41 protein-coding genes (1 of these 41 running past the window's edge) are annotated in these 57,671 nt (G+C 37.4%); 30 read left to right on the forward strand and 11 right to left on the reverse strand.

Annotated features, from left to right (window positions below):
* Positions 1–86 precede the first annotated feature (86 nt).
* Positions 87–2,393 (forward strand): reprolysin-like metallopeptidase, encoded by a 2,307-nt coding sequence (locus DRF61_RS19890; RefSeq protein ID WP_111960347.1) that lies wholly within the window; start codon positions 87–89, stop codon positions 2,391–2,393.
* 65 nt (positions 2,394–2,458) lie between these two features.
* Here DRF61_RS19890 and DRF61_RS19895 read toward each other — a convergent pair whose 3' ends face one another.
* Positions 2,459–4,054, reverse strand: a complete 1,596-nt coding sequence (locus tag DRF61_RS19895) for a peptide chain release factor 3 (RefSeq protein ID WP_111960349.1) — start codon at positions 4,052–4,054, stop codon at positions 2,459–2,461.
* A 334-nt stretch (positions 4,055–4,388) separates the two neighbouring features.
* On the opposite strand from DRF61_RS19895, the gene DRF61_RS19900 reads away from it, so the two are divergent.
* From DRF61_RS19900 to DRF61_RS19935, 8 genes are all read left to right on the forward strand, one after another.
* Entirely contained in the window at positions 4,389–5,219 is an 831-nt protein-coding gene (locus DRF61_RS19900; RefSeq protein WP_111960351.1) for a CPBP family intramembrane glutamic endopeptidase, read from the forward strand.
* 57 nt (positions 5,220–5,276) lie between these two features.
* Positions 5,277–5,864, forward strand: coding sequence for an RdgB/HAM1 family non-canonical purine NTP pyrophosphatase (gene rdgB, locus DRF61_RS19905; RefSeq protein ID WP_262901771.1), 588 nt, complete (start codon positions 5,277–5,279; stop codon positions 5,862–5,864).
* Between the two features lie 87 nt (positions 5,865–5,951).
* The gene (locus DRF61_RS19910) at positions 5,952–6,866 is read left to right on the forward strand and encodes a ribonuclease Z (protein WP_111960353.1); all 915 of its coding nucleotides are present in this window, start codon (positions 5,952–5,954) and stop codon (positions 6,864–6,866) included.
* 7 nt (positions 6,867–6,873) lie between these two features.
* A complete protein-coding gene (locus DRF61_RS19915) occupies positions 6,874–7,644 on the forward strand; it encodes a TIGR02757 family protein (protein WP_111960355.1) in 771 nt (256 codons plus the stop codon).
* 12 nt (positions 7,645–7,656) lie between these two features.
* Positions 7,657–8,187, forward strand: a complete 531-nt coding sequence (locus DRF61_RS19920; RefSeq protein ID WP_111960357.1) for a DUF1003 domain-containing protein — start codon at positions 7,657–7,659, stop codon at positions 8,185–8,187.
* A gap of 455 nt (positions 8,188–8,642) precedes the next feature.
* The gene (locus tag DRF61_RS19925) at positions 8,643–11,003 is read left to right on the forward strand and encodes a choice-of-anchor L domain-containing protein (protein WP_111960359.1); all 2,361 of its coding nucleotides are present in this window, start codon (positions 8,643–8,645) and stop codon (positions 11,001–11,003) included.
* A gap of 171 nt (positions 11,004–11,174) precedes the next feature.
* Positions 11,175–14,774 carry a choice-of-anchor L domain-containing protein gene (locus DRF61_RS19930; protein WP_111960361.1) on the forward strand — a complete coding sequence of 1,200 codons (3,600 nt, stop codon included), beginning with the start codon at positions 11,175–11,177 and terminating at the stop codon, positions 14,772–14,774.
* Between the two features lie 108 nt (positions 14,775–14,882).
* Complete coding sequence (locus DRF61_RS19935; RefSeq protein WP_111960363.1) at positions 14,883–17,261, forward strand: choice-of-anchor L domain-containing protein; 2,379 nt, start codon at positions 14,883–14,885, stop codon at positions 17,259–17,261.
* 73 nt (positions 17,262–17,334) lie between these two features.
* Here the strand turns inward: DRF61_RS19935 and rsmA are convergent, their stop codons facing one another.
* Positions 17,335–18,105, reverse strand: a complete 771-nt coding sequence (gene rsmA / locus DRF61_RS19940) for a 16S rRNA (adenine(1518)-N(6)/adenine(1519)-N(6))-dimethyltransferase RsmA (protein WP_111960365.1) — start codon at positions 18,103–18,105, stop codon at positions 17,335–17,337.
* A 91-nt stretch (positions 18,106–18,196) separates the two neighbouring features.
* On the opposite strand from rsmA, the gene DRF61_RS19945 reads away from it, so the two are divergent.
* The 8 genes from DRF61_RS19945 (at position 18,197) to DRF61_RS19980 (ending at position 24,226) form a co-directional block, all read left to right on the forward strand.
* Entirely contained in the window at positions 18,197–19,096 is a 900-nt protein-coding gene (locus DRF61_RS19945) for a cell division protein FtsX (protein WP_111960367.1), read from the forward strand.
* Positions 19,097–19,098: 2 nt separating this feature from the next.
* Positions 19,099–19,395: a DUF3098 domain-containing protein gene (locus DRF61_RS19950; RefSeq protein WP_111960369.1), complete on the forward strand. Its 297-nt coding sequence runs from the start codon at positions 19,099–19,101 to the stop codon at positions 19,393–19,395.
* Positions 19,396–19,496: 101 nt separating this feature from the next.
* A complete protein-coding gene (locus DRF61_RS19955) occupies positions 19,497–20,315 on the forward strand; it encodes an undecaprenyl-diphosphate phosphatase (protein ID WP_111960371.1) in 819 nt (272 codons plus the stop codon).
* Between the two features lie 4 nt (positions 20,316–20,319).
* Complete coding sequence (locus DRF61_RS19960) at positions 20,320–20,769, forward strand: hypothetical protein (RefSeq protein WP_111960373.1); 450 nt, start codon at positions 20,320–20,322, stop codon at positions 20,767–20,769.
* A complete protein-coding gene (gene truB, locus DRF61_RS19965; protein WP_111960375.1) occupies positions 20,769–21,467 on the forward strand; it encodes a tRNA pseudouridine(55) synthase TruB in 699 nt (232 codons plus the stop codon). Before DRF61_RS19960 ends, truB begins: the two co-directional genes overlap by 1 nt.
* Positions 21,464–22,042 carry a hypothetical protein gene (locus DRF61_RS19970; protein ID WP_111960377.1) on the forward strand — a complete coding sequence of 193 codons (579 nt, stop codon included), beginning with the start codon at positions 21,464–21,466 and terminating at the stop codon, positions 22,040–22,042. Before truB ends, DRF61_RS19970 begins: the two co-directional genes overlap by 4 nt.
* Positions 22,042–22,764, forward strand: a complete 723-nt coding sequence (gene rluF / locus DRF61_RS19975; RefSeq protein WP_111960379.1) for a 23S rRNA pseudouridine(2604) synthase RluF — start codon at positions 22,042–22,044, stop codon at positions 22,762–22,764. Before DRF61_RS19970 ends, rluF begins: the two co-directional genes overlap by 1 nt.
* Positions 22,765–23,005: 241 nt before the next feature.
* Positions 23,006–24,226, forward strand: coding sequence for a YncE family protein (locus DRF61_RS19980; protein WP_111960381.1), 1,221 nt, complete (start codon positions 23,006–23,008; stop codon positions 24,224–24,226).
* Between the two features lie 81 nt (positions 24,227–24,307).
* On the opposite strand, the gene DRF61_RS19985 is transcribed toward DRF61_RS19980, so the two are convergent.
* Both DRF61_RS19985 and DRF61_RS19990 read right to left on the reverse strand, forming a co-directional pair.
* On the reverse strand, positions 24,308–25,576 hold the full coding sequence (locus DRF61_RS19985) for a helix-hairpin-helix domain-containing protein (protein ID WP_111960383.1): 1,269 nt from the start codon (positions 25,574–25,576) through the stop codon (positions 24,308–24,310).
* A gap of 235 nt (positions 25,577–25,811) precedes the next feature.
* Positions 25,812–26,156, reverse strand: a complete 345-nt coding sequence (locus tag DRF61_RS19990; RefSeq protein WP_034704939.1) for a MerR family transcriptional regulator — start codon at positions 26,154–26,156, stop codon at positions 25,812–25,814.
* A gap of 197 nt (positions 26,157–26,353) precedes the next feature.
* On the opposite strand from DRF61_RS19990, the gene DRF61_RS19995 reads away from it, so the two are divergent.
* Complete coding sequence (locus DRF61_RS19995) at positions 26,354–27,235, forward strand: AraC family transcriptional regulator (protein ID WP_111960385.1); 882 nt, start codon at positions 26,354–26,356, stop codon at positions 27,233–27,235.
* 141 nt (positions 27,236–27,376) lie between these two features.
* Here DRF61_RS19995 and ccoG read toward each other — a convergent pair whose 3' ends face one another.
* A complete protein-coding gene (ccoG, locus tag DRF61_RS20000; RefSeq protein WP_111960387.1) occupies positions 27,377–28,819 on the reverse strand; it encodes a cytochrome c oxidase accessory protein CcoG in 1,443 nt (480 codons plus the stop codon).
* A gap of 268 nt (positions 28,820–29,087) precedes the next feature.
* Here ccoG and DRF61_RS20005 point away from each other — a divergent pair, with 268 nt between their 5' ends.
* On the forward strand, positions 29,088–29,981 hold the full coding sequence (locus DRF61_RS20005) for an SMP-30/gluconolactonase/LRE family protein (RefSeq protein ID WP_111960389.1): 894 nt from the start codon (positions 29,088–29,090) through the stop codon (positions 29,979–29,981).
* Between the two features lie 234 nt (positions 29,982–30,215).
* On the opposite strand, the gene DRF61_RS20010 is transcribed toward DRF61_RS20005, so the two are convergent.
* A complete protein-coding gene (locus DRF61_RS20010; RefSeq protein WP_111960391.1) occupies positions 30,216–31,523 on the reverse strand; it encodes a DEAD/DEAH box helicase in 1,308 nt (435 codons plus the stop codon).
* A gap of 129 nt (positions 31,524–31,652) precedes the next feature.
* Between DRF61_RS20010 and DRF61_RS20015 the strand changes: the two genes are divergently transcribed.
* From DRF61_RS20015 to DRF61_RS20040, 6 genes are all read left to right on the forward strand, one after another.
* A complete protein-coding gene (locus tag DRF61_RS20015) occupies positions 31,653–33,575 on the forward strand; it encodes a DNA methyltransferase (protein WP_111960393.1) in 1,923 nt (640 codons plus the stop codon).
* A gap of 3 nt (positions 33,576–33,578) precedes the next feature.
* Entirely contained in the window at positions 33,579–36,131 is a 2,553-nt protein-coding gene (locus DRF61_RS20020; protein WP_111960395.1) for a DEAD/DEAH box helicase family protein, read from the forward strand.
* 160 nt (positions 36,132–36,291) lie between these two features.
* On the forward strand, positions 36,292–38,088 hold the full coding sequence (gene rpsA, locus DRF61_RS20025; protein ID WP_111960397.1) for a 30S ribosomal protein S1: 1,797 nt from the start codon (positions 36,292–36,294) through the stop codon (positions 38,086–38,088).
* A 277-nt stretch (positions 38,089–38,365) separates the two neighbouring features.
* Positions 38,366–40,996: a T9SS-dependent M36 family metallopeptidase gene (locus DRF61_RS20030; protein WP_111960399.1), complete on the forward strand. Its 2,631-nt coding sequence runs from the start codon at positions 38,366–38,368 to the stop codon at positions 40,994–40,996.
* A 126-nt stretch (positions 40,997–41,122) separates the two neighbouring features.
* Complete coding sequence (locus DRF61_RS20035) at positions 41,123–42,103, forward strand: EamA family transporter (protein ID WP_111960401.1); 981 nt, start codon at positions 41,123–41,125, stop codon at positions 42,101–42,103.
* Between the two features lie 80 nt (positions 42,104–42,183).
* Positions 42,184–43,179: an alpha/beta fold hydrolase gene (locus DRF61_RS20040; RefSeq protein WP_111960403.1), complete on the forward strand. Its 996-nt coding sequence runs from the start codon at positions 42,184–42,186 to the stop codon at positions 43,177–43,179.
* Positions 43,180–43,579: 400 nt separating this feature from the next.
* On the opposite strand, the gene rplS is transcribed toward DRF61_RS20040, so the two are convergent.
* Complete coding sequence (gene rplS, locus DRF61_RS20045) at positions 43,580–43,936, reverse strand: 50S ribosomal protein L19 (RefSeq protein WP_034704964.1); 357 nt, start codon at positions 43,934–43,936, stop codon at positions 43,580–43,582.
* A 291-nt stretch (positions 43,937–44,227) separates the two neighbouring features.
* On the opposite strand from rplS, the gene DRF61_RS20050 reads away from it, so the two are divergent.
* Positions 44,228–46,966 (forward strand): fibronectin type III domain-containing protein, encoded by a 2,739-nt coding sequence (locus tag DRF61_RS20050; protein WP_111960405.1) that lies wholly within the window; start codon positions 44,228–44,230, stop codon positions 46,964–46,966.
* A 108-nt stretch (positions 46,967–47,074) separates the two neighbouring features.
* Here DRF61_RS20050 and DRF61_RS20055 read toward each other — a convergent pair whose 3' ends face one another.
* Both DRF61_RS20055 and DRF61_RS20060 read right to left on the reverse strand, forming a co-directional pair.
* Entirely contained in the window at positions 47,075–47,761 is a 687-nt protein-coding gene (locus tag DRF61_RS20055) for a DUF3667 domain-containing protein (RefSeq protein WP_111960407.1), read from the reverse strand.
* A 347-nt stretch (positions 47,762–48,108) separates the two neighbouring features.
* Complete coding sequence (locus DRF61_RS20060) at positions 48,109–49,632, reverse strand: membrane-binding protein (protein ID WP_111960409.1); 1,524 nt, start codon at positions 49,630–49,632, stop codon at positions 48,109–48,111.
* Between the two features lie 372 nt (positions 49,633–50,004).
* On the opposite strand from DRF61_RS20060, the gene DRF61_RS20065 reads away from it, so the two are divergent.
* Positions 50,005–50,706 carry a CoA transferase subunit A gene (locus tag DRF61_RS20065; protein ID WP_111960411.1) on the forward strand — a complete coding sequence of 234 codons (702 nt, stop codon included), beginning with the start codon at positions 50,005–50,007 and terminating at the stop codon, positions 50,704–50,706.
* Positions 50,707–50,855: 149 nt separating this feature from the next.
* On the opposite strand, the gene DRF61_RS20070 is transcribed toward DRF61_RS20065, so the two are convergent.
* A complete protein-coding gene (locus tag DRF61_RS20070; RefSeq protein ID WP_111960413.1) occupies positions 50,856–52,661 on the reverse strand; it encodes an ABC transporter ATP-binding protein in 1,806 nt (601 codons plus the stop codon).
* A gap of 121 nt (positions 52,662–52,782) precedes the next feature.
* Between DRF61_RS20070 and DRF61_RS20075 the strand changes: the two genes are divergently transcribed.
* The gene (locus DRF61_RS20075) at positions 52,783–53,436 is read left to right on the forward strand and encodes a CoA transferase subunit B (protein WP_111960415.1); all 654 of its coding nucleotides are present in this window, start codon (positions 52,783–52,785) and stop codon (positions 53,434–53,436) included.
* Positions 53,437–53,914: 478 nt separating this feature from the next.
* On the opposite strand, the gene DRF61_RS20080 is transcribed toward DRF61_RS20075, so the two are convergent.
* Positions 53,915–54,733 carry a DUF4197 domain-containing protein gene (locus DRF61_RS20080; protein ID WP_111960417.1) on the reverse strand — a complete coding sequence of 273 codons (819 nt, stop codon included), beginning with the start codon at positions 54,731–54,733 and terminating at the stop codon, positions 53,915–53,917.
* 102 nt (positions 54,734–54,835) lie between these two features.
* On the opposite strand from DRF61_RS20080, the gene DRF61_RS20085 reads away from it, so the two are divergent.
* Entirely contained in the window at positions 54,836–57,103 is a 2,268-nt protein-coding gene (locus tag DRF61_RS20085) for a glycoside hydrolase family 20 protein (RefSeq protein WP_111960419.1), read from the forward strand.
* A gap of 181 nt (positions 57,104–57,284) precedes the next feature.
* Positions 57,285–57,671: the 5' portion of an isoaspartyl peptidase/L-asparaginase family protein gene (locus DRF61_RS20090; RefSeq protein WP_111960421.1), read on the forward strand. 606 nt of this gene lie beyond the right edge of the window; only the first 387 of its 993 coding nucleotides appear in the window; it begins with the start codon at positions 57,285–57,287; its stop codon lies off the right edge, out of view.

Genomic DNA, 57,671 nt, shown 5'->3' on the forward strand with positions numbered 1-57,671 from the left:
TCCACATTTGTTGATGATGAAATTATATTATTTAATATTAAAAAGATAAGCACAGTAATAATAAGTTTAAAAAAAAGAAAAACTATATGAAAAAACAAATACTTTTGATGGGGATATTTCTTATTTCCAATGTTTTTTTAGCACAAACAAGCAGACTTTGGAAGGAAGCGTCTCAAAAAAATACTTCGGAAATCTTTGAAAATAAGACCAGCATTCTTCACCCCAAAATTTATAATCTTGATTTTGATAATTTAAAGAATGTTTTAGCGAAAGCACCCAAAAGATTTGCTGTTAAAGGAAAGTCTGATGTTATTGTTTCTTTCCCAAATTCTAATGGTAACTTTGAAAGTTTCAAAGTAAGAGAAAACTCAAATTTCGATCCTGAATTAGCAGCAAAATATCCGGATATTAAATCTTATGTTGGTGTAGGTGATGATGACCCTAGTTCTACTATTTATTTCAGTATTTCACCATTGGGATTATCTTCAATGGAGATTTATGGAAACAAATCAGCGGTTTTTATCGAGCCATATACAAAAGACCTTTCAACTTATGTTGTTTATAAAAAATCAGATAAAAAAGAGAGTTTAGATAAGTTTGAATGTACTGTGCTGGATGTTGCTCAAAAAGGTCTGGATAATTCTGATCTTACCGCAAGACCCAATGCTGATGATGGAAAATTAAGAACTTTCAGATTAGCCTTATCTTGTACAGGTGAATATACAACCTATTTCGGAGGAACAGTAGCGGGTGCATTGGCAGCGATGAACAATACAATGACTCGTGTAAATGGAGTTTTTGAAAAAGATTTCTCTGCAAGAATGATCATTATTGCAAACAATAATGCTGTAATTTATACTGACGCAGCTACAGATCCTTATTCTCCTTCAGCCCAAATGAATAACTGGAATGCTCAGTTACAGAATACTTTAACTGCGACGATTGGAGAAGCAAACTACGATATCGGCCATTTATTTGGGGCAACTGGTGGTGGTGGAAATGCTGGTTGTATTGGTTGTGTTTGTACCAATGGATCAAAAGGAAGTGGATATACTTCCCCGGCAAATGCTATTCCATCTGGTGATAGTTTTGATATTGATTATGTTGCCCATGAAATGGGGCATCAGTTTGGAGGAAATCATACATTTTCTCATAATATTGAATCAGCAGGGGTAAATATGGAGCCCGGTTCAGGATCTACAATTATGGGGTATGCAGGGATTACCAACCAGGATGTGCAACAACATTCAGATCCATTTTTTCATGCTATAAGTATTCAGCAGATTACCAATAATATTAAAACAAAAACCTGCCCGGTAATTACAAATACCGGAAATGCTATTCCTACAGCTGATGCAGGATTAGATTATATCATTCCGAAGGGCACTCCATTTATGCTTACAGGAACGGGCACTGACGGAGATGGAGATGCTCTAACCTATATTTGGGAGCAAATGGATAAAGCTGTTGCTGGACAAACCGGAGCAAATTCTGCGGCAACTGCAACAAAAGCTTCTGGTCCTACTTTCAGATCTTGGACTCCACAAACTACTCCTATTAGATATTTTCCAACAATGACTTCAGTATTAGCTGGAGCAACTACTACTCAAGGTTTGGCAATTCCTGTAGAAGCTTTATCAAATGTTGCCAGAACCTATAACTTCAGGTTTACCACTCGTGACAATAGAGCGGGAGGTTCTGGAAACAATTCTGATGATATGGTAGTTACAGTGAATGCAGCTGCAGGCCCGTTTACCGTAACTTCACAAAATACTACTGGCGTTGTTTGGACTGAAGGTCAGTCATATGCAATTACATGGAATGTTGCCAATACAACAACGGCACCGATAAGCGCACCTAATGTAACAATCCTGTTGTCAAAAGACGGCGGTCTCACGTTCCCAACTGTTTTGGTGGCAAGCACTCCTAATACAGGTTCTTATAATTATACTGTTCCAGGCGGTCTTGGTACAATTTCCAATAATGCCAGAATTATGGTAAAAGCTGTTAATAATATATTCTTTAATGTCAATTTACAGAACTTTACAATTAATTCATCAGTGGTAGTAAACCCACCACCAAATCCAAGAGATCCGGTAACAGTCCCTACAAGAGTTTACCAGGGACTGATGATATATCCCGTGCCTTCCAACGATGGGTATGTGTATATCAAAGCTGATTTCCCTAGACAGGTTCCACTTCGTCCTTATGTTATTACCTACGAATTATTTTCAATGGATGGAAAGCTGATTGTTCCTAAAAAGACCAAATATATATTTGATCAACTTCTGGAACAGATTAACTTAAAACATTTGCCTACCGAATCCTATATGATTCATGTTACTGTAGACGGAGAGAAAATTGTTAAGAAATTAATGATGATACCTAAGTAAACTATCCAAATAAATTATATAAAAAAACCGTTCATCTGAACGGTTTTTTTATTTTTTATTGCAATTTAGTCTTGTTGAAATTCACTGATGAAATGCAGCTTCACATTCGGGAATTTTTCCTGAGTCATGTGAATCGTAAACGAAGAATCTGCGAGGAATACAAGCTGATCATATTTATCTCTGGCAAGGAAACGCTGCTTTAATCTTGCAAACTCCTTAAACTCGTCAGATTTTTCATCTGCTTCCACCCAGCACGCCTTATGCATAGAAAGAGGTTCGTAGGTACATTTGGCACCATATTCATGCTCCAGACGGTACTGGATAACCTCATACTGAAGTGCTCCTACAGTTCCGATGATCTTTCTGCCGTTCATTTCAAGAGTAAATAATTGGGCAACTCCTTCATCCATCAGCTGATCAATACCTTTGGCCAACTGTTTAGCTTTAAGCGGATCGCTGTTGTTGATATAACGGAAGTGTTCCGGAGAGAAGCTTGGCACTCCTTTGAAGCTCAGTTTTTCACCTCCTGTTAACGTATCACCGATCCTGAAACTTCCTGTATCATGAAGACCAACAATATCCCCAGGGAAACTTTCATCCACAACCTCTTTTTTATCAGCAAAGAATGCATTAGGGGAAGAGAATTTCATTTTTTTGCCTTCTCTTACCAACAGGTAATTTTCATTTCTTCTGAATGTTCCCGAAACAATTTTTACGAACGCAAGTCTGTCTCTGTGCTTCGGATCCATGTTCGCGTGGATCTTGAAAACGAATCCTGTAAAATTATTCTCTTCCGGCTTTACAAGTCGTATGTCACTTTCTTTAGGCTGTGGCATTGGAGCAATTTCAATAAATGCATCCAATAGTTCACGCACTCCAAAATTATTTAAAGCCGAACCAAAGAAAACCGGCTGTAAATCACCGTTCATATATTCTTCGCGGCTGAATTCAGGATAAACAGACTGTACAAGCTCAAGCTCATCTCTCAGGTTTTGAGCAGCTTTTTCACCGATCACCTCATCTATTGAAGGATCATTGATATCGTCAAACTTAACCGTTTCACCAACTCTTTGCTTCTTTTCTTCAAGAAACAGCTGGATATTATTTTCCCAGATATTATAAATACCCTGGAAATCACTTCCCATACCGATTGGGATAGATAGCGGAACCACTCTTAACCCCAATTTCTGTTCCACTTCATCCAGAAGATCAAATGCATCCTTACCCTCACGGTCCAGTTTATTAATGAAAACAAGCATTGGGATGTTTCTCATTCTGCAGACTTTTACTAATTTTTCAGTCTGTTCCTCAACTCCTTTTGCAACGTCAATTACAACGATCACAGAGTCTACGGCAGTTAAAGTTCTGTAAGTATCTTCAGCAAAGTCTTTGTGACCTGGTGTATCCAGGATGTTGATCTTGTGATCTTTATATTCAAAAGCCAATACGGAAGTCGCTACAGAGATCCCTCTCTGTCTTTCGATTTCCATAAAGTCGGAGGTAGCTCCTTTTTTTATTTTGTTGGATTTTACCGCACCGGCTTCCTGGATAGCACCCCCGAAAAGAAGTAACTTTTCTGTAAGTGTAGTTTTTCCGGCATCCGGGTGGGAAATGATCCCGAAAGTCTTTCTTTTCTGTATTTCTTTGATTAAGTCTGACATAGTGTATTTTGAAGTTGCAAAAATCGGGATTTTTTATGAGGTTTCAAATAATTTGGGAGAATAAGTTGTGGGATCCGGGTTTGAGTGTGGGAGAGTGGGAGAGTGATAGGGTTTTTAGAGGTTCAAGAGAAGATGTAGGATGATAATTATTAATATTATACAGTTGGGAGAAAAAATAAGCAATTACCTTCAAATACAGTATTTCCATTAAAAAATTCTCTCACTCTCCCATACTGAGATCCGGCACCGTACCTGCGTCCAAGAATTTCCTTTTTTAGTTGCCTAGGGCTTTCAAAAAAATTATCTTTGTTTTTCAAACTTACAGAGAAAAAGTATGGAGAATAGCAGGTATCCGAAGTTTACCTTTACATGGATCGGCGGTCTTGTTTTAGTGGCAGGATTATTTATAGGAACAATGGCTGTTTCTTTTTTCGGCAGTTTTTGGAAAATTGCTTTTAGGGAAAACCTCGAACTGAAAGACTGGTTCCTGATGGTGACCAATGCTGTAGGTTTTCTGACTGCTATTGCTTTTTTCGATTTTTTCATTGTAAGACCTTCAACCGGGAAAAAACTGAACTTCAATTTTTCTCCTACGAATTTTTCTACCTACCTCCTGATATTTCCTATGATGATGGGTATGATGCTCATTTCAGAATTCATAACATCTCTTATTCCTACCACAGGGCCGTTCTGGGGAAAATACTATGAGTTTTTCTCAAAGCTTATGGAGCAGCTGACTTTTGAACCGGTCATCATGATCATTATGACCGTGATCATGGCCCCTATTTTTGAAGAAATTATTTTCAGGGGGATTATCCAGAAAGGACTTATCAACAAAGGGGTAGATCCACGAAGAGCTATTTTTTATGCATCCGTTATTTTTGGGCTAGTTCACGGAAATCCATGGCAGTTTGTAGGAGCCGTATTGCTGGGATGCGTATTGGGGCTGGTTTACTATAAAACAAAATCGCTATTACTGCCGATGCTGTTACATGGGTTTAATAATCTGTGTTCTTCATTGCTGGTTACCTACACCAAAAGTGAGAGCTTTGCAGACGCTTTTAAAATTTCCGAATGGGTTATTCTGGCTGTCGGGATTGTGCTTTTTTCTTTGTTCTATTATCTTTTTACGAAAAAGTATAAAGTACATTACGCTGAAATTTAACAAAATTCGGATATAAAATTAACCGTAAATGATACGGAAAAAACAAATTGAGCAAAAATGAATATAGATATGGAATTATTGGTTGCCACACACAACGAACACAAAAAAGAAGAGATCCAGCAGATCCTGGGAAATCATTTTACAGTAAAAAGTCTTACCGATTATAATATTCATGAAGAAATTGTAGAAGATGGCGACTCTTTCAATGCCAACGCCCTGATCAAAGCAAAATACTGTTTTGAAAAAACCGGAATCCCAAGTTTGGGAGACGACAGCGGACTTGCTGTTGAAGCTTTGGACGGAAGGCCCGGAATTTTTTCTGCACGTTATGCAGGAGATCATGATTTTGCTAAAAATATCGAAAAGGTTTTAAGCGAGCTGGAAGGTCAGGAAAATAGAAAAGCCTATTTCATTACGGTTCTATGTTACTATGACGAGAATGGAGCCCGTTATTTTGAAGGAAAAGTTCACGGAAATTTACTCACAGAAAATAAAGGACATAAGGGTTTTGGATATGATCCCATCTTTGTTCCCGAAGGACATGACAGGACTTTTGCAGAAATGAATCCTGAAGACAAAAACAAAATAAGTCACCGCAAACAGGCATTGGATCTGTTTCTTGACTTCCTTAAAGTAAAAGAATAATTAATTCTATGCGGGTCGTATTTAAACTGACATCCAAAAGATATGTTTAAATTTTCTGTCGTACATTTGTTATAATAAACTATTGATTTGAGTACTTATTTAACGATATTAGGCTTTAATTCAGCTATTCCGACCATTAATTCTTCGCCCACGGCACAGCTGCTGGAAATGGAAGAGAGACATTTTCTGATCGATTGCGGAGAAGGAACCCAGGTACAGCTGAGAAAGGCGAAAGCGAGATTTTCAAAGATCAATCATATCTTTATATCACATCTTCACGGTGATCACTGTTTCGGTCTTCCCGGACTTATCGCCTCTTTCCGTTTGCTCGGAAGGGATATTCCTCTGCATGTTTATGGCCCGAAAGGAATCAAAAAAATGCTGGAAACCATCTTTACCATTACGGAAACGCATCGTGGTTTTGAAGTGGTTTATCATGAGCTGGACAAAGACTATTCCGAAAAAATTTATGAAGACAGCAGGGTAGAAGTATATACCATCCCGCTGGATCACAGAATATACTGTAACGGTTACCTTTTTAAAGAAAAACCTAAAGACAGGCACCTCAATATGAAGGAAATCGCCAAATACAACGAAATCGAAACCTGTGATTACCACAATATAAAAGCAGGCAAAGATGTTGTGCTGAGCGATGGCTATGTTCTCAAAAATGAAGTATTAACCTTGGATCCGGCACCTCCTGTTTCCTATGCTTTCTGCAGCGATACCCGGTATCTTGAATCGGTACTTCCGATTATTAAAAATGTAACGGTTCTGTATCACGAATCCACTTTCCTCCATGACCTGAAAGAAATGGCAGACTATACCGGACATTCAACAGCTTTGGAAGCGGCAACGATAGCCCAGAAAGCTGAAGTGGGAAAACTGATCCTGGGTCATTTCTCAAACCGGTATGCAGACCTTACGGTATTTACGGACGAAGCCAGAAATGTTTTTCCCAACACCTTCCTGCCAAAAGCACTGGAAAGCGTAAAAATTTAAAACCTGTATGCTTAATTTTGAAGAATTGAAAAGCTTTTTGAATGAAAAGGCAGACCAATACAACAGCCCCGATTTTATTGAAGATGATCCCATACAGATCCCGCACCGTTTCAATGTAAAGCAGGATATAGAAATTGCAGGTTTTTTGGCTGCAACTATTTCCTGGGGCAACCGGAAATCAATCATTAAATCTGCAGATAAAATGCTTGATATTATGGGGAATTCACCTTATGATTTTGTATTGAATTATTCTGAAAAAGATCTGGATATCCTTCAGGACAAAAGTATCCACAGAACTTTTAACGGTCAGGATTTTGCTTACTTCATCAGGCAGTTCAACAAGATTTATAAAGAAAATGAGAGCCTGGAAAACTTATTTAAAATAAACGATCAGGAAACTAATTTTCAGCATGCTATTGAAAGGTTCAGAAGCCGTTTTCTGGAACCTGAAAAGCACAGAAGCCACAAACATATCAGCTCGCCTTATAAAAACTCTTCCTCCAAAAGAATTATAATGTTTCTGCGGTGGATGGTGCGAAAAGACAAACATGGCGTAGATTTTGGTATTTGGGAAAATATAGATCAGAAATATCTTTCGATCCCGTTAGATGTACATACGGGAAATATTTCCAGAAAGCTTGGATTGGTTTCCAGAACACAGAACGACTGGAAAACCGTAGAAGAACTGGACGTAGCCATCAGGAAATTTGATGAAAATGATCCGGCTAAATATGATTTCGCCCTATTTGGGCTTGGAGTGACCAAAGAACTCTTATAACACTAAGAAACGATGAAAAAAGAAACTGAAAAAATAGACGCTTTAGAAAAAATAGCGAACGGCATTACATGGTGGGTAGGTTCTATCCCGTCACTCATTGTTCATACTTTATTTTTTATTACCTCATTTCTTTTGCCGATGCTCAATATCGTTGAGTTTGATAAGATGCTTCTGATCCTTACAACGGTAGTTTCTCTGGAGGCCATTTATCTGGCTATTTTTATTCAGATGTCCGTGAACAAAAGTCACGAAAAGATTGAAGATATCCAGGAAGATATTGAAGATATTCAGGAAGATATCGAAGAGATCAGCGAAGATATTGAAGAGATTAGTGAGGATATTGAGGAGATTAATGAAGATATTGAAGACATCCAGGAAGATATTGAAGAGATCAACGAAGACGAAGATGAGGAAGATCATAATGAAAGGGCCAAGAATGTCATTCTGAAAAGCAATGTCAATTCCAATAAGAATGAAATTAAAGCTTTAAAAGATATTATCAGCCAGCTGCAGACAGAAATAGACCAGCTGAAAAAAGAATAATACTACCTGAGTTCGGGTTAAGACATTTCTGTTTTTAATAAGTAAGTAAGCCGAGCAGGGAGGGGGATGTGAGTTGAGGTTAAAAAAACAGTTACAACCCTGTAATTTATTATTCTTTTAAAGACTGCTTCATCAAATTTTACGATAACGTCAGAAATTGTAGGTCTGATAGTAACTTCCAGTCTCCCTCTTCAAGCTTCCAGCCTATTATCCTTAATTTTCTTAATATAAATTATAATTGAACGTAGTTTTCAAGATTAAAAGCAGGCCGTCCGTACAGGTGGTCTGTTTTGTTATGCACATTTCAAAGTTTAAAAATTAAATTCTACTAATTTTGTGGAATATGTAATTATAAAATAAATTTATTATTAATATAGATGTTAAATTAATTGAATTGACTGAAAAAGAGTGTTTTTTATTGATATTTTTGTTACATTTGAACAAATAAAAATAAAATGTTCAATTATAGACTGAATAATTACTTTTTAGTTACAATGTTTCTATTGGCTTCTGTTTCTGCTTTTTCCCAGAAAATGAACAGAAAGCCGCAGCTCGAAAAGTTTAGCACCCAGAGTAAAAAAGCCGGGGCATTTATTGATGTAAATGTACCTACTTATGCGCCTTCCGCGTTCACCATAGATCAGCTGGTAAAAAATGTACTGATTTCCGGAGGATCTGTGTGTGCGGCTCCCAATGTGAGCAATGTAACCATATCACCCAATCAGCCGCCAACAGATACAGAAAGAGCATGGGGATATTTTCATAAAGGAACCACTAATTTTCCTTTTACCGACGGAGTTGTGCTTGTTTCCGGTAAAGCAAGAAGAGCTGGAAATGGATTGGAAGCATCCACATTAAGCGATATTGTTCCTGGAGCCGGGATGAATGACCCTGATCTGGTAGCCGCGATTAATCCACCGGATGACCTTAAAGATGTTGTGTCTCTGGAATTTGATTTCGTCCCGAACAGCAACCAGGTAAAATTTAATTATTTATTTGCCTCAGAAGAATATACAAGTGGATTCCCATGTGGTGATTTTGCAGACGGTTTTGCTCTCCTTCTGAAAAAAGTTGGGGACCCAACCTATGAAAATTTAGCCGTTCTTCCCAATGGAGCAGGACCGGTAAGTGTTCTTAATATTGTACCACTGGGAGTAGGGTGTGATGGAGAAACCATTAATGAGCAATACTTCGGCGGATTGAATACGCAGAATATCGAAACCAATTTCATCGGGAGAACCATACCTCTTACGGCAGTGGCCACAGTTGTTCCGGGACAGACCTATCATTTTAAAATGGTGATGGCAGATGCGGTGGATAATAGTTATGATTCTGCAGTTTTTTTGCAGGGTGGATCATTTGACATCGGAATGACCATCGTGGATGGTAACGGAAATCCTTTGGGGGAAACTCTGAATATGTGTGATAATACACCACAGACTTTAAAAGCACAGGTGTCAACTGTGCCGGGAATGACCTACAAATGGTACAAAAACGGTGTGGTAATTCCTAACGCAACCAGTGCTGTATATATAGCCACTTCACCCGGAGTATACGAAGTAAAAACTTTTGTGGGCGGAACAGAATGTCAGAAAGCAAGCATTACCATTATAGGCGGAACTTCTCCGACGGCTCAGAATGCAATATTGAAGCTTTGCGCGACTCCTACTCTGAGCACTTTTAATTTAGAAGATGCAAAACCACAGATAAGTACAACACCAGGCGCCGTATTTCGTTTTTATGCCAATCAGGCGGATGCGCAAGCTCAAAACAACAGCTTTATTACCAATCTTACCAACTACAATGGTACCGATGGACAGATTATTTATGTAGTCGTTTCCAATGGTGCATTTTGTAGCAAAATTGTGACCCTGACGCTAAGAAGAGAAGAAACACCTGTTGCCCAGATTACTGCTCCGAGAATGAGGATCTGCGAAGGAGAATCTCTGATATTAACAGCGGGAGGCGGTGTAACCTATCAATGGGGAGATACTTCTTCTACCGGGGGAGTAAGAACGGTAAACCCAACCCAGACCACAACCTATACCGTATATGCTATTGGTGCACAGGGCTGTAAATCCCTACAACCCGCATCCATTACCATTGATGTAGTTCCTGCTATCGTATCTACACTAAAAGGAGGGCAGATCTGTGAAGGGGATATGATCCTTTTGGATGCCGGATCAGGACCGGGTTATACCTATGAATGGAGTACAGGAGAAACCACCCAGGGCATTACCGTATCAACTCCGGGTGAATATACCGTTATGATCAGTAACGGGGTATGTTTAAAAGAATTTAAAACCCAGGTAATACGCGCTGTAGTTCCCGAAATTATAAAAGTTGATTATAACGACAGCGGAACAATGGTTCTTACAGCAAGTAATCCTAGTAACGGTACATTAGAATATTCTGTAGACAACGGCTTTACCTGGCAGGCGTCCAATGTATTCTCCAATGTTCCTAAGAATACCGTAATATCCATCCGTGTCAAAGTGAAAAATACCAGCTGCGTAGGATTTCTGGAATACTTTACATTTGTTATGAAAAATGTAATCACACCAAACGGAGACAACGTAAATGATATTATTGACTTTAGCGGAGTAAGCAGTTACAAAGATTTTCAAGGGTTCGTTTTTGACCGTTACGGAAGAGAAGTGTTCAAAGCCGGAAAAACAAGGCCGTATTGGGATGGCTATTTCCAGGGAAAACGTCTCCCAACTGCATCTTACTGGTATCAGGTAACCTATCAGGATCCTGCCAGTAAACAGACAGCAGTGAAAACAGGATGGATTCTTCTTAAAAACTTAGAATAATCTTTTATATAATTTATAGAAAGGCTGGCATTTTTGTCAGCCTTTCTTATTATTTTCAAACAAAGCAAATTTATATTGCTGAATAAATAAACTTGCATTAGTGATAATGTAAATTGTGCTAAATTAAGTTTCAATCAAAAAAAATAGTATTTTTGTTTAAAATACTATAAAATGTTAAATAGGAGGATTGGAAATTTATTTTTGGCGTTATTTTTTGCATTCATCGGCAGTTTGGTTTTTGCTCAAAACACAGACAGAGCAGCGATACCTGCAAAAAAAGCTAGTGCCGCCTCTATGAAAGCAGGTGTTTTTATAGATGTAAATACACCCAATTATCCGGAGTCCGGCTACAGCATTACACAGCTGGTAAAAGACGTTTTGATTTCCGGAGGAGCCTGTTCCACGTCCAATGTAAGTAACGTCACTGTTTCCCCCAATTTATCAATAAATGATCCTGGCCGAAGCTGGGGGTTTTTTAATAAAGGAACCACAGCTTTTCCTTTTGCAAAAGGAATTGTTCTTTCCACCGGATATGCTGCAAAAGCAGGTAACAGTTATCAGGGAATTTTAAGTGACGGCCTGAATACTTTTGGAGATACAGATCTGGCTGCGGCTTTGGGAATCAATAATGGTGAACTGAGAGATGCTACCTACATAGAATTTGATTTTGTACCGGCTTCTACAGAGGTTACATTCAGATACCTGTTTGCTTCCAAAGAATATGCTCCCGCATTCCAGTTTGCATGTACCAAATCAGACGGATTTGCTTTACTGTTAAAAAAAGCAACTGATCCTAATTATACCAATCTCGCAGTACTTCCTAACGGAGCAGGCCCCGTGAGTGTAACTAACATACATCCTGCAATTTCCGGAAGTTCTGGCTGTGGCCCTATAAACGAACAGTATTTCGCAGGGATCAATAACCCTATTGTTGAAACTAACTTTGATGGACGTACCGTTCCTTTGACCGCAAAAGCGACTGTAATTCCAGGCCAGACCTACCACTTCAAAATGGTCTTGGCAGATTTTAGTGACAGGAGTTATGACTCAGCTGTATTTCTGGAAGCGGGATCATTCGACATAGGGGTGAAAATTCTCGATCCTGCCGGAGTGCAGCTTCCTGATACAGTTTATATGTGCGATAATGCACCTCAGACATTTACAGCCTCTGTTCAGGTTCCTAACGTTACCTATCAATGGTTCTTAAATAATAACCCTATTCCCGGTCAAACCGGAGCTAGTTATACTGCTACGCAACCAGGTGTATACAGTGTTCAGGTATTCATCCAGGGAAACACATGCCCGGGAACGGGAACCATTACAGTAGTTGGAGGAACTTCCCCTACCGTACAGAATGCGACCCTGACAGCCTGTTACGCTGCTGGAAATGCAACCTTTAATTTACCTTCTGCAGACGCTTCTATAAGTACAACTCCTGGTGCAACATTTACATACTACTTAAACCAGGCAGATGCGCTTGCCGGAAATGCAAATACCATTCCCAGCCCTGCCACCTATTCAAGCCCTGGAGGACAAACAGTATATGTTCGTGTTAAAAATGGCTTCTGTTTCAAGGTAGCAGAGTTGCAGCTGATAAAAGCACCTCAGATGACTGCATCAATTTTGCCGCCCGCGGTATTAACCTGTGCCAGCTCGCAGACCACTTTAGATGCTTCAGCTTCTGTTTATCCTGCGGGATCTACTTTTAACTGGACGACAACCGGAGGAAATATCGTTTCAGGAGGAAATACATTAACTCCGGTTATCAATGCTCCGGGGACTTATACTTTAACAATATCAAAAACGTATCAGCCGGGACCTGTTACTTGTACCGCTGTTGCCAATGTTACAGTTACAGGAGACAGTGCTCCACCTGTAACCGGACTTACAGCAAGTAAAACACAGATATGTAGTGGTGAATCGGTAACTTTAACTGCTTCAGGAGGTACTACTTATAATTGGACGGGCCTTCCCGGAACAGGTAATACTCAGACAGTATCACCTACTGCAACTACTACGTATACAGTAAGTGCTGTAGGAGCCAATGGATGTGTATCTCAAAATCCTGCCACAATCACTATTGAAGTTTCACAGCCCATCACTGTACAGAATGCTATATTACATAAATGTTATGCTCCGGGACTTACCTATGACCTGACAACTGCTCAGAGTCAGATCACTTCTGCAGGAGCAGGTGTTACTTTTACCTATTATATCAATCAGGCTGATGCTCTTGCGGGAAATGCTAATTTTATTGCAGCGCCAACAACCTATTCGCCACCGGGAAATCAGACTATATATGTATTAGTAAAAAACGGAGGATGTCATTATGTAGTTTCCCTTCAGTTACTAAGAACAGCCGAAACAACACTTACGATAGCAGCACCGCAGGAAATAACCTGTACAACCCCTCAGACTACATTGAATGCTTCGGCATCTGTAGTGCCTGCTGGATCTACTATTGCATGGACAGCAACGGGAGGGGGAAATATAGTGTCAGGTGCCAATACGCTTAATCCTGTAGTGAATGCAGGAGGGACCTATACACTTACAGTTACCAATGTATCGCAGCCGGGAAATTTAACCTGTACCTATACAGCAACAGTTACCGTAACGCAAAATACAACATTGCCAACGGCTACTCTTGTTTCCTCTCAACCCAGAATATGTGTCGGAGAATCAGTAACGCTAACTGCTTCAGGAGGTGCAACCTATAACTGGACAGGCCTTCCCGGAAACGGAAATACCCAGGTGGTTTCTCCGGTTGTTACTACCGTTTATGAAGTATTTGCAGTAGCAGCTAACGGATGTGTTTCTGCAACCCCGGCAACAGTTACTGTAATAGTTGGGCCACCAACAGCAGGCATATCCGCATCCAAATCAAAAATATGTGTCGGAGAATCCGTTACTCTTACGGCTACCGGAGGAATTACTTATAACTGGGTAGGCCTTCCCGGAAACGGAAATACTCAGGTGGTCTCGCCAACCGTTACTACGGAATACTCAGTGTATGCATTGGGAGGTAATGGTTGTAGTTCTGTACTGCCTGCAAAGGTGACCATTGAGGTGGTACCGGCTATTGTATCTACATTAGAGGATGTATATGTATGTGCCGGCGATACAGGGGTTCTAGATGCTGGTGCAGGTACTAACTATACTTATTTATGGAGCACAGGTGCAACTACCCAGACTATATCGACCAATGTTCCCGGAACCTATACCGTTACCATCAGTAATGGAGTATGTTCTAAGACTTTCACCGGAAAATTATTAAATCCAGATCTCCCTCAGTTTACAAATATAGTATATGATAATCATGTGCTTACCCTTACATCAAGCAACCCTACGGGAGGTGAATTGGAATATTCAATAGATGGAGGTGTGGTATGGCAGTCGTCCAATATATTTTATAATGTCTTAAATAATACAAACTACCATGTGATGGTAAGGGTAAAAGATGCAAATTGTAGTACCTCACTGGATTATTTCACATTTGTAATCAGTAATGCCATAACACCTAATATGGATGGAGTAAATGACACAATAGATTTCTCAGGACTTAGGGGATATAATAACTTTGCAGCATCAGTTTTTGACCGGTATGGTGCAGAACTTTTCCGGGCAACCAAAACCGATGCTGTCTGGACAGGTTCTTTAAAAGGAATGAACCTGCCTACAGGCACTTACTGGTATAAAGTACAGTGGGAGAATCCGGCCAGCAAAAAGCTGGAACAGCGATCAGGCTGGATATTGCTAAAAAACAGAAACTAATAGATAAACCTTCCATATTTGGGAGGTTTGCTTTTTTTATATTAAAAATTTTATAAAAAATATAGGATATATTTAGAAATAAATTAAATTTGTTGAAACAAAAGTATTATGCGAAGAAATCTACTATTCATTTTATTTTTCTTAGTCGTTTCGACATTTTTATTTTCACAAACAACAGGCCCCCGAAAACCTCCTAAAGATAAGCCTGCAGGATCAGTTACTCAAAAAGCGGGCAATTTTATTGATGTGAATACTCCGGGGTATGCGGAATCCAGCTATTCTATTACGCAGCTGGTGAAAGATGTCCTTATCTCTTCAGGAACAAATACTTGTGTAACGCCTGCAGTATCCAATGTGAAAATTACACCTAACCATGCTGTGAGCGATGCAGACAGATCATGGGGATATTTTCATAAAGGAACTACCAATTTTCCTTTCAAAGACGGGATTGTACTTTCTACAGGAAAAGCAAGAAGAGCAGGAAACGGACCTGAAGGAAACCTGAGTGATAATAATGGTGGTGGTACAGATTCAGATCTTGCACAGGCTATTGGATCTACCGGAACGCTGACGGATGGTGTTCTTTTGGAATTTGACTTTACCCCTACAACATCACAGATCAAATTTAATTATATTTTGGCTTCGGAGGAATACTCCGGCTCATTCCCATGTCAGTATGCAGATGCTTTTGCTATTTTGCTTAGACCGACATCTGGAGGACCTTATCAGAATATGGCGGTGCTTCCAAACGGTGCCGGTCCTGTAAGTATTACGAATATCCACCCGTTAATTCCTGGCGGTGGCGGTTGTGCTGCAGTTAATGAACAGTATTTTGCAGGATATAATACAGGCAATGTTGAAACCAATTTTGAAGGAAGAACAATTCCTCTTACTGCAACTGCGACTGTAATGGCAGGGCAGGAATATCACTTTAAAATGGTTGTTGCTGATTATGCACCGGGAAGCTTTGAAGATCATGGCTGGGATTCTGCTGTATTTCTGGAAGGAGGATCATTTAATATCGGTGTAGAACTTCTTGATCCCAGCGGTGCTACATTACCTTCAGAAATCAATGTCTGCGATAATGAACCGCAGATAATTACAGCATCAGTAAGTGACCCTAACTTATTATACCAATGGTACCTCAACGGAGCTCCGGTAGCTGGTGCCACTACTAATACGATTACGGCTGTACAGCCAGGAACTTATACTATCGAAGTAAGTGTTCCCGGAAATCCTTGTCCGGGTAAAGCAACCATAGAAATTCACGGGGGAACCACTCCGCAGGCCCAGGATGCAACACTTTTACTGTGTTCTACGCCGGATATTACCACTTTTGACCTGACGAATGCTATGCCGTCAATAAGCCCGACACAGGGAGCTGTATTCAGATTCTATGTAAATCAGGCTGATGCTGTGGCTCAGAATAATAACTATATTCAGAATATTTTAAATTATAACGGTACAGATGGGCAGATTCTGTATGTTGTAGTTTCAAACGGAGGTTTCTGCAGCAAGATGATAGAATTAAAGCTACTAAAAGAAACTACACCTAAGGCAGGGATAAAATCTTCCAGAATTAAAATATGTCCGGGAGAAGCGGTAACTCTTACGGCTGAGGGAGGTGTTACCTATCAATGGGTTAATTTTCCGGGTACAGGCAATACACAAACTGTAACTTTGTATCAGACTACAACATTTTCTGTGTATGCAGTGGGGACAAAAGGCTGTCGTTCTTTAAATCCTGCTACCATAACCGTAGAGGTTACCCCAGAGATCACTTCACCTTTAAAAGATGTGGAAATGTGTCTGGGTGATCGTGTTACTTTAGATGCAGGTGCTGGACCTAATTATAAATACTTATGGAGTACCGGAGCTACAACACAAACTATTACTGCAGACAGCTGGGGTGTTTATACGGTAGAAGTGGATAACGGCTTCTGTAAAAAGATCTTCACCGCGAAAGTAGGTGGTGCAGCCACTCCTTTCGTGACAGCAGTGAATTATGAAAGTGCTAAAAAAACCGTGATGATTATTGCGGAAAATCCCATGATGAATAATACCCCAAGTACTTTAGAATATTCTATCGACAATGGAATCACGTGGCAGGAGTCAAATATTTTCACCAACCTTTTGGACAATACAAATTATACCGTATTGGTGAGAAGAGTAGGAACTCATTGTGTGGGAACCTTTGATTTCTATACGCTGCAGATCAATAATATCATTACACCTAATGATGATGGTGTAAATGATATTCTGGACCTTACAGCATTGGTTGGATTCAAAAATTTCACAGGATCTGTTTTTGACAGATATGGAGTGGAAATGTTTAGATTCTCTAAAGAAAAACCTGTATGGGATGGAACAGTGGGTGGAAAAAAACTTTCTACAGCAACTTACTGGTATAAATTTAATTTCGAATATCCTAAGTCAAAAATTCAGATGAACTGGTCCGGATGGATCATGCTTAAGAATCGAGAATAAAATACAGAAATCATGCATAGAAAAGCCTTTCAAGTGAACTTGAAAGGCTTTTTATTTTTTTGAAATAGACTACTTATTGATTTTGTTTCCAGAGATTGGCAAAGCCTATAAAATCCAGAACGCTGAGCTCTTCCGCCCTCTTGTCCAAAAATTCGTGGGTCTTTAAAGCTTCAGGAATATTCAATATTTTCAAGGAGTTTGAAAGCTTTTTTCTTCTCTGGTTAAACCCTGCTTTTACAATCTGCTTAAAAAGAACCTCGTTTCCGGCCAGACCTTCTTTTGGATTTCTGGTCAGTCGGATGACTCCTGATTTTACTTTCGGAGGTGGATTGAACACATTTTCATGAACGGTAAACAGATAAGAAACATCATAATAGGCCTGGATCAGAACAGAAAGAATACCGTAATCTTTAGTTCTGGGTACTGCAGCTGTTCTTTCCGCAACTTCTTTCTGGAACATTCCTACCATTTCAGGAATCTGCTGATAATAATCAACAATCTTAAAAAGGATCTGCGAAGAGATATTATAAGGAAAATTACCAATAATGGCAAGCTGCTCTCCATTGATAAAATGGAAGTCCTGTTTCAGGAAATCTCCTACAAAAGTATTTTCTGTAATCTTTGAATAGTTCTTTTTCAGGTATTCAATAGATTCGGTGTCTATCTCTGCCAGATAGATAGTCTGTTCTTTTTCAAACAGATATTTGGTAAGGACGCCCATTCCGGGACCTACTTCCATGACATTTTTATAGTCTTCAAAACTAAGACCCTCCACGATTTTTCTCGCGATATTTTCATCTGTCAGAAAGTGCTGTCCAAGATGTTTTTTTGCTTTTACACTCAAAGTTTTTTATGATTTTATTAACAATGATTTTCTTTATTTCTCCCCAAATTTCGGAAGATTTTTTCTAATTTAGCCAAAAATTTTAATATTAATGGCTAAATCTGTAGATGAGTTTAATAAGAAAAGGCTTCGGTCAAGCAATATTACAGTCGTAATAAGTATCGCATTAGTGTTATTTTTATTAGGATTAATGGGGCTTATTTTAATTAATGCCCAAAAGTATTCTGATTATATTAAAGAGCAGCTGGTAGTAAATGCTTATTTTGATGAAAACTACGATGCGAAAGATTCTGTAAAGATTGCAAAACTGGAGGAAGAAACTTTTAAAAAGGTACAGACCTTAGCTCCTGTAAAAAAAGCAACGTATATCTCACGGGACATGGCGGCTCAAGAAGCCAAAAAAACAATGGGGATAGACAGCGATGCACTTTTTGAGGAAAATATTTTCCCTTCATCCATCGAAGTTGCATTAAAGCCAGAATACGTAGATCCTGCAAAAATTGACGGGGCAATTAAAGTGATCAAAGCTGTTCCGGGTATTGTAGATGTTAAGAATGACAGCACTTTGATGGTGGATGTTTACAATAATCTAAGCAGAATCCTTAAGTGGATCCTGGGATTCTCTATTCTGTTTCTTGTCTTGGCAGTAGTACTGATCAACAACTCGATCAGACTTAAAATATTCTCCAAAAGATTTATCATTAAAACCATGCAGCTCGTTGGAGCAAAAAGAAGATTCATCCTTAAGCCGTTTATCATCGAAGCCATTATTTTAGGGGCTATCGGATCAGTGATTGGACTTCTGGCACTGGGAGGAGTTTGGTATTATTTTACAAGTCAGATTGGTTCGGCTTTCGTACAGGATAACAACCAGTATTTCTGGCTGATTGTTTTAGTGCTTGGAGTAGGAATTTTTATTTCTGTTTTAAGTACCATTTTCGCTACATGGAGATTCTTAAAATCAAACGTTGACGATCTATATTACTCTTAATAATGAGCAAAAAAACAAATAAATTTGCCGCTTCAGAGTTTGGCAAAGAAACCGAAGTACCACAGGAAAATACCTTTTACTTCGGACAGCAGAACTTTAAGTGGATGCTGATAGGACTGGCTTTTATCATAGTAGGCTTCCTGCTGATGATGGGGCCGGATGCTAATACAGTAGATGGTAAATTTGATCCTAACTCATGGAATGACGGTATTTTTTCCATCCGAAGGATCAGAATTGCACCACTGTTTATAGTGATAGGCTTTGGAATAGAAGTTTATGCTATTTTAAAAAGAAAATAAATTAATACATTCTTTATTTAGAGATTAAAAGGTTAAGTGGTTTAGAACTCGTTCTAAATTTCAGAATCTTTTAATCTTTAAATTTTTATATACACCAAAATATGGATTTAATTAAAGCAATCATTATTGCTATTATTGAAGGGCTTACAGAGTATCTTCCTATTTCTTCTACGGCACACATGGGATTTGCAGCGAACCTTTTGGGTCTGCAAGAGGATGAGTTTCTGAAAATGTTTCAGGTGTCTATTCAGTTCGGTGCTATTTTATCCGTTGTAGTGGCTTACTGGAAAAAATTCTTTGATCTGAAAAATCTCCAGTTTTATTATAAGCTTGCTTTTGCAGTTGTTCCGGCATTGGTTCTGGGGTATTTATTTGATGATAAAATTGAATCCGTCCTTGGAAACCAGATCGCCATTTCTTCAGTACTTGTATTGGGAGGTATAGTTCTGCTTTTCGCAGACAAATGGTTCAAGAACCCTACAATTGATGATGAAAAAGGGATTACCATAAGAAAAGCAATCACAATAGGCTTCTGGCAGTGCCTTGCGATGATGCCTGGAACCAGCCGCAGTGCAGCTTCTATTATTGGAGGAATGTCACAGGGGCTGACCAGAAAGGCTGCTGCAGAATTTTCTTTCTTCTTGGCCGTTCCGACAATGCTGGCAGTAACGGTATATTCTGTTTTCCTGAAAACATGGGGGAAAGAAACTGGGAACCCTCAGAAAGGATATGAAATGATTATGGCATCTCAGGATCACATTATGATCTTCATAGTAGGAAATATTGTAGCATTTATTGTAGCGTTGATTGCCATTAAAGCATTCATCGGAGTACTGAACAAATATGGTTTCAAACCTTGGGGTTGGTACCGTATCTTTGTAGGAATTGCTTTGTTGATCTATTTCTATTTCTTTAAATAAGCCTATGAAAAGTAATATTTTTAAAATATTGGCTTTTTCCGGCCTGATCGTGTCCTGTGCTCCGGCACATACGCTGTTTGTAAAAAATAATACAGGAGAAAGAGTAGAATTTTTCGTTGAGCTGAAAGAAAAAAATCTTGCTGAAGATCTACTGATCTGTAAGGAGCTTGTCCCGGACGAAAAACTGGACCACAAACCTTTTATGGAATATTCCAAAGAAGGAAAATGTTACCGCCAAAAAATTACATCTGTTAGCAAAACCAGCTATAAATTTAATTTACCTGAAAATTACACAGTGAACATTGCTCCGAATAATTCAGTGTACCCTTTTCAGAATATATACTACTTCATTGGTGATAAAAAATGCTTTGTCAATGTAGAAAACGGACCTGACTGCAAGCAGAAGGTCAATAAGTTGCCAAGCTTAGTAAGTATCACCGAAATTTTAGAATAATGACAGCTGAAGAACTGCAAGCAGGATATGTATTCTTATTGGATAAACCTTTGGATTGGACCTCTTTCCAGGCGGTTAATAAGATGAAGTATAAGCTCAAAAGAGAATTTAATCTTCCCAAGAAATTTAAAATAGGCCACGCAGGAACCTTAGATCCGAGAGCAACCGGTCTGCTTATTGTCTGCTGCGGAAAATTTACAAAGAAAATTCCCGAAATTCAGGATGCTCCCAAAGAATACTGGACGGAAATCAAAATAGGAGTACAGACAGAATCCTATGATACGGAAAAACCAGAGATCCTTCATCAGGATATTGCCCACGTTACAGAACAGCAAGTCAAAGAAACTCTTGAAAAATTCGTTGGGGAAATAGAGCAGAAACCTCCGGTATACTCAGCTATAAAAATTGATGGACAGAGAGCTTATAATTTAGCCAGAGCAGGAGAAGAAGTTGAAATGAAATCCAGGAAAACGACAATCTTCCACATTAAAGATATTAACATTGAATTTCCTTTGGTCAGCTTTACGGTAGGATGTTCAAAAGGCACCTATATCAGAAGTCTGGCTCATGATATTGGACAGGAGTTGGGAGTGGGAGCTTATCTTACACAGCTTAGACGCACCAAGATCGGAGATTATACGATTGAAAATGCAACACCTGATTTCTTAGAGAATGAATATAAATTCGAAAGCTTATGATCAAAAATTTCCTCTTGCTTTTAGGGCTGTTATTTTCCGTTACTTACTTCTCGCAGGAAACGGAGACTAAAAAAGCCAAAATGGATTTTTACTTTAACCCATCACTCAATATCGGCTATAATCTTCAAAACAGAGATAATCAGTTTACGGATTCGCAGTATATTGAACCAAAAAGGATTGGTAAAATAACATATGGAATATCAGCAATAGGCGGTTACAATTTTCTTCCTAACTTTGCACTCGGAACAGGATTTAAATACAGTTTTATAGAAGACAATTACCATCTGGTCTACTGGATGATCCAGCCGAAGATCATATTCAGTCCGGGTGACCGTCCTTTTTATATTGATTTAAATTATGGAAAGCAGCTTAATCATTCGGCGATTTCTGATTCCGAATTTTGGGGAGCAAGATTGGGAATCATGGTTTCCTACTCAAAAAGGCTGAGCCAAGAAGGTGGAATTACTTTTGAAGGGCATCAGCTGAATGGTAAGTCTAATGGCTTTTTCATTGGATTAAGTTACGGAATTACTATTTTCAGCAATAAAAATTATACAGGTTACGGAGAAGATTAATGGAAAAAACGCGCATCAATAAATATTTATCAGAAGTTGGCTATTGTTCAAGAAGAGCCGCTGATAAACTTTTGGAAGAAGGAAGGATAACAATTAACGGAAAGGTCCCGGAAATGGGAACCAAAGTTTCTGATGAAGATCTTGTAGAAGTAGATGGAAAACCGATCCGTGAACCGCAGGATAAGCCCATCTACATCGCTTTTAATAAGCCTGTGGGGATTGTATGCACTACAGATACCAAACGTGAAAAAAACAATATCGTTGACTATATCAATCATCCGAAAAGAATTTTCCCGATCGGAAGATTGGATAAGCCTAGTGAAGGTCTGATTCTTTTGACCAGTGACGGCGATATCGTAAACAAAATTCTAAGGGCAAGAAATAACCACGAAAAAGAATATATTGTTCGTCTTGACAAACCAATGTCACCCAAATTCCTTGATAAAATGAGGAATGGTGTTCCGATCCTGGATACCGTCACTAAAAAATGTGAAGTTGAAAGAATCGACGATATGACGTTCCGTATCATTCTTACTCAGGGACTGAACAGACAAATCCGAAGAATGTGCGAATACCTCGGCTATGAAGTGAAAAAACTGAAACGTATCCGTATTATGAACATCAAGCTGGATCTTCCCGTTGGAAAATGGCGTGACCTTACAGAAGAGGAACTGAGTTCACTTAACAACCTCCTTTCTGATTCTGTCAAAACAGTCGATTAAGATTATATCATAAATAATATGACGGTAAGCAGGGGATATTTCTCCTGCTTACTTTTTTTATTCCTGTTTTCTGGTAAGGGAAATCAGAATTTCTGTCTCCAATTAATCTATCTGAAGAAATACAATAGAAAAGGTACTTTGGATGTTGTTTTTTCATAATATTCACACATTGGTGTAATATTTTTAGTTTGTTAGTGAAAATATATTATATTTATAATAATAACTATTAAAACTAAAAACCATGAAATTTAAATTTAATCTACTTTCTCTTATTATTTTAATAACATTTTCTAATTGTCAGAATGATAACCATAATCAGGATCTTCCACACGATTCTTCTTTTTACATTGACTATAGAAGCTTGAAAGGATTACCAGATGGAATAGCTGTCATTGAGCTTGATCCTGAAGCCCCAAATTTTGGACATATTAGCAGCCAACTTGAATTAGGCATTGGGGTCTTGCCTCATCATCTTTATTATAATCAGAGTGCAAACAAATTATTTACCACTGCTTTAGGAGGGAGTTATCTCTACCAGATAAAAACGGAAAAAGACAAAAACGGACAGCCAAAATTAGTTAATGCAATACCTATTGATACAGGTGAGAATACAGTAGGCGAAAATTTGTTTTTTACCAATGATGGAAGATATTTTATGACTTTCATGGGAGGCGCAGGAGGGCCAAAAGATGGCAGTATAGGTGTTTTTAACGCAAATAACAACCAGCTTATCAAAACTATTAAAGCACCGATTCAAACCAATCCCAATCAATTTATTATGTATCCGCATGGTATTTCTGTTAATGAGGAAAAAGGAATAATGATGGTCACCTCAACCATTCACCCGGATCTTACTACTGGAATGGGAAACACCTGTACTTTATTAGATCTGAATACCTATGAATTAAAAGAGACCTATCTGGTAGCAGACTCACAAACGGATATGTCCAGTCCTGTCGAGGTTCTGTTGCTACGGGGGAAATTTCCACAATACGCCCTTGCAACAACAATGCTAGGTGGCGATATCTGGATTGCTCCATACAATGCTGCAACCAAAAAATATGATGCTTTTAGTAAAATATTTGACGGAAGCACACAAGGATTAGGCTGGGCACTCGAAATGTACATCGATGATAACAGCAAGCTTTATGTAAGTTTTGCAGATCCCGGAAAAGTTTTGGTCTTTGATATAAGTAATCTTCCTCAACTAAAGCTTTTAAAAACTCTTACCGCGGATAAAGGAGCACATCACATGGTTTTCTTTAAAACCAAAAAAGGAAAAGAAGTTGTAGCAGTACAAAATAACCTGTTGAACATTCCTAACTTAAATTCCGGCACCATCAGTGTCATTGAAATTGAGACAGGGAAAACATTAGGTACCGTCGATTTACGAACCAAATATGGAATACTACCTGAATCAATTGAAGGAACCAATGGTCCCAGCAGCTACATGCATCACTAAAACTTAAAATAATACGCCAGATCAGAAACTACCCAAAATAGCAGAAATTGTTTTGGGTAGTTTTTATTATATAGTTTTCAGTTATTTTAAATATAATTTCATTCTTTCTTCATACTCAGGCTTTAATTTTAAGAGCTTCAGAATTTTCTTGTCATCCGTGTAGGTAGTCCGGTAGAATATGATCTTATCAGCAGAATATTTGAAGTAGGGATGATCTTTCAGCCATTCTTCAGGGGCTTCTGTTAGAGTATATTTAGGAACATTTGAAACATCTAGCGGAGCAATAGAAATTAATTTTTGAACCAAATTTTTATCAATATTATAGGTGTCTAAAATTTGTTGCTTATTGACAAAACCTCTCAGTTTTTTTCTAAAGCCGATCATGGATCCGGCACTTTTTTCATCCAAACCAAATTCCAGCAACTGCTTGAATGTGATCCTATTTAAATCAATTTTTGAAAAATCAGTTTCCTGTTTTTGAAGGGTTGTATTTGTATTGAGTTTAATATAAGGACTTAGTTCCTGGAACTTTTCCGGAGAAATAACAAAACATTTCTTTATATCTTCAAGTGATTTGAAGGTTCCTCTGAGATTTCTTTCCCGGTAATTGATAATTGTATTCGCCTGTTTTTCAGAGAATCCTAAACCTTTCCACCCATCCAGATCTAAAGTATTAGGATCAAATGAATGATACTGAATAGTAGATTTTATGGCGTACTGATTACCGGACTTTCTAAAATTGTCTGGGGTTTTTATCGGAAGCAGTATATAGGGCTCAAGTTTGCTGTAATTTTCTGAAGAGATGATAAAACATTCTTTGAATTTTTCCTTGCTTACGAAACTTCCGCCCAGGTAATTCCTGTATTTTAAGATAGCTTCAGCCTGTTTTTCACTGAAACCCATTTTCATCCATTCCGAAGCAGAAAGACCATCCGGATTGAATTTTTTAGAAACGGAAATTTCTTTTTTGTCATTAGTTTTAAACTTTTCAAAGTGGTCTTTGCCATTTTCAGGAAGCAGAATGAAGGACTTCAGCTCCGTGAATTTTTCTTCAGAAATTGCATAGCATTTTTTGAGCTGGTCTTTTGATGTAAATTCTCCTCCTACAATTTTTTTGTAGTTAAGGATCGTAGAAGCCTGTTTTTCAGAAAATCCTAAATGCATCCATTGTTTTGCATCCAGATCATTGGGGTCAAAATCAGACAGGCTGAGAGCGGCAGAACTTTCCGTAATAAATTTTACCTCAGGAAAATCTTCTTTTTCCCGGCTGGTATACTTCTGAAAAGCCAGCAGGACGATCAGCAGCATTCCCATGAATGCCAGTTTCTGGTAATAGTTTTTTCTCATCATAAAGTAAACTTATCAATAAAAACAAGCCGAAGCAATGATGAAAAGCAGAAACGATCGTTTTATCAAGTAAATTCAATACAATCACTTAATAAAATAAATTGAATTATATTGTACGTTAAAATATTTTAAGGCTACTTAAAATCAATAGGTTACATTGTCGTGGAAAGAATGACAACGAAATCACAAAACCGGAACAGAATCTGCTCCAAAATAGGAATTCTAAAAAAAAATAAAATTATTCGGAATCTCTGTCCGCCAGAGAAGCCTTCAGTTTCTGAAGCTCAGCTTTTATAAATTCAAGACGGTCAATGATGGTTACTGTTTCAGAAATTTTACTGTTGGTCGTCAGAGCAATCCTTGCTCCATCCAGTGTATAGCCTTTTTCCTTTACCAGATGGTAGATCATCTGCAGGTTCTTGATGTCTTCAGGAGTAAAATAGCGGTTGCCTTTCTTGTTCTTTTTAGGCTTGATAATAGGGAATTCCTGCTCCCAATAACGTATTAATGAAGTATTTACATCAAAAGCTTTTGCCACTTCTCCAATGGAATAATACAGTTTGTCAGGTAAATTTATTTTCATTTTACGAATCCTAAAAGCCAAAGATAAAAATTTTTTAACCTCGTATGCAAATTATACAGGTTCTATTCCTGTCTTCCGGATCATATTAAAAATTTCCGGATAAATAATTGATGAAAGCCTGCCTGTTTATGAAGCTTGTATTTTTTCTCTTTTTGCAGTACTTTTATACAATAACTACGCTCCGCATATTATCTGTAATGAATTCTATCTCCGTTCTCCATATTGACCTTTTCCAGTCCGGCAGAAATACGTCCGATTTTTACGTTAATACCATGAAAGAACACCTGGTAGTAGGGCACCGGCATATTGAAAAACCACACCGGCATGATTTCTATGCTGCTGTTCTTTTTACCCGGGGACAAGGAGTTCATGAGATCGATTTTCAAAAATATGATGTCTCTGAGGGAAGCCTTTTTTTTCTTTCTCCCGGGCAGATCCACAGTTGGGAGCTTTCAGAAGATATTGACGGGTATATTTTCTTTTGTTCTCAGGAATTTTACGAAATGCATTATGTGAATCAGAAATTAAGAAACTTTCCGTTTTTTGGTTCCGTATCTTTTCCCAGGAAGCTGCAGCTGGATGCTGATGAGCTGATAAAAAACAAGATTCTATTTCAGGAGCTGGGAAGAGAGCACCAGTCCCAGAATCTTATGAAAGAAGGGTTGATCCTTTCATTAATGTCTCATATTTTCATTAATTCAGCCAGGCTGTTTTCAAAAGAAATTGACAGCCTTTCTTCTTCCGCGAGCCTTTCTTATTTTAAACATTATCAGGATTTTGAAAACCTGATCGAGCAGTATTTTACAACTCAGAAATCTATATCTCATTATGCTTCGTTATTGGGAATTAGTCCAAAGCACCTGAACCGGATTGCACAGACCGTTGTTCAGAAAACAGCAACCGATGTTATCACTGAAAGAGTAGTACTGGAAGCTAAAAGGATGCTGATGTACCTTGATGAAAGCCTTGTGGAAATTGCTTTCAGGCTTGGTTATGAAGAATATTCCTACTTTGTAAGAGTATTCCGGAAAAGTTCCGGAATGACTCCTACTCAGTTTATGAGAAAATACAAGGTTTAAAAATTTTAAATTTAAAAAAAGGGAGATGGAAGGCCGAAGCTGGAAGTTAATAAATGCCTTTATATTAGCTTCACATGCTCTCCAGTGTGAAATCTTATGTCTGAAATCTAATCTTTATTCTTGTCTCTTGGTTTCTCTCCTTTACAACAAAAGTTTAAACGGTCCTTCAAACGTCGTCTCAAAAGAATCCAACATTTCTCCTTTTTCATCAAAAACACCGATCACCATATTCTGTTTGGAAAACTTAATATCTTCTTCGGGAAAGGTAATATTGATATTTCCTTTCAGGATTTCGTCACCTTTCAGAATGATCTTTTCAGAACCGAAATAAGTGATCTCTGCATGAGCAGGAGTCATTACTTTAATCGTAAGAGTCTTCTTCTCATTGGATTTATTTAAAAGGGTATAAATAAAAGTATTCGTGATCTTGCCGTCTTTAATAAAGAATGTGGAACCAGCCGGTTTGATGAATTTAGCTTCCATAGATCCGCGGTCATACATTAAGAATCCCAGAAATCCGATCAACAGGGCCAGAAATATCGTGGTTGCCTTCATTCTTGATGTAAACCTGAATGTTTCCCGGTTTTCAATTTCTGCTTCCGTAGCATAGCGGATCAGTCCTTTTGGAAGTCCTACCTTATCCATTACCTCATCACAGGCATCGATGCAGGCTGTACAGTTTACACATTCCAGCTGCTGGCCGTTTCTGATGTCGATACCTGTAGGACATACCACAACACACTGATGGCAGTCGATGCAGTCTCCTTTTCCTGTGGCTTTACGGTCTTCATTGTTTCTCCATTTCGAACGGTTTTCACCTCTTTTGAAATCATAGTACACATTAATGGTCTGCTTATCGATTAATACGCCCTGAAGCCTTCCGTATGGGCATACCAAAGTACAAACCTGCTCACGGAGCCAGGCGAAAACAAAGTAAAATGTCATCGTGAAAAATATCATCACAAGGAATTTTACGGAATGAGCCTCAGGTCCTTCCTTCATGATCCGGAATACTTGTTCGTATCCTACAATGTACATGAACATGAAATGAGCAATGATCAGTGAGATCAGTGCAAAAACGGACCATTTCAGTACTCTTTTTCTGATCTTTTCAGCATTCCATTCCTGTCTGTCCAGCTTCATCTGCTTATTTCTGTCACCTTCTATCAGGTATTCAATCTTTCGGAATACCATTTCCATGAAAAGTGTCTGCGGGCATAGCCATCCACAGAATATTCGTCCGAAAACGACCGTAAAAAGCATTACGAAGATCACGGAGGTTACCGCTCCCAATGCAAGAATAAAGAAATCCTGCAGATAAAAAGGTTGTCCAAGGATAAAAAACCTCCTGTCGATCACATTGATCAGGAGAAAAGGATTGCCGTTGATTTTTACAAATGGCAGTCCGAAAAATATAGCCAGCATGAGATAACTTGCATAATTTCTGTAATTGGTATACTTTCCTTTTGGTTTCCGGGGAAATACCCATTTTCTTTTCCCCGTTTCATCCATGGTTCCTACCGAATTTCTAAACGTCTCATTTTCAAATTCTACAAATTTGTCGCTGCTTGATTCTGCACTCATTGCGGTACTTTTGTTAAGTTAAAAAGTATTAAGGTGATATTTTGAGGCTGGATCAAACTGTTTTTCAGTCAGTTTTTAAGAGGATAAAAATAGTGTTGATCTTACCGTAGCAAAGGTCCGGATAAAACTATTTTTTAACTAATACCATCTGCTTCAAAAATAGGACAATTGAGACATTTTTATTTCAAATTTTATTATATCAAAATGAGTAAATGTATTGGGATGTTATGACTGATATTGTAACTTGCAGTCTTTAAATAAATGAAGAATGAAAAAGATAGGTTACATAAGTGTAATTGGTTTGGTTTTCGCATTGGTAAACTGTCAATCAGTAAATTATAACAAAATGTTTTATGAAGGTGTGCAGCCGGAGAAGATTTCGGATCAGTTCAGTTTTACAGAAGGACCGTCTTCGGATCAACATGGGAATGTTTATTTCACTGACCAGCCTAACGATAAAATCTATTACTGGGACTGGAAAACAAATAAGATCATAGAGTTTTTAGGAAAAACAGGGAGAGCAAACGGCACTCACTTCGATAAAGACGGAAACCTCATCACCTGTTCCGATGATCAGGGTGAAATCTGGAAAATTTCAAAAGATAAAAAAGTAGAGGTGGTCCTGAAAGGTTTTCAGGGAAGAAGGCTGAATGGACCTAATGATATCTGGAATGATTCAGCCGGAGGAATGTATTTTACAGATCCTTTATATGAAAGAGATTACTGGGTCGATTTTAAACAGGAAATTCCTCATAAGAGCCTTTATTACAGATCCAAAGAAGGAAAAATAGTTAAACTTGATACTTTTGTGCAGCCCAACGGAATTGTAGGAAGTGAAATGTTTAATAAGCTTTATGTTTCAGATATTGATGCGGGGAAAACCTACGTTTATGATATTCTGGGCGAAGGAAAACTATCTGAAAAAAAGCTCTTTTGTGAAATGGGCTCAGACGGTATGACGCTGGATAAACACGGAAACCTTTATTTAACAGGAAAAGGGGTCCATATTTTCAGTCGTCACGGGAAAAAGCTTTATCATATTCCTATCGAGGAAGACTGGACGTCTAATGTAACTTTTGGAGGAGAGAACAATGATGTCCTCTTCATTACGGCCTCAAAATCTGTCTACAAGCTTCCAACTAAAGTAAAGGGAGTGAAATAATGTCATTGCGAGAAGCGTAGCGACGAAGCAATCTCTAATCATATGTATTAATCTGTGCGATTAATAGGAGCTTTTAAAGAAAGATTCAATACAATAATAATTCTTAAATTTTTGTAATCTTTTTTGAGATTGCTTCACATTCGGTTCAAAATGACAGTCTAAAAAAATAAGAGAAGCCCACAACGGACTTCTCTTAATATTCTTAAAAGCTTAATACTGACTTAATGGTTCAAATTAATAAGCAACCTCCATTTTGACTTTCTTGCCTTTCAGTTTTTCGTTGCTTAATTTCTTTAGAACAAAGCTCACTTTATTTCTGGCAACTGCTACATAAGAAGTCGTGTCTTTCACTTCAATGATGCCGATATCTTCTTTCTGGAGTTCCCCTTTTTTAATAAGATATCCTACAATATCCACTTTATTCACTTTGTCTTTTTTGCCGGCACTGATATAAATGGTCTGGAAAGGAGTTTTTTCCGGAACTTTATTAAAACCGGTTACACTCTCTTCCGGTGTATTGCTTTTAATGAACGGGAAATTTTCATCTTCAGTCATGATCAGGTAAGCAAAACCTTTGGCATTCATTCTTGCCGTACGGCCGTTTCGGTGGATGAAAGCATCTTCTTTCGGAGGAAGCTGGTAATGAACAATAGATTCCACTTCAGGAACATCAAGACCACGGGAGGCTAGGTCTGTAGTGATTAAAATTCTTGCTGAATCATTCCTGAATTTCAAAAGGGCACGTTCTCTTTCATCCTGCTCCATACCGCCATGGAACGTTTCTCTGTCAATTCCTTTTTCCCTTAAAAGTTCAGAAATACGGTCTACAGCTTCACGGTGATTGCAGAAAATCAGTGTTCTTTTGTTTCCGATCTTGCATATTAAATTAAAAAGGGTATCCAGTTTTTCTTCAGAAATAGTCATTACTTTTCGCAGCTGGATATCCGGTTTTACTTCGCTTAATTTTAGAAAATCAATGATCTTTTCATTTTTTAACCCTGTAAACGTTGGAATTTCATCCATTGCTGTTGCTGAGGTTAGAATTCTTTGTGAAAGGCCCTTAAGTGAACTGGAAATATATTCCATATCTTCATGAAAGCCTAATTCCAAAGCTTTATCAAACTCATCCAGAACCAAAGTTTTGATCGTTTTGGGATCAAAATTGTTGTTTCTTAAATGATAAGTGATTCTTCCCGGAGTTCCGATGAGAACTGCGGGAGCTTCAATTAAATTATTGACTTCAATCTTTTTATCATGACCGCCATAACAAACCGAAACCTTAAAATCTGTTCCCATCGATTTGAAAACCTGTTCAATCTGCAATGCCAGTTCTCTTGCCGGAACTAAAATCAATGCCTGAATTCCTGAAATATCTTTTTTAAGATTTCTAAGGACCGGAAATAAAAAAGCAAGTGTTTTTCCTGAGCCTGTGGGAGAGAGCAAAACAACATCCGTATTGTTTTCCGTGGTTTTATAGGTAGATTTCTGCATCTGATTCATATCCTGAATCTGCAGCTTTTGATAAATTGAGTCTAATTCCATTTTGCAAAGGTAATTGATTTTGTTTTTTATGAAAATTCCATTTACTGTTTATTTAGATTATGGATTCCCGTAATGGTGTAGCAGGTAGAGATTATACATTTGAGGTAATTAAAAATAATAATCAACAAAATGAAACTATACCAAACCCTAGAATCTCAGCTTAAAAAAGAACCGAATTATGTCTCCGATAATGATGAAGTCAAAAAATGGGTAGTGCTAAACAAAGCACAAAATTTTGATGAAGAACTCATTGAATTATTATTGGGTGATTCAGATTTGAAAGAAAAATTTTTCATCAAAATAAAAGATGTTTTGATATTCAATCAAAATCTTTTCATACAGTTTCTTGAACAGAAAAACTATCTCAACGATAGTTACACTCAGTTTAAGAATAAAATTGGTTTGTCAGTTGATGGCAAATATCTGAAGCAACGTAACGAAGTAGCTTTGGTCTGGCCGTTCAAAGACTGTGTTTTGGAAGGTGGACAAAGCCGTGAAGAGGATAAAAGAGACGAAATTTTCTTTAATGAAACTTTAGCGCAGGACGAAATAACCCAATTACTTGATCCAAAAGTTCTAACAAATGCTAAAAAGTTTGATCAAGAGGGTGAAAAAGATTTTGATCAATTCAATCGCAATGAAAACGGAACAATTACCGACAACCTTATTATCAAAGGAAATAATCTTCTGGCATTGCATTCTCTAAATAAAGAATTTGCCGGAAAAGTGAAGATGATTTATATTGATCCACCTTATAATACGGGAAATGATAGTTTTCAATATAATGATAATTTTAATGAGAGTTCGTGGCTCACTTTTATGAAAAATCGATTAGAAATTAGTAAAGATCTACTTTCTAAAGATGGGAAAATATTTGTTCAATGTGATGATAATGAGCAGGCTACCTTAAAGATTCTTTTAGATGAAGTTTTTAAGAAACAAAATTTTGTAGAAACATTTATTTGGAAAAATACAGATAATGCTCCAGCTCTGTCAAAAAAATCGAGAAAAAATATAGAATTTATTCATTGTTATGAAAAATTTTTAGATACAAAAAGTTATGTTGGACGAAAAAGTAATAATGACGATGCACCATTATTAAATAGTGGTAACCCAGTTACCATTTTAAAATTCAAACCTAATATGATTGAATTTAAAATTCCAGATAATGTATATGAAAAAGGAAATTATGATAAGATTGAGTTGGTTAATGATTTGGTCATAAAAAATGGTAAAAATGAAAATGCAATTCAAATTAAAGGACGTTTTAAATGGCAACAATCATTTTTAGATGTTGAGGTAGAAAATGGGACTTACTTCATTGTTAAGTCTGATAAATTTTCTATAAGATATCAAAGGAAATATTCTTCGAATCTCGCACCGGATAAATTTATAGATAATATATATTTATCTAAAGCAATTGGCATTGAAACAAATGAAGATTCAAAGAAGCATATTGATTCTCTCGGCTTAAATTTTAATTCCTATCCAAAACCTGAATCTCTAATTAGTTTTTTAATTAAAGCTGTAACAGAAGAAAATGATATTGTTTTAGATTATCATCTCGGAAGTGGCACGACAGCATCAACAGCTCATAAAATGAATCGTCAATACATAGGTATTGAACAGATGGATTATATAGAAACCGTTGCTGTTGAACGTTTAAAAAAAGTAATCGATGGTGAACAAGGCGGCATTTCCAAGTCCATCAACTGGCAAGACGGCGGTTCATTCATTTACCTTGAGCTCAAAAAATACAACCAAACTTTCATCGAAAAAATAGAAGAAGCAGAAAATTCTGAAAGTCTTCTGCAAATTTGGGAAGAAATGAAAACCAAATCTTTTCTTAATTACAATGTTGATCTCAAAAAACAGGAAGAACATTTCGAAGATTTTAAAGCTTTACATCTGAATGAACAAAAACAGCTTCTTTGTGAATTGCTCAACAAAAATCAACTGTATGTAAATCTGTCTTCACTTAACGACGAAAATTTTGAGTGTACTCCGGAAGAAAAGAAAGTAACAAAAGATTTTTACCAAATAAAAAAATAACAAATGGCATTTTTATACGATACACTTTTACAGGAATTCGGAAAAAGAGCCATTTCTCAGGTTCCAATTCCAACACAAATTTCAGATAATTTGAAATTTAGCCAAAGAGCTTATCAGCAGGAAGCATTTCAGCGTTTTATTCTCTGTCACTCAGAAAATTTTGCTGGAAAACCGCATAAACCGCTTCATCTCCTGTACAATATGGCCACAGGAAGTGGTAAAACTTTGGTAATGGCGGGTTTAATGCTTCATTTGTATGAAAAAGGATACCGGAATTTCCTGTTTTTTGTAAACAGTAATAATATCATCCAGAAAACCAGAGACAATTTTCTTAATCCTCAAACTTCTAAATATTTGTTTGGCAATAAAATTGTCATCAGCGGAAAAGAAATCTTACTGAAGCAGATTGATAACTTTGATGAAGCCGATGATGAGAATATCAATATCAAATTTACGACTATTCAGCAGATGCATATTGATTTGAACAATAGCAAGGAAAACAGTATTACCTACGAAGATTTTACAGATAAAAAAGTAGTGATGATTGCTGATGAAGCCCATCATTTAAGTAGTGGTACAAAAAACGGAAACCTCTTCGGAAGCTGGGAGGAAACAGTTTTGAAAATCCTTCATCAGAATTTTGACAATATCCTTCTGGAATTTACTGCAACTCTGGATTATGACAGCCGGGAAATTATCAATAAATATAAGGATAAAGTCATTTATAAATATGACCTTTCGCAGTTCAGAACAGATAAATTTTCTAAAGAAATCAATCTTGTACGTTCATTGTATGACGAGAAAGAGCGTATAATTCAGGCTTTGATTCTTAATTTGTATCGTCAGGAATTGGCAACGATTCATCATATTAATTTAAAACCTGTTATTCTTTTTAAAGCAAAGAAAACCATTAGAGAATCCGAACAAAACAAAGAAAATTTTCACAAACTGATTGAAGATTTATCTGAAACAATGGTGGAGAAAATTAAAAAAACCTCTACGGTTTCGGTTGTTCAAAAAGCTTTTCAGTTTTTTGAAGCCCAAAATATCTCATTGAATGAAATTTCGAAACGGATTCATGCCAATTTCCGCAAAGAAAATTGTCTGAGTGCCAATAATGATTCGGAAGCAGAGAAAAATCAGATTTTACTCAATACCTTAGAAGATGAAAACAACCCGATTCGTGCGGTATTTGCTGTTCAAAAATTGAATGAAGGTTGGGATGTTCTCAATTTATTTGATATCGTAAGATTATATGAAGACCGTGACGGAAAGGACGGAAATCCGGGTAAAACCACCCTGTCGGAAGCACAGCTGATCGGTCGTGGAGCAAGATATTATCCTTTTGCACTGGAAGTTGGAGAGGATAAATTTATTCGGAAATATGATGATGATATTACCAACGATTTGAAAATTTTAGAAGAATTATATTATCACACTAAAGAAGACAGCCGTTATATTTCGGAATTGAAAAAAGCGTTGGTAGAAACAGGAATTTATGAAGATGAAGCAAACCTTGAAACCAAACAGTTAAAACTGAAACCAATATTCAAAAAATCTGACTTATATAAAAAAGGATATGTTTTCTCCAATAAAAAATTACCGAAAAACTTTAATAAGGTAAATTCTTTCACTGACTTCAATATTAGAAAGACCAATTACCGTCATCAGCTTTCTTCGGGAGGTGGAAGGGTTTCAAATGTGTTTTTTGAATTGGAAAGTCCCGTTACTTCTGATGAGGTGATGAAGTCTAAAGATGTAAAACTTATAGATATTCAGAAGCACGTTATCAGATATGCATTAAGCCAAAATCCGTTCTATTACTTTAATAATCTCTCGCATTACTTCCCCAATATTTCGTCACTTTCGGATTTCATTGAAGAGAAAGAGTATCTGGGCGATCTGGAAATAACTTTTTTAGGCAGTTATAACCGTCTTCAGGAAATTTCACATTTTGATTATCTTCAGGCGTTGAATGGACTTTTACAAAATATAGAAACAGAGATTAAAAAGAATGCTACGGATTATGAAGGTTCAGAATATTACCCACAACCCATTCATCAGGTTTTCAGAGATAAGGAAATCAGGGTGACTAAAGGTAATGAAAGAGCAAAAGGGCAGGAAGAATTAGTTTCAAATGAATCCTGGTATGCGTACAATGCCAATTACGGAACCATTGAAGAAAAGAATTTTGTAGAATTGTTTTCCAGACGTTTTGAAGGACTCAGCCAGAAATTTGAGAATATTCATCTGATCCGAAATGAAAGAGAAATTAAAATTTTTGACAAATACGGCCGTGCATTTGAACCAGATTTTTTACTGTTCTGCAGTGAGAGGAGCAATAAACAGCTAACTTTTCAGGTATTTATTGAACCAAAAGGAGCTCACTTGATAGGCTACGACAAATGGAAAGAGGATTTTCTGAAAGTAATTGGGAATGAAAAAAAATCTATTAAAATCTATACAGATACATACAAAATTACAGCTGTGCCATTCTATAATTATGGAAATGAAAATGAATTTAAAAGAGCTTTAGAAAGTACCTTCGAAATTTAAAATTACACACTTGAATTTAAAATAAAATTCATATCTTTGCACCCACTTTTTGTGTGAAAGGTTTGAAAGGTAAATTATTAAAAATTAATTACTTCCGTATTTTTTAGATCCACATTTATTCAGACCACTAAAAAAGAAGGAATACAAATTTTATTAGAAAATGTCAAAAGAGACAAATTCAGCAGAGGTTTTATTAAACCAAAACGTAGCACCAGAACAATTTGATTGGGATTCTTTCGAATCAGGTCTTGATGCTGATGCAAGAAAAGAAAAAAGTGATTTAGAAGAAATCTACAACGGATCTCTTAGCAGTTTAAATGATAACGACGTTATCACTGGTAAAGTTGTAAGATTAACTGATAAAGAAGCTATCGTTGACATCGACTTTAAATCAGAAGGTGTTATTTCTCTTAACGAATTCCGTTACAACCCAGGCCTTAAAGTAGGTGATGATGTTGAAGTAATGGTAGATAGAAGAGAAGACAAAACCGGACAACTACAATTATCTCACAGAAAAGCCAGAACGCTTAAAGCTTGGGATAGAGTAAACGAACTTCACGAAACTGGAGAAATCGTTAACGGTTTTGTTAAGTCTAGAACTAAAGGAGGTATGATCGTTGACGTTCACGGAATCGAAGCATTCTTACCAGGTTCTCAAATTGATGTTAAGCCAATTAAAGATTACGATCAGTTCGTAGGTAAAACTATGGAGTTCAAAGTTGTGAAAATCAACCCTGAGTTCAAAAACGTAGTTGTATCTCACAAAGCATTGATCGAAGCAGATATCGAAGGTCAGAAAAAAGAAATCATCGCTCAGCTTGAAAAAGGTCAGGTTCTTGAAGGTACTGTTAAGAATATTACTTCTTACGGTGTATTCATCGACTTAGGAGGTGTTGATGGATTGATCCACATTACAGACCTTTCTTGGTCTAGAGTGAACCACCCATCTGAAATCCTTGAGGACGGACAGACTGTAAAAGTTGTTATCCTTGATTTCGATGACGAGAAAACAAGAATCCAGTTAGGTATGAAGCAATTAGAAGCTCATCCTTGGGATGCTCTTTCTGCTGACATGAAAGTTGGTGACAGAGTAAAAGGAAAAGTAGTAGTTCTTGCTGACTATGGTGCATTCGTAGAGATCGCTCCAGGGGTAGAAGGATTAATCCACGTTTCTGAAATGTCTTGGTCTACTCACTTAAGATCTGCAGGAGACTTCGTGAAGGTAGGTGATGAAGTAGAAGCTGAAGTATTAACATTAGACAGAGAAGAAAGAAAAATTTCTCTTGGTATCAAGCAGTTATCTAAAGATCCATGGGAAAATATCGAAGCTAAGTATCCGGTAGGATCTCAGCATGTAGGAACTGTAAGAAACTTCACTAACTTTGGTGTATTCGTAGAATTAGAAGAAGGTATCGACGGATTGATCTACATCTCTGATCTTTCTTGGACTAAGAAAATCAAGCACCCATCTGAATTCTGTGCAGTTGGTGATAAATTAGATGTAGTAGTTCTAGAACTTGATATCCAAGCTAGAAGATTATCTCTAGGTCACAAACAACTTCAAGAAAACCCTTGGGATAAATTCGAAACTAAATATGCTGAAGGTACTATCCACGCTGGTAAAGCTGTAGAAGTTCACGATAAAGGAGCTTCTGTACAGTTTGAAGACGTAGAAGTAGAAGCTTTCTGCCCATCAAGATTATTAGAGAAAGAAGATGGATCTAAAATCAAGAAAGGTGAAGATGCTCAGTTCAAAGTAATCGAATTCAACAAAGAGTTCAAAAGAGTAGTAGTATCTCATACTGGTATCTTTAGAGACGAAGAGAAGAAAAACGTAAGAGAGTCTTCTAACAATAGATCTAATAATACATCTTCTTCAAACAATGAAGAAAGATCAACTCTTGGAGATATCGATGCATTAGCAGAATTGAAAAGAAAAATGGAAGAAGGTAAATAATCTTTAACTCCATTGATCATATAGCCGCTCATTTGAGCGGTTTTTTTTGTTATAATTTCAGTTCGGATTGATTCCTGTAATCAAGACAGGAAAAGTAACCTGTTAATATTTTTCTACAGAGAGTTTTATAAGAAGGGTTGGTATAGCTTAATTATGAGAATGATAAAATTTTGATGAAAATGTTTATTTAAAATTAATAATATATTTTTTAAAAATATTTTATATAAAAACATGTTAATTGTGAATTATTTGTAAATTAGCGGCTTTATTAGTAAAAATGAAAAAAATAATTCTACCTCTTTTGTTTGCTGCATTCGCAGTGTTTCCTTCTGCTTTATTTTCACAAGATAACGAGAAGCTGATTAAAGATTATATTTCTCAAAATAAGATCAGAGAATATAAAAAGGACGGCCTTACCAATTTTATCATTGATAATGTTGATCATTCAAAATCAATGAATGGAGAAGTTGTAAAGTTTTTACAGACTTATAACGGCCTTCCGGTATACAGTTCTGTAGGAACAGCTCTGGTCCAGGATAATAAGATTGTCTATTATACAGATAATTTTGTTAAGAATTATGCCGCGTCTACATCAGGCAATGCTACAATCAATAAACATACAGCACTTCAGAAAATCGCTGAGGAATTGAAAAATCCTGATATTGCTAATTTTACCATCCTGGAATATATTGAGAAAAATAACAAACGGGCAACATCAGCAAATCAAAGATTAGTTTATACAAATGATGAAAATGGTAACCTGCGTCTGGCATATGAATATACGTTGGCAGAGCCTAAATCTCCCAATTATTGGAACATTTTGGTAGATGCAAATAATGGAAAGATTTTGGTGAAAAATAATTTAACATTATCTTGCAATTTCCATCCTGAAGCATTTGCTTCAGATGCTAATCATAACCATGCTGATCATTTTGAGAATACAATTATTGGCCCTCAGAATAGTATGGCAAAAAACAATGCACCTTTATTTGCTCCTGATAATGCATCATATAATGTATTTCCTATGCCGATAGAAGCACCTACTTTTGGAACAAGATCAATCATCAGCAATCCTTGGATACTGAATGCTTCTCCTGAAGGATGGCATTCTGACGGAATTACGCACTATACGGTTACAAGAGGAAATAATGTTTTTGCATATGAAGATGTTGCAGGAACTGCTTTAACGATAGCCCCGGAGTATCTGCCAGGTACTCCGGCAGAAGGCGGGGCAACAAGAAATTTTGATTTCCCTTTCAATATTAATGAACTGCCTGCAAACAACAGGAATGCTTCCATTACCAATCTGTTTTATCTGAATAATAGAATTCATGATGTTTTTTATCAGTTTGGATTCACAGAATCTGCCAGAAACTTCCAGCAGAATAACTTTGGAAAAGGTGGAGTAGATGATGATTCTGTGTATGCAGAAGCTCAGGATGGAGGAGGCACAAACAATGCCAATTTTTCTTCACCCGAGGACGGTTATAATCCGAGAATGCAGATGTACCTTTGGTCACCTGTAGGAAGAGTATTTTTTTACAATGCACCGGGACCAGCGGTTTCCCGAACACCGGGTGCAGGAACTGCACAGTTTGGCAATCCTCTTACTTTTACCGGAACTACCGGAAATGTTAAGTTGTCACCGGTTTTAGATGGTTGTACAGCCTTACCGGCAGGATCACTTGCAGGAAATATAGGCTTGGTGGAAAGAGGAACATGTGCTTTTGCCATTAAAACAAAAAATCTTCAGGATGCGGGTGCCATTGCTGCTGTAATCTATAATAATCAGGCTAACGGTGCTACTTTGAGTAATATGTCAGGAACAGATGCAACGATTACTATTCCATCTGTACTTATTGCTTATTCAGAAGGAGAATACATCAAAACTCAGCTTTCCGCAAATACAACAGTAAATGTTACATTAAAATCAAACATGACACCGGATGGAAGCTTTGATAACGGAATTGTAACCCACGAATATGGTCATGGAATTTCCAACAGGATGACAGGTACGGGATATGGATGTTTAAATTCAAATGTAAGTAAAGAGCAAATGGGAGAAGGCTGGTCGGATTTCTTTGCATTGATGCTGACAAATAAGTCTGGTGATAATGCAGCTGTACCAAGAGGTATGGGTACTTATGTAGGCGGACAGGCAATTACCGGTTCTGGAATCAGACCAGCAAAGTATTCTCCTGATTTTACGATTAACGACTATACGTATGGAGATACAAATGGTATGCAGTATACTAACCAAAGTGGCAATGTCGTACCGGATGTACACTCTATTGGTTTTGTATGGGCAACGATGCTTTGGGATCTTCATTGGAAATATGTTGCAAAATATGGTTATTCTTCCGATGTACTGGCAAATACAACGAACGGAAGCTCAAGAGTTTTACAGCTTGTAACCAATGCATTGAAACTCCAGGCATGTAATCCTAGCTTCATAGAGGGCAGAGATGCAATATTGGCAGCAGAACAAGTGGCTACTCAGGGACAGGATAAATGTATGATCTGGCAGGTTTTTGCAAAAAGAGGTTTAGGTACGGGAGCATCAGCAGGGCTTAAAGCCAACATCAATGATCAGGTAGAAAGCTTTACTCTACCGGCTGAATGTGCTGTGTTGAATACTGATGAGGTAAAATCGGCTAAGGAAAACAGAATTTCTATTTATCCAAACCCAGCTAAAGACGAGTTTTACATCAACTTCCCAAGCAATACCATTGGAAAAGTAAGCCTGGAAATCTATGATATGTCCGGAAAATTGATATCTTCAGAAGATAAGATTTCACCGGATAATAAAAAAGCGGTTTCCACAAATAACCTGGTCAACGGAACCTATATGGTGAAAGTTAAAGGCCTTGGTTTCGAAGCAGCTTCCAAAGTAATTGTTAAGAAATAATATTTGCATCCATTAACTATAAGGATCGTCGCAAGCAGAGCTTGCGGCGATTTTATTTATCTATCATATTGATGCCTCCGATATTTCAATTATTATATTGTAACTTTGCAGGCTGTTAAAAAAATTATGAAGAAGAAAAATATACTTAAGGGAGTTTTGTTCGTAGGAATTGGGGCTAGTATATACGGAATGCTGGCTACATTTGTGAAAATGGCTTATCATGATGGCTATACCACGTCAGAAGTCACTACTTCCCAGTTCTTGCTGGGACTGATTGGACTTTTAATCCTGAATTTTATACAAACTATTACATCAAAACAGAAGCTTTCATCACCGAATTCCAAAGAACTGAAGATGCTGATGATTGCAGGAACATCTTTGGGGTGTACAAGTTTATTCTATTATATTGCAGTTCAGTATATTAATGTTTCCATAGCGATTGTATTGCTCATGCAGTCGGTTTGGTTCAGTGTTGTTGTGGAAAGTATAATAGCAAAGAAATTACCCAATGCCAGAAAAGTAGTTTCTGTGATTATTGTTCTGGTCGGTACTATATTGGCTACAAATCTGATTAATATGGATATTGAGCTCGATTGGCATGGAATCTTCTGGGGATTAATGGCAGCAGCTTCCTATACAATGACTATGTTTACATCCAATACGCTGGCTACACATCTTCCTGTATTCAGAAAAAGTATTATTATGCTTTGTGGAGGGGCGGTAGTAGTCATTGCATTCCTGTTTTTTGCCCAGATAGGACCTATGTATTTCGGTGGGTTAAGATCATTATATCTCAATTTCACGGAAAATACAGAACATATTCACTCGTTCAATTATTCAATATTCTGGACGTATGGATTTGTACTCGCTTTATTTGGAACTATTATTCCGCCTATTTTATTCAACATTGGTTTCCCGAATGCCGGACTTGGCTTAGGAAGCATTGTTTCATCACTTGAGCTGCCGGTTTCAGTGACCATGGCTTTTGTTTTACTGGGTGAAAAAGTATTACTGATACAGTGGGTGGGGATTGTCCTTATCCTTTTTGCGATTGTACTGATGAATCTTCCTGCAAAAAAAGAACTGAAAGGAGTAGAAGTAGCTTAAAAAAATAATCATAAATAATATTAAAAACCGTTTCTTTTGAAGCGGTTTTTTTAATTTTAAAACTTCAAATAAAGTTTCTTATGAAATATTTCAGAAAGGTAATGGCATTTATCATGCTGTCTGCAGTGCCAACTTTCCTATTTTCGCAGATAAAACCCTTGGATGCGATGCTGTCGAAGTATCAATATCCTTACGAGGTTCATTTTATAGATCTAAAGTCCCAGAATAATAATCTTAAAATGGCTTACATGGACGTACAGCCACAGAAACCTAATGGGAAAACAATCATGCTTCTCCATGGAAAGAATTTTAACGGAGCTTATTGGGAAAAGACAGCAAAAGATCTTTCTGATAAAGGATTCAGGGTCATTATTCCGGACCAGATTGGATTCGGAAAATCATCTAAGCCTCAAAGCTACCAGTTTTCTTTTTCACAGCTGGCCGAAAATACCAAAGCTATATTAGATAAGCTGGGAATTGATAAAACCATAGTGCTGGGACATTCCATGGGAGGAATGGTTGCAGTAAGATTCACACTGCTTTATCCTGAAAAAGTTCAGAAGCTGATCCTGGAAAACCCTATAGGGCTGGAAGATTATAAAACTTTTGCTGTTTACCAAACCATAGATCAGGCCTATCAGTCCGAGCTTAAAAATACGGCTGAAACCTACAAAGCTTACCAGCTAAAATTTTATTATGATAATAAATGGAAAGATGAATATCAGCCATGGCTGGATCTTATTGCCGGCTGGACCCTTCATAAAGATTATCCGCAAGTCGCATGGGATGCTGCGCTGACTTCCGATATGATCTACAATCAGCCTGTCTGCTATGAGTTTAAAAATATCAAAACACCTACACTGCTTATTATCGGAACGAGAGACAGAACGGCAATAGGAAAGGACAGAGCTCCTAAAGATCTTCAGCCTAAAATGGGGCAGTACCAGGAACTGGGAAAAAAGACACAGCAGGAAATTTCCGGATCAAAATTAATTGAGCTCGAAAATGTAGGCCATCTTCCTCATATAGAAGTGTACCCAAAATTTATTAGTGCTTTGTATGAGTTTATTAAGTGAGGTTGAGGTAAAGGATAAGACAGAGGTGATTAATATTAAGTTGTACTTTATTGATTATTAGGTAACTTATAATTGACATAGGAAGCTGTAGCGTTAAAAAAATTACAACTTAATCCGTTAAAAAATTCCCACTGTCTGAGTGCGGACGAAATATTGAACCGGAACAACAATGTTAAAACCCGCGCGAGTTTGGGAATTTTAGGAGTAAGTTTTAATTTTTAGCGAAAGATTCCAGTCTTGAACTTTTGGTTCATTTTGTTTCAAGACAAAAGAACTAATTGAACAATAATTTTTTTATAATTAAAATTGTAAAAAGGCTTTTAAAGCTCCGCGATTATAGCAAAATAAAAAGAGACTATCTGGATTAGATAGTCTCTTTTTGTATGTATTGTTGTCTGAATTACTTTTTCTTGTAAGCAGCATCCTTGATTCTAGCTTTTTTACCTCTAAGGTCTCTGAAGTAATAAATTCTAGATCTTCTAACTCTACCTCTTCTGTCAACTTCAATTTTCTGAAGTGCAGGCATATTGATAGGGAATACTCTTTCTACACCTACATCACCACTCATTTTTCTGATTGTGAATGTTTTTGTAGCGCCAGTACCTCTCAATTGGATAACGGTACCTTTGAAGAACTGAGTTCTTGTCTTTTGTCCTTCTTTAATTTCGTAATACACAGTAATTGTGTCTCCTGCTTTGAATTCAGGGAAATCTTTTTTAGTAATGTACTGGTCTTGTACGTACTTTAATAAATCCATTATTAATAAAATAAAATGTTAAAGCTAAGCAACTTACACGTTCTTCGTCAGAGGTTGAATAACAGGTCGCAAAGATACAAAATACTTTTTGATTCCACCAAATAATTAATGTACTAAAAACTATAATTTTTTCATTGCGGATTTGCCATAAAGTTAACGGTTCCTTTAAGTTCCCAACAGCTACAGTTTATATAAGAAGTCTACTTTTGCCCGAAATTAAAAGAATCAGATCACTATTTTTTAATGGCCTGATTTACAATTGAAATAAATCTATACCAAAATAAACTATCTATGAAACACTATTTCTTCTTTTTCTGTTTTGCCGTCCAGATGGCATTTGGACAGACGCTGTTTCCTTATCTCCAGAACCCGACGCCGAATTCGATGATCGTCAACTGGAAAACAGCCTCCAATAACGAAACAACCGTAATCTACGGAACATCTCCTGCCAGTCTGAATGTGACGGTTACCGGAACAACCAACATTTTTTCCGATACAGGGTATAATAACAACTATTATTACCACACTGCAAAGATTGCCGGACTGCAGCCCAACACCAAATACTATTATAAAATAAAGACCGGGACCACCGAATCTGCAGTTTATAACTTCAGAACGCTTCCTCTTCCCGGACAAGCTGCCACTGCAGACGGTAAAATTCGTTTCCTGATTATGGGAGACAACCAGATTAAAGCGGAACCAAGATATGATAGCCTTACCCTTAACGCCTTCAAGAGATTAAAGCAGAAATTCGTAGCCAATTCCGATCCTTCTGATAATATTGCGCTTACCTTTATGGTAGGAGACCAGGTAGATGTGGGAACATTGGACCATTATGAGAATGTCCATTTTAAAAAGAACATCAAATTATCGCCGTATCTTCCTATTCAGACCACGGTAGGAAACCATGAGACGTACGGAACTCTTGGGATGAATTCTTATTACGCGCATTTTTATATTGATGAAATTAAATACAAAAATATTTCATCAGGAAACGAAAATTATTATGCCCAGCAAGCCGGAAACGTTCTGTTTATAAGTTTAAGTTCGGAACATACAGGTACCGCACAACAGACATGGCTTTCCCAGATCCTGAATGAAGCAAACGGTGATCCTACGGTGGACTGGATCATTTCTTTAAGTCACAGACCTTATCAGGCTGAACAGTATGTAGGAGATATTTCTACATGGGTAAGAAACAATGCAGTACCATTGTTGACGACTTCCAATAAATATTTAATGCACGTTGGAGCCCATCATCATTTATATCACAGAGGCCAATTGAAGGATACCCCGAATTACCAGATCATTTCTGGAGGAACGGCATGGGATCAGTATTGGGGAATGTCCAATGAGCAGGATTTTGACGATGTACAGAAAACACTGACCGACTGGACGTACCAGATCGTGGAAGTAGATGTACAGACCGGAAAAGTAGATATTGAATGTTACTCCATAGGAGGAGTTTATAACAGAAAATACAATGAGATTGTGGATACTTTCCACAGGTATAAAAATCAGCCGAAACCTTCAAAACCGTCTGTTACCAATACTTTTTCTGCACCGGTAACGCTGCCTTTGACTTTGGATGGAAGTGCTTTTGCGTCATCTAACGGAGAATTACTGAATACCACACAGTTTCTAATCAGTAAGGCATCTAATTTTTCAGTGATTGAAAAAGAATTTTACCGTGATTATGAAAACTGGTTCGGAAAAGACGGAAACGGAACACCGGACAGAACAAAAAACTTAAATGCCGGGGTTGATATTACAAAAGCAACCATTCCTGCCAACTCTATTTCCAACGGAATGTATTATGTAAAAGTCCGTTACAGGGACAGAAACCTGGAATGGAGCGACTGGAGTGATGTGAAGCAGTTTGAGGTATCCGGAAGTGTGGTTTCCAATCCTACCTTTACATTAGACAAAACCGAATATACGCAAAGTGAACCTATCACGGCCACTTATACCGGAGGTCCTGGAAACCAGCAGGACTGGGTGGGGATTTATAAAAAAGGACAAACTCCGGCAACAACTACTTCTCAGAGTTTCCTTTATACGAACGGACAGACGGCAGGAACCGCTGTTTTCCCTAATGGAATTGCCAATAAAGGTCAGTATTTTGCAGGCTTCTTTGCCAATGGAGGATATACTGAAATCACAGGCAGAAAAAGCTTTTACGTAGGACCGAAAGTACAGCTTCAGACAACTGCAGATACTTATCCTGTAGGAGGAACGGTGGTCATCAATTACAGCAACGGACCGAATCTGGTAAAAGACTGGATCGGGATTTATAAGATGGGACAGACACCGGGAACAAATCCGTCTATCAAATGGAGCTATGTGTCAACACCTTCAGGAACATTGAATTTTACAGGTCTTCCGAAAGGATATTATTACGCTCAGTATCTGCTTGAAGACGGGTATACAGGAATCGGAGATAAGGTATTCTTTAAAGTAGGGGACATCGTTACAGAGTTATGGATTAATAAACCGGTATATACATTAGGTGAAAATATTACCGCTTCTTGGACGGATTCTCCGGGAATTATCAAAGACTGGCTGGGAATTTATCCTCAGAGTGTTCAGACTCCGGATGATAATTTTGTTTCTTATACTTATTTCGATGGAGTTACCCAGGGAACAAAGACCATTCAGGGAACAGCGCTTCCTACAACACCCGGGAATTACTATATGGTGATGTTTACGAATGACTCTTATACAGAGGTTTCCAACAGAAAACAATTCCAGGTAACCTCCGGAACACTGGGAACCGACGAGGTAAAAAGCACGGAGAAAAATGTAGTGATATATCCGAATCCAACGAAACCGGGCGAACCTACATTCATCAAGAGTGATTATCCTATAGAGAAAATTGAGCTGTTATCTGCAGCAGGACAGCTGTTGTATGAATCCAAAAACATCAACAACCAACGTTTCTCTCTGGTGAATGAAAATCTTCCGAAAGGGGTATACTTCGTGAAAGTTCATACCAGAAAATTATTTACTTTAAAACTGGTTATACAGTAATATTCTATCAATATATTGGGAAAAGCAGGAAAATTATTTTCTGCTTTTTCTATTTAATACAAACAGGAACAGTAAAATACAAATAACAATGATCATATCTTTTACTTTTTAATGGGAGATTAAGTTCATTAAAGCTCCTAAAATCATGATCGAAATACCGAACGTAATCATTCCCAATACATAGGAAACAAGTGCTTTAAAATAACTGGCCACCTTGCCCTTATCGAAGAACTGTCCTACAGACCATGAAAAATAGACAAACACGATCACTGCAGCAATCTGCATGAGATGATATTTCGTAAGTCCTTCAACAATGGCAAAAACAGAAAACATCAGCATTTCCATCCCAAGAATGAAACATAGCAGGATTAATATTTCAAAAAAATTGTAATCGTATTTTCTGAAAAATATTTTTAACCAAAAAGCAATAAATGCACCCATGATGATATTGGAATATCCATAATGACTTTGAACCCAATTATTAATGGCATTGAGCTTCGAATCTCCTGCACCATCAATTTTTATGTAGCTTTCTTCGATATGGAAAAAATGATTGATGAGGGTGTAAATTAATGATGTAACAATAATAAATATCACCGGTTTAACAAGCCGGCTTCTGTTTTCACTGATAAAATTCCTGATGTTTTCTCCGGGTCTTATTAACAGTTCCCGTATGGTATACAAAATACCTCTGTCAAAATGCAAAACGTGTTCAATTTCATGGAGGATGTAATGTCCGTCTATTCTTTTCGGCCTTAAATTTTGTTTACAGTTTGAGCAAAATTCTTCATTCATAGCAGTTAAAGTTTTAAATGCAAAAAAAGATAAATAATTTTATATATACTTTACACTCTAGTTTAGTTTTTAGCCCTTTTAGCATTCAAATACTTTTCTAATCTACAATCATCATTCTTGGCGTTAAAAAAATTCCGCAGATTCCACAGATTCCGCAAATTTTTTATCTACACATACACTTAGCTTTGTCAATTCAACTGAGTTGATTCCATCTTTGCCACCCTTAAACCTCCGGCATAATTAATCTTCCTTTGCGTCAAAAAAATACAGATACAAGAGTTTAAATTTTTCGCAAAAAAAATCGGCCATTACTAATAGCCGATTTTTTATTAAAATTAGAAAATATTTTAAAAATCATACAGAAGATCATCTTCCTGAATGGTTGTACTCAAAACGTTATAAATATCTTGATCCTCAACCTCTGCAAGGATTTTTGAATCCTGGATAAGCTTTCCTTCGGGATTATAAACCTTTAACAGGATCCACTTTCCGCTGCGCTCCATTTCCTTTAATCCGGCTTCCGTTTTATATTTAATTTTTCCACTCTGAAGCACCCCGTCTTTTACAACAGCTTTGTTGCCTGCTTTTCCCTTTACATACTGTACAATCTGGGCAGTGAAACCTTCAGCTTCTTCCAAAGATTGTGTATAAGTATACATTAAGCCGCCTTTATCATCATAAACCGTAGCATCATATCCGTTCTGCTTTGCATTCAGTTTTTTCTCATATTTTATCTTTTCATCTTCCCTGAAAGACTTCGAAAGAACCAGAACACCATCTTTATACTGCTGCTCATTAAGTTCTTCATACAAAGTACCGCTGTACGGCATATCATCTTTATAGGTTAAAGTGCCCTTCAGCCTTCCGTCCGGATGATAATATTTGATCTCCTGCACCATATCATCCTTTAGGATTTTTTCAGAGGATAATTTTCCATTCTCATCAAAAGATGTAGTAAGAATAACCGAACCGTTTTTATAAACATCAATGGCAGAAAACCCGGTAAATTCATAATTAAACTGATAATCCTCACCATCCTGAGGCTTGTAGTAATCAGATTCTTTATCGTAAGCAAAGGTTAGATTTCCTATTTTCTTACCATTTTCATCATAAGTAGTTTTATAGCCGTCTTTTTTATTTTTTTTCTCTTCCTGCAGGATCTTTCCGTTTTTGGAATATATAATGCCTTCTTTTACAGTTCCATCGCTTTTATATTTCTCAATTTTGGATACCCTCATTGGATTATAGTAGTATTCTACCATTACATTATCATCAGAGCTGCCGGTATTATTTGTTCCGATTTGCTTTCCCTTGTCACCGTAATACTTAGTTTCGTATTTTCCATCACTGTCAGCAGTTATCTCATACCGGATTCCTTTGATATCTTCATCATAAACAACGGTTTTAAAACGGTCAGAACTTTCATAAGTCGTAATGCTGTTATAGAAAAGTGCATTCTCCGGATCTTTATAAGTATAAACTTTTCCTTTAAACGTACCGTCTTCCTTATAAACCAGATCGTCCAAAGGTCTTCCTTTCTCATCAAATGTCTGGGACGGTCCTGTCTGTTTTCCCCCTGAATATGTTCCTGTATTTAATACTTTGCCTTCTGGGGTATACCAGGTCACTTTGCCCTCATAAACCTCGCTGCCCGGTGTGGCATCCGAAGCAAGGCCTTCCATCTGAAGCTTTCCATTTTTATAAAAATCTTTAATTAAAATAAGCTTTCCTTTATTCTCTGTTTCCCGGTAAAATTCCATTTTATCCTGAGTTGTTTTTTCCCAGTTTTCGTCAAAATAGATTTTCTCCTGTGCAGCTGCACTGATGCTGAGAAACAAAGCAAGAATAGCTGACGTAAATAATTTTTTCATGTTTTTATTAAAGTTTTAAAATGATGTTCTTTTGTTATTGAAATAGATCTTAAGAGTCGAAGTGCTCTTAACAATCTGAAATACAGAATAGAGAAGTCTGCTGCAGAAAAATTCCATATAATGTATTTAACGAATTTATTTCATAATATCAATTGATGGCAACGAATGATATCTTCTATTGTCAGTTTTACCGTGTCAAATATAAATCAATTTGCTGAGAAATAAAGAAAATTTAAAGCATAAAATCTCCGTGAAATCACGGAAATTTTCTTTCATCTGCTTCGCAATCTTCTCTTAAAAACAGAATAGATTTCGTCTTTAGGATATATGATAAAATTTATTAAATTTAACGGACAGAAAATCTAGTATTTCATGATAGATAAAAGAGTAAAAAATGCGAAAGAAGCCATCAGCGGAATTGAAGATGGAATGACCCTGATGTTGGGCGGATTTGGTCTTTGCGGAATCCCTGAAAACTCCATAAATGCTTTGGTAGAGAGTGATGTAAAGAACTTAACCTGTATTTCAAACAATGCCGGTGTGGATGATTTCGGATTAGGATTGCTGCTTCACAAAAGACAGATCACAAAAATGATTTCTTCCTATGTGGGAGAAAATGCAGAGTTCGAAAGACAGATGCTTTCAGGAGAACTGGAAGTTGAGCTTACTCCTCAGGGAACTTTGGCAGAAAAATGCAGAGCGGCGCAGGCTGGAATTCCAGCTTTTTATACCCCGGCAGGCTACGGAACGGAGATTGCAGAAGGTAAAGAAGTAAAAGATTTCGATGGCAAGCCTCACATTCTGGAACACGCATACAAAGCAGACTATTCCATTGTAAAAGCATGGAAAGGAGATCATGTCGGAAACCTGATCTTTAAAGGTTCTGCAAGGAATTTCAACCATCCTATGGCAGGAGCAGCAAAAATTACCATCGCAGAAGTAGAAGAGCTGGTAGAACCGGGAACATTAGATCCCAACGAGATCCATATTCCGGGGATCATGATCCAGAGAATTTTCCAGGGTGAAAAGTTTGAAAAGAGAATAGAGCAGAGAACAGTCAGAACAAAAGAATAAATATTCTAAACCATAAAAGCCAAATTAAAACAGAAGTTCATAAGATGAAAATCTAAGGGTTTCTAAAAAGCCTAAGTGTTAAAAAACTTTTGTGATTAAATATTATAAAAAAACAAAGCGCTGAAAATATCTTCAGCGCTTTGTTTATGTTATGCTTCCGGTGAAATGAGCATTTTTCTTTCCCCGATCTGCTGTCGCCACATAGCATAATACAATCCTTTTTCGGCAATCAGATTATCGTGGGATCCCATTTCAATTACCTGTCCGCGTTCCAATACATAGATTCTGTCAGCATGCATAATCGTGCTTAAACGATGGGCAATAAGAACGGTAATCTGTTCTCTTTCTTTTGAGATGTCTTTTATGGTAGAGGTAATTTCTTCTTCCGTAATACTGTCTAAAGCCGAAGTTGCTTCGTCAAAGATCAATAAATGAGGTTTTCTTAAAAGTGCTCTTGCAATGGCGATTCTTTGTTTTTCTCCGCCGCTCAGTTTCAGTCCGCCCTCACCGATAACAGTTTCGATACCCTTTTCTGCTCTCTCCAATAATGCTGTACAGCTCGATTTCTGCAACGCAATATCCAGTTCAGATTCTGTAGCGTTAGGATTTACAAAAAGAAGGTTTTCCTTAATGGTTCCTGCAAAAAGCTGTGTATCCTGGGTAACAAAACCAATCTGATTCCTCAGCTCATCAAAATCAAATTCTTTTCCATTGATGCTATTGTAAAAAATATTTCCTTCCTGTGGTCTGTACAGTCCAACCAGCAATTTCACCAATGTACTTTTCCCTGAACCGCTAGGCCCTACAAAAGCAATGGTTTCTCCATTTTTAACATCAAAAGAGATATTATTTAAAGCTTTATACTGAGCCGATTGATGTTTAAAAGAAACATGTTTAAATTCCAGTTCTTCAATAGCACCGATCTGTTTCGGATGGAGAGGTTTTTCTTCCACCTCTTTTTTCATTAAATTATCAAAATTGAAAAGAGAAGCCTCAGCCTCACGGTAAGAAATAATGATGTTCCCGATTTCCTGCATCGGTCCGAAAATAAAGAAACCATAAAACATCAGGGAAAGGTACTGTCCGGGAGTCACAATATTTTTAAAAATTAAAAGCAACAGAGTCATGGTGATCATCTGCTGAAGAAAATTGACCATCGTACCCTGGATAAAGCTTAAAGAACGGATGCTTTTTACCTTTCTGAGCTCAAGTCCAAGAATCTTGTAGGTATTATTATTTAAACGGATCACTTCCTGATTCGTTAAGCCTAAACTTTTAACGATTTCTATATTTCTTAAGCTTTCTGTAGTACTTCCGGCTAAAGCTGTAGTTTCCGAAACGATATTCTTCTGAATGCTTTTAATTCTTTTACTCAGTAAATTAGTGATGAAGGCAATCAGGAAAATCCCGCAGATATAGACAGGCATGATCGACCAATGTAAGCGGATCGCATACACGGAAACGAAAATAATACTCACTAAAATTCCAAAGAAGATATTAATAAAACTGGTGATGAACTTTACAGTATCTTCCCTTACTTTCGTTAAAATAGACAAGGTTTCACCACTTCTCTGATCTTCAAATTCCTGATAAGGAAGAGCCATTGAATGTTTTAAGCCATCCGTAAAGATTTTTGCGCCAAACTTCTGAGTGATCACACTTACTGCATAATCCTGAAAAGCTTTGGCTATTCGGCTTACCATCGCTGTTCCAATGAGCAGCCCTAAAAAATAGAATACCCCATGATAAATTCCGTCTCCATATAAATATTGGTTCAGATTTCTGGGTAAAAGTTTTTCCTTATCAAAAAAGTTAGGATGTGTTACCAGCCGGTCCAGGATATTACCCGTGATGGCCGGGGCAAATAAAGAAAAAACCTGATTAATGGTTGCCAATAACAAAGAAAGGATAATCAACCATTGGTAAGGCTTGAGGTATCTTAAAAGTATTTTCATTTTAATAAATAATGTTGCAAAATTAGAGATATTATTTTGACTTATGGTATTAATAATTTTGAATAACAAAGACCTTTTGTATTCAAGTGAAAAGAATTAAATTGCAGTCTAAGTTTTTATTATGCTTACAAAAGAACAAATTGCTAAAAGGATTTCAAAAGAACTGAAAGACCGTTATTATGTAAACCTTGGAATCGGGATCCCTACGTTGGTGGCTAACTATGTTCCGGAAGGTATTTCCGTAGAATTTCAGAGTGAGAACGGAGTTCTAGGGATGGGACCTTTCCCGTTCGAAGGTGAAGAAGATGCCGATATCATCAATGCAGGAAAACAGACCATCACTATTCTTCCAGGAGGTTCATTTTTTGATTCAGCCTTTAGTTTTGGGATGATTCGTGGCCAGAAAGTAGACCTTACTATTCTTGGAGCGATGGAAGTTTCAGAGAACGGAGATATTGCCAACTGGAAAATCCCCGGAAAAATGGTAAAAGGAATGGGGGGAGCAATGGACCTTGTTGCTTCTGCAGAAAACATTATTGTTGCCATGATGCATGTGAATAAAGCAGGAGAAAGCAAAATCCTGAAAAAATGCAGTCTTCCGCTCACAGGGGTTAACTGTGTGAAAAGAGTAGTGACCGAACTGGCAGTACTGGATGTAACTCCAGCCGGATTCAAACTGGTGGAAAGAGCTCCAGGGGTTTCAGTGGAGCACATCATAAAATCTACAGAAGCAGATCTGATCATTGAAGGTGAAATTCCTGAAATGCAATTCTAAATAAAAAACAAAGCCTTGTCACCGACAAGGTTTTTTTATGCATTTAACCGACATTTTCTCCCACCGATTGAGCAGATAACACAGATTTTCTTATCACTCTAAATTTAAAGAATTGTAAATGTTCTCAAAAAGGCTTATGAAACACTATTAAATTGACATAAGAAAATGGAGCGTTAAAAAAATAAATCCTGTGAACGTTAAGAAAATTCTACTGTCCGAAGCGCGACACTTTAACTGAACCGAAGAACATATATAGGATTCGCGCAAGTTTTAGAATTTTTAGAGAACAGTATTTATTTTTAGCGGAAGTTTCCAGGTCTTGAATTTTTGTTTCTTTTGTTTCAAGACAAAAGAAAAGCTACTAAAATTTTTTACCCACAGATTGAGCAGATAATGCACATTTTTTAATACAAAAGAAAAACTGCTTCAAAAAATGAAACAGTTTATATATTGATAAAGTTTTTGAAAAAAAACTAAATTATTTCCCATCCTGTGCCCCAAAAACCTTCTGTAAAATAGAAGTGGTTCTCATCGCCGGACTATTTCTGATTCCGCTTTCCTTATCAGCTACCATTTTAAATACACCATTAATTGTTTCAGTCGTCACATATTCGTTAAGATCGGTCGTTACAGATTGCCCTGTGAAAGTATTGTACTTTGAGATCAGATTTTTCCAAACCGTATCTGCACCCACTTTACCCAGTGAAGCCTTTACCTTTGGCTGGAAAGCTGTGAATAACTGACTTTGCGTTTTCGTCTGTAAATAATTGGTTGCTGCATTATCACTGCTTAATAAAATGTTCTTAGCGTCCGTGATCGTCATCGAAGTAATTGCTTTGGTGAAAATAGGAGCGGCTTCTGTTACCGCATCTTCAGCGGCTCTATTTAATAATTTTACCCCTTCATCTGCCAGACTTCCCATTCCCAGGGAACGCAGCGTGGTATCAATCTTTCTTAACTTTTCAGGCATTAAAATTTTTACCGCTTCATTCTTAAAGAATCCGTCCGTTAACGCCAGTTTCTTTACACCATCAGTTACTCCAAGGCTTAACGCTTCCTTTAACCCTGAAGATATCTGTGTTGAGGTTAGGTTTCCCAGATTAACAGGAGAAGCTTTAGTTGGAGTAATTGGAGTGGTATTAGTTGTAGTGGTGGTTGTAGAACTTTTAGGTTTTGAGGGATTATCAAGATCGACACCGGTTTTGTTTTTGACGGTAGATTTGATGATGTCTAAGAGCTGTGCCTGTGAAGAAACTGAAAATAATAGGGCAGCAGCGAATAAAATATTTTTTCTCATTGTATCTTTTTTGCAAATTTAGATGTTTTATTATTTAATAAGTTAAATCACCAAAGAGTTTTAGAAAATAATTATATTAGCTAAAACCTTAATCATACCTAAATGCGACATTTTCTTTTTATGTTTTCTGCTATTTTTTCCACAGTTTTTCATGCCCAGAAGAAGCCAGATTTAATCCCTTATCCTCAAAGTGTAACCATGCAGGAAGGAAGGTTCATCATTCCTGAAACGTTGATCCTGAATGACAAACTTCCAAAAGAAGAAACAGAGTATTTCAAAAAAAGACTTGGTTCCAGTGTGAAATTTCAGAACAGCAGTAAGACGGAAGGAATTCATTTGATGTACATGCCGTTTCCACAGCCAAAAATCCCAATTCATCCCGAAGAAGATAAAGAAAAGTATACTATTGACATTTCTCCCCAAAAGATTTTCATAACTTCCAATACCAGACAGGGATATTTTCTGGCTCTTCAAACCCTGGCTCAACTTTTTGAAGAACATAAGGAGGATAGGGAAATTCCTGCTTTAAGAATTGAAGACCAGCCTAAATTTGCATGGCGCGGAATGCACCTGGATGTCTGCCGCCATTTCTTTAATGTAGATGAGGTTAAACAGTATATTGATTATTTAGCCATGTACAAGCTGAACACTTTTCACTGGCATCTTACAGACGATCAGGGCTGGAGAATTGAAATTAAAAAATACCCGAAACTCACCCAGATCGGTTCAAAACGTAAAGAATCGATGATTGGTGCTTACGTAGACAATACTTTCGACGGTAAACCTTATGGTCCCTATTTCTATACCCAGGAGCAGATTAAGGACGTTATTAAATATGCCCAGCAAAGGCATATTACTATAGTTCCCGAGATTGAAATGCCCGGTCATGCTTTAGCTGCTTTATCAGCTTATCCCGAGCTTGCCTGTACAAAAGGGCCGTTTGAAGCTGCCACAAAATGGGGTGTTTTTGATGATGTTTTCTGTCCGAAAGAAGAAACCTTCACTTTCCTTGAAAATGTTCTGGATGAAGTTATTGCCCTGTTTCCATCACAATACATCCACATCGGTGGCGATGAATGTCCGAAAACGAGATGGAAAGAATGTGCCCATTGCCAGGAGCTGATCAAAAAGAATAATCTGAAAGATGAACATGGATTGCAAAGCTATTTCATTCAGAGAATTGAAAAATATGTCAACAGTAAAGGAAGAAAAATCATCGGTTGGGATGAAATCCTTGAAGGCGGTCTGGCTCCAAATGCTGCCGTTATGAGCTGGACAGGTGTAAACGGAGGAATCGAAGCTGCAAAATCTTCTCACTTTGCCGTAATGACTCCGGGAGCCTACTGTTATTTTGATCATTATCAGGGTGATCCTCAATCGGAGCCAAATGCTTTCGGAGGTTTTACCCCTTTGGATAAAGTCTATTCCTATAATCCTATTCCTGCAGAGCTGAACGCAGAGCAGGCCAAATATATTTTAGGAGTTCAGGCCAATCTATGGACGGAATACATCACGGATTTTAAGCAGGTACAGTATATGATATTTCCAAGACTGATGGCGCTTTCCGAAGTAGGATGGGGAACGGCAGATCCTAAAAATTATAAAGAATTTGAAAGAAGGGTAATCAGTCAGTTCAAAGTTCTGGATAAAATGAAGGTGAATTATGCCAAAAGTATCTATAATATTTCCGGAAAAGTACTTCCTGCCGGGAACGGTATTTCTTATGAACTTAATGTATCACAGGACCCGAAAGGAATACGGTATACAACGGACGGGACAGAACCTTCTATACATTCACAGGTTTATCAGGGACCGATTGCTGTTTCAAAATCTCTAACCGTTAAATCCGCCTATTTTGAAGACGGAAAACTGAAAAGTGCTGTTTCTTCCCAGGAATTCAAAATTTCAAAAACAACAGGAAAAAAGATCACCCTGGAACAACAGCCTAGCGAAAACTATTCTTTTGGCGGAGCTTTTACCTTGGTGGATGGAATTATCGGAAACATAAGACAATTGGGCAAAACATGGTTGGGCTTTCAGGGAAAAGATGTAGTGGCAACCATTGATCTGGGACAGAAAACCAACTTTTCTGAAGTTTATTTTAATACCTTAGAAAATAAGGGAAGCTGGATCCATCTGGCGAAATCTGCACAGATCTTTGTTTCGGATGATGGAAAGGCCTTTAAAATGATCAAAGAGATCGGGAAAGATGAAATTCAGAACTCAAAAGGAAAAATTAAGCTGAATGTAGGAAATCAGAATGCAGAGTACATTAAGCTTAAAATAGAAAATGCAGGTATTATTCCTGCCGGAAATCCCGGTGCAGATTCAAAAGCATGGCTGTTCGTTGATGAAATTGGCATCAATTAGAAATAAGTTTCTGAATATACTGGATGCAATAGCTGTTGCAGCCGTCAATACATAGAGTTATGCTATTTCAGAAGTAAATAGCCTTACTCTTATTAAAAACCAAAAGACCATAGTACTCTGTGGTCTTTTTCCTTTTCTGCTAGCGGGAAAATTCCTAATTTGGAGCCAAATATATCTGAATATGCAAAGTAGACGAAACTTCATTAAAAAAACGGCAGCTGCTTCTCTGGCACTTGCCGTAAACCCACTGGATCTGATTGCCGGAGAACTGTCTGAGAATCCTGTAAAAGCAGGAAAACCCATTGTTCTTTCCACCTGGAATTTCGGACTGAAGGCAAACGAAGAAGCCTGGACTATTTTGGGAAAAGGTGGAAAAGCCCTTGATGCAGTGGAAAAAGGAGTTCGCCTCGTGGAATTGGACCCAACTGAAAGAAGTGTAGGCTATGGAGGACGTCCGGATAGAGACGGAAGAGTTACCCTCGATGCCTGTATTATGGACGAGAACTATAACATCGGTTCCGTTGCCTGCCTGGAAAATATCAAAAACCCTATCTCTGTAGCAAGAGCG

This window comes from Chryseobacterium lathyri (assembly GCF_003290185.1).
GTDB classification, from domain to species: domain Bacteria; phylum Bacteroidota; class Bacteroidia; order Flavobacteriales; family Weeksellaceae; genus Chryseobacterium; species Chryseobacterium lathyri.

Bases quoted from the DNA above. Each gene is read 5' to 3' on its own strand.
- DRF61_RS20030 (WP_111960399.1), top strand. From the start codon at position 38,366: ATGAAAAAAATAATTCTACCTCTTTTGTTTGCTGCATTCGCAGTGTTT.
- DRF61_RS20010 (WP_111960391.1), bottom strand. From the start codon at position 31,523: ATGGAATTAGACTCAATTTATCAAAAGCTGCAGATTCAGGATATGAAT.
- rpsA (WP_111960397.1), top strand. From the start codon at position 36,292: ATGTCAAAAGAGACAAATTCAGCAGAGGTTTTATTAAACCAAAACGTA.
- rplS (WP_034704964.1), bottom strand. From the start codon at position 43,936: ATGGATTTATTAAAGTACGTACAAGACCAGTACATTACTAAAAAAGAT.
- DRF61_RS19995 (WP_111960385.1), top strand. From the start codon at position 26,354: ATGAATTCTATCTCCGTTCTCCATATTGACCTTTTCCAGTCCGGCAGA.
- DRF61_RS19990 (WP_034704939.1), bottom strand. From the start codon at position 26,156: ATGAAAATAAATTTACCTGACAAACTGTATTATTCCATTGGAGAAGTG.
- DRF61_RS19900 (WP_111960351.1), top strand. From the start codon at position 4,389: ATGGAGAATAGCAGGTATCCGAAGTTTACCTTTACATGGATCGGCGGT.
- DRF61_RS19970 (WP_111960377.1), top strand. From the start codon at position 21,464: ATGATCAAAAATTTCCTCTTGCTTTTAGGGCTGTTATTTTCCGTTACT.
- rdgB (WP_262901771.1), top strand. From the start codon at position 5,277: ATGAATATAGATATGGAATTATTGGTTGCCACACACAACGAACACAAA.
- DRF61_RS20015 (WP_111960393.1), top strand. From the start codon at position 31,653: ATGAAACTATACCAAACCCTAGAATCTCAGCTTAAAAAAGAACCGAAT.
- DRF61_RS20020 (WP_111960395.1), top strand. From the start codon at position 33,579: ATGGCATTTTTATACGATACACTTTTACAGGAATTCGGAAAAAGAGCC.
- DRF61_RS19915 (WP_111960355.1), top strand. From the start codon at position 6,874: ATGCTTAATTTTGAAGAATTGAAAAGCTTTTTGAATGAAAAGGCAGAC.
- DRF61_RS19955 (WP_111960371.1), top strand. From the start codon at position 19,497: ATGGATTTAATTAAAGCAATCATTATTGCTATTATTGAAGGGCTTACA.
- DRF61_RS19960 (WP_111960373.1), top strand. From the start codon at position 20,320: ATGAAAAGTAATATTTTTAAAATATTGGCTTTTTCCGGCCTGATCGTG.
- DRF61_RS19895 (WP_111960349.1), bottom strand. From the start codon at position 4,054: ATGTCAGACTTAATCAAAGAAATACAGAAAAGAAAGACTTTCGGGATC.
- DRF61_RS20080 (WP_111960417.1), bottom strand. From the start codon at position 54,733: ATGAGAAAAAATATTTTATTCGCTGCTGCCCTATTATTTTCAGTTTCT.
- DRF61_RS20075 (WP_111960415.1), top strand. From the start codon at position 52,783: ATGCTTACAAAAGAACAAATTGCTAAAAGGATTTCAAAAGAACTGAAA.
- ccoG (WP_111960387.1), bottom strand. From the start codon at position 28,819: ATGAGTGCAGAATCAAGCAGCGACAAATTTGTAGAATTTGAAAATGAG.
- DRF61_RS20035 (WP_111960401.1), top strand. From the start codon at position 41,123: ATGAAGAAGAAAAATATACTTAAGGGAGTTTTGTTCGTAGGAATTGGG.
- DRF61_RS20070 (WP_111960413.1), bottom strand. From the start codon at position 52,661: ATGAAAATACTTTTAAGATACCTCAAGCCTTACCAATGGTTGATTATC.
- DRF61_RS20065 (WP_111960411.1), top strand. From the start codon at position 50,005: ATGATAGATAAAAGAGTAAAAAATGCGAAAGAAGCCATCAGCGGAATT.
- DRF61_RS20055 (WP_111960407.1), bottom strand. From the start codon at position 47,761: ATGAATGAAGAATTTTGCTCAAACTGTAAACAAAATTTAAGGCCGAAA.
- truB (WP_111960375.1), top strand. From the start codon at position 20,769: ATGACAGCTGAAGAACTGCAAGCAGGATATGTATTCTTATTGGATAAA.
- DRF61_RS20005 (WP_111960389.1), top strand. From the start codon at position 29,088: ATGAAAAAGATAGGTTACATAAGTGTAATTGGTTTGGTTTTCGCATTG.
- DRF61_RS19980 (WP_111960381.1), top strand. From the start codon at position 23,006: ATGAAATTTAAATTTAATCTACTTTCTCTTATTATTTTAATAACATTT.
- DRF61_RS20040 (WP_111960403.1), top strand. From the start codon at position 42,184: ATGAAATATTTCAGAAAGGTAATGGCATTTATCATGCTGTCTGCAGTG.
- DRF61_RS19930 (WP_111960361.1), top strand. From the start codon at position 11,175: ATGTTAAATAGGAGGATTGGAAATTTATTTTTGGCGTTATTTTTTGCA.
- rluF (WP_111960379.1), top strand. From the start codon at position 22,042: ATGGAAAAAACGCGCATCAATAAATATTTATCAGAAGTTGGCTATTGT.
- DRF61_RS19935 (WP_111960363.1), top strand. From the start codon at position 14,883: ATGCGAAGAAATCTACTATTCATTTTATTTTTCTTAGTCGTTTCGACA.
- DRF61_RS19925 (WP_111960359.1), top strand. From the start codon at position 8,643: ATGTTCAATTATAGACTGAATAATTACTTTTTAGTTACAATGTTTCTA.
- DRF61_RS20050 (WP_111960405.1), top strand. From the start codon at position 44,228: ATGAAACACTATTTCTTCTTTTTCTGTTTTGCCGTCCAGATGGCATTT.
- DRF61_RS19890 (WP_111960347.1), top strand. From the start codon at position 87: ATGAAAAAACAAATACTTTTGATGGGGATATTTCTTATTTCCAATGTT.
- DRF61_RS19950 (WP_111960369.1), top strand. From the start codon at position 19,099: ATGAGCAAAAAAACAAATAAATTTGCCGCTTCAGAGTTTGGCAAAGAA.
- DRF61_RS20060 (WP_111960409.1), bottom strand. From the start codon at position 49,632: ATGAAAAAATTATTTACGTCAGCTATTCTTGCTTTGTTTCTCAGCATC.
- DRF61_RS19945 (WP_111960367.1), top strand. From the start codon at position 18,197: ATGGCTAAATCTGTAGATGAGTTTAATAAGAAAAGGCTTCGGTCAAGC.
- DRF61_RS19985 (WP_111960383.1), bottom strand. From the start codon at position 25,576: ATGATGAGAAAAAACTATTACCAGAAACTGGCATTCATGGGAATGCTG.
- DRF61_RS20085 (WP_111960419.1), top strand. From the start codon at position 54,836: ATGCGACATTTTCTTTTTATGTTTTCTGCTATTTTTTCCACAGTTTTT.
- DRF61_RS19920 (WP_111960357.1), top strand. From the start codon at position 7,657: ATGAAAAAAGAAACTGAAAAAATAGACGCTTTAGAAAAAATAGCGAAC.